The 47,385-nt window shown below is 72.2% G+C and carries 41 protein-coding genes and 1 pseudogene (1 of these 42 only partly in view); 26 read left to right on the forward strand and 16 right to left on the reverse strand.

Translation table 11 applies throughout. The annotated features are described in order from the left end of the window. Both LADH09A_RS09075 and arfA read right to left on the reverse strand, forming a co-directional pair. Positions 1 to 29 carry the 5' end (the start) of an ABC transporter substrate-binding protein gene (locus LADH09A_RS09075; RefSeq protein ID WP_238644423.1) on the reverse strand. Its footprint begins 1,300 nt before the window's first position, so the window shows 29 of its 1,329 coding nt (coding positions 1-29); it begins with the start codon at positions 27 to 29; its stop codon lies beyond the left edge, outside the window. Positions 30 to 90: 61 nt separating this feature from the next. Then, positions 91 to 1,605 (reverse strand): arabinosylfuranosidase ArfA, encoded by a 1,515-nt coding sequence (gene arfA, locus LADH09A_RS09080; protein WP_238644424.1) that lies wholly within the window; start codon positions 1,603 to 1,605, stop codon positions 91 to 93. Positions 1,606 to 1,752: 147 nt separating this feature from the next. Here arfA and LADH09A_RS09085 point away from each other — a divergent pair, with 147 nt between their 5' ends. Continuing rightward, positions 1,753 to 2,760, forward strand: a complete 1,008-nt coding sequence (locus tag LADH09A_RS09085) for a LacI family DNA-binding transcriptional regulator (RefSeq protein WP_238644425.1) — start codon at positions 1,753 to 1,755, stop codon at positions 2,758 to 2,760. Between the two features lie 16 nt (positions 2,761 to 2,776). On the opposite strand, the gene LADH09A_RS09090 is transcribed toward LADH09A_RS09085, so the two are convergent. The 3 genes from LADH09A_RS09090 to LADH09A_RS09100 form a co-directional block, all read right to left on the reverse strand. After that, positions 2,777 to 3,502, reverse strand: a complete 726-nt coding sequence (locus LADH09A_RS09090) for a methyltransferase domain-containing protein (protein ID WP_238644426.1) — start codon at positions 3,500 to 3,502, stop codon at positions 2,777 to 2,779. A gap of 204 nt (positions 3,503 to 3,706) precedes the next feature. After that, positions 3,707 to 4,015, reverse strand: a complete 309-nt coding sequence (locus LADH09A_RS09095) for a hypothetical protein (protein ID WP_238644427.1) — start codon at positions 4,013 to 4,015, stop codon at positions 3,707 to 3,709. 38 nt (positions 4,016 to 4,053) lie between these two features. Beyond that, entirely contained in the window at positions 4,054 to 5,691 is a 1,638-nt protein-coding gene (locus tag LADH09A_RS09100; RefSeq protein ID WP_238644428.1) for an ABC-F family ATP-binding cassette domain-containing protein, read from the reverse strand. Positions 5,692 to 5,753: 62 nt separating this feature from the next. On the opposite strand from LADH09A_RS09100, the gene LADH09A_RS09105 reads away from it, so the two are divergent. The 3 genes from LADH09A_RS09105 to LADH09A_RS09115 all read left to right on the forward strand — a co-directional run bounded on the left by LADH09A_RS09105 (position 5,754) and on the right by LADH09A_RS09115 (position 7,397). Further along, positions 5,754 to 6,524, forward strand: a complete 771-nt coding sequence (locus tag LADH09A_RS09105) for an ROK family protein (protein WP_238644429.1) — start codon at positions 5,754 to 5,756, stop codon at positions 6,522 to 6,524. A gap of 111 nt (positions 6,525 to 6,635) precedes the next feature. After that, the gene (locus tag LADH09A_RS09110; protein WP_238644430.1) at positions 6,636 to 7,004 is read left to right on the forward strand and encodes a tetratricopeptide repeat protein; all 369 of its coding nucleotides are present in this window, start codon (positions 6,636 to 6,638) and stop codon (positions 7,002 to 7,004) included. A 138-nt stretch (positions 7,005 to 7,142) separates the two neighbouring features. After that, positions 7,143 to 7,397 (forward strand): Smr/MutS family protein, encoded by a 255-nt coding sequence (locus LADH09A_RS09115; RefSeq protein ID WP_007465523.1) that lies wholly within the window; start codon positions 7,143 to 7,145, stop codon positions 7,395 to 7,397. A gap of 63 nt (positions 7,398 to 7,460) precedes the next feature. On the opposite strand, the gene LADH09A_RS09120 is transcribed toward LADH09A_RS09115, so the two are convergent. After that, a complete protein-coding gene (locus tag LADH09A_RS09120; RefSeq protein WP_238644431.1) occupies positions 7,461 to 7,868 on the reverse strand; it encodes a hypothetical protein in 408 nt (135 codons plus the stop codon). Positions 7,869 to 8,571: 703 nt separating this feature from the next. On the opposite strand from LADH09A_RS09120, the gene LADH09A_RS09125 reads away from it, so the two are divergent. Both LADH09A_RS09125 and LADH09A_RS09130 read left to right on the forward strand, forming a co-directional pair. Beyond that, the gene (locus LADH09A_RS09125) at positions 8,572 to 9,372 is read left to right on the forward strand and encodes a 2OG-Fe(II)-dependent halogenase WelO5 family protein (protein WP_238644432.1); all 801 of its coding nucleotides are present in this window, start codon (positions 8,572 to 8,574) and stop codon (positions 9,370 to 9,372) included. A gap of 17 nt (positions 9,373 to 9,389) precedes the next feature. Then, positions 9,390 to 10,331 carry a threonine/serine dehydratase gene (locus tag LADH09A_RS09130; protein WP_238644433.1) on the forward strand — a complete coding sequence of 314 codons (942 nt, stop codon included), beginning with the start codon at positions 9,390 to 9,392 and terminating at the stop codon, positions 10,329 to 10,331. A gap of 4 nt (positions 10,332 to 10,335) precedes the next feature. Here the strand turns inward: LADH09A_RS09130 and LADH09A_RS09135 are convergent, their stop codons facing one another. Further along, positions 10,336 to 12,486, reverse strand: a complete 2,151-nt coding sequence (locus tag LADH09A_RS09135) for a tetratricopeptide repeat protein (RefSeq protein WP_238644434.1) — start codon at positions 12,484 to 12,486, stop codon at positions 10,336 to 10,338. Between the two features lie 282 nt (positions 12,487 to 12,768). On the opposite strand from LADH09A_RS09135, the gene LADH09A_RS09140 reads away from it, so the two are divergent. Beyond that, positions 12,769 to 13,257, forward strand: coding sequence for a hypothetical protein (locus tag LADH09A_RS09140; RefSeq protein ID WP_238644435.1), 489 nt, complete (start codon positions 12,769 to 12,771; stop codon positions 13,255 to 13,257). Positions 13,258 to 13,362: 105 nt separating this feature from the next. On the opposite strand, the gene LADH09A_RS09145 is transcribed toward LADH09A_RS09140, so the two are convergent. After that, positions 13,363 to 15,783 carry a M28 family peptidase gene (locus LADH09A_RS09145; protein ID WP_443677151.1) on the reverse strand — a complete coding sequence of 807 codons (2,421 nt, stop codon included), beginning with the start codon at positions 15,781 to 15,783 and terminating at the stop codon, positions 13,363 to 13,365. 290 nt (positions 15,784 to 16,073) lie between these two features. On the opposite strand from LADH09A_RS09145, the gene LADH09A_RS09150 reads away from it, so the two are divergent. The 7 genes from LADH09A_RS09150 (at position 16,074) to LADH09A_RS09180 (ending at position 24,850) form a co-directional block, all read left to right on the forward strand. Next, complete coding sequence (locus LADH09A_RS09150) at positions 16,074 to 17,273, forward strand: PP2C family protein-serine/threonine phosphatase (RefSeq protein ID WP_238644436.1); 1,200 nt, start codon at positions 16,074 to 16,076, stop codon at positions 17,271 to 17,273. Then, positions 17,270 to 19,003: a sensor histidine kinase gene (locus LADH09A_RS09155; protein ID WP_238644437.1), complete on the forward strand. Its 1,734-nt coding sequence runs from the start codon at positions 17,270 to 17,272 to the stop codon at positions 19,001 to 19,003. The genes LADH09A_RS09150 and LADH09A_RS09155 overlap by 4 nt, the downstream gene beginning before the upstream one ends. After that, complete coding sequence (locus LADH09A_RS09160; protein ID WP_196919890.1) at positions 19,000 to 19,452, forward strand: response regulator; 453 nt, start codon at positions 19,000 to 19,002, stop codon at positions 19,450 to 19,452. Before LADH09A_RS09155 ends, LADH09A_RS09160 begins: the two co-directional genes overlap by 4 nt. Next, a complete protein-coding gene (locus tag LADH09A_RS09165; RefSeq protein WP_238644438.1) occupies positions 19,445 to 20,254 on the forward strand; it encodes an inositol monophosphatase family protein in 810 nt (269 codons plus the stop codon). Before LADH09A_RS09160 ends, LADH09A_RS09165 begins: the two co-directional genes overlap by 8 nt. Positions 20,255 to 20,504: 250 nt before the next feature. Continuing rightward, entirely contained in the window at positions 20,505 to 21,509 is a 1,005-nt protein-coding gene (locus tag LADH09A_RS09170; protein ID WP_238644466.1) for a coiled-coil domain-containing protein, read from the forward strand. Positions 21,510 to 21,545: 36 nt separating this feature from the next. Then, positions 21,546 to 23,108, forward strand: a complete 1,563-nt coding sequence (locus LADH09A_RS09175) for a fused MFS/spermidine synthase (protein ID WP_238644439.1) — start codon at positions 21,546 to 21,548, stop codon at positions 23,106 to 23,108. Between the two features lie 71 nt (positions 23,109 to 23,179). Then, on the forward strand, positions 23,180 to 24,850 hold the full coding sequence (locus tag LADH09A_RS09180) for a serine/threonine-protein kinase (RefSeq protein WP_238644440.1): 1,671 nt from the start codon (positions 23,180 to 23,182) through the stop codon (positions 24,848 to 24,850). A gap of 41 nt (positions 24,851 to 24,891) precedes the next feature. On the opposite strand, the gene LADH09A_RS09185 is transcribed toward LADH09A_RS09180, so the two are convergent. Together LADH09A_RS09185 and LADH09A_RS09190 are read right to left on the reverse strand one after the other, a co-directional pair. Next, a complete protein-coding gene (locus LADH09A_RS09185; protein WP_238644441.1) occupies positions 24,892 to 25,560 on the reverse strand; it encodes a potassium channel family protein in 669 nt (222 codons plus the stop codon). 17 nt (positions 25,561 to 25,577) lie between these two features. Then, a complete protein-coding gene (locus LADH09A_RS09190; RefSeq protein ID WP_238644442.1) occupies positions 25,578 to 26,912 on the reverse strand; it encodes a TrkH family potassium uptake protein in 1,335 nt (444 codons plus the stop codon). Positions 26,913 to 27,053: 141 nt separating this feature from the next. Here LADH09A_RS09190 and LADH09A_RS09195 point away from each other — a divergent pair, with 141 nt between their 5' ends. The 6 genes from LADH09A_RS09195 to LADH09A_RS09220 all read left to right on the forward strand — a co-directional run bounded on the left by LADH09A_RS09195 (position 27,054) and on the right by LADH09A_RS09220 (position 33,479). Beyond that, positions 27,054 to 28,175 (forward strand): glycerophosphodiester phosphodiesterase, encoded by a 1,122-nt coding sequence (locus LADH09A_RS09195; protein ID WP_238644443.1) that lies wholly within the window; start codon positions 27,054 to 27,056, stop codon positions 28,173 to 28,175. Between the two features lie 525 nt (positions 28,176 to 28,700). Further along, a complete protein-coding gene (locus LADH09A_RS09200; RefSeq protein WP_238644444.1) occupies positions 28,701 to 29,900 on the forward strand; it encodes a substrate-binding domain-containing protein in 1,200 nt (399 codons plus the stop codon). Between the two features lie 3 nt (positions 29,901 to 29,903). Next, complete coding sequence (locus LADH09A_RS09205) at positions 29,904 to 30,647, forward strand: ABC transporter ATP-binding protein (protein WP_238644445.1); 744 nt, start codon at positions 29,904 to 29,906, stop codon at positions 30,645 to 30,647. A 56-nt stretch (positions 30,648 to 30,703) separates the two neighbouring features. Continuing rightward, entirely contained in the window at positions 30,704 to 31,483 is a 780-nt protein-coding gene (locus tag LADH09A_RS09210; protein ID WP_238644446.1) for an ABC transporter ATP-binding protein, read from the forward strand. Then, entirely contained in the window at positions 31,483 to 32,373 is an 891-nt protein-coding gene (locus LADH09A_RS09215; protein WP_238644447.1) for a branched-chain amino acid ABC transporter permease, read from the forward strand. Before LADH09A_RS09210 ends, LADH09A_RS09215 begins: the two co-directional genes overlap by 1 nt. Then, positions 32,370 to 33,479, forward strand: coding sequence for a branched-chain amino acid ABC transporter permease (locus LADH09A_RS09220; RefSeq protein WP_238644448.1), 1,110 nt, complete (start codon positions 32,370 to 32,372; stop codon positions 33,477 to 33,479). Before LADH09A_RS09215 ends, LADH09A_RS09220 begins: the two co-directional genes overlap by 4 nt. A gap of 161 nt (positions 33,480 to 33,640) precedes the next feature. On the opposite strand, the gene LADH09A_RS09225 is transcribed toward LADH09A_RS09220, so the two are convergent. After that, positions 33,641 to 34,459 (reverse strand): hypothetical protein, encoded by an 819-nt coding sequence (locus tag LADH09A_RS09225; RefSeq protein WP_238644449.1) that lies wholly within the window; start codon positions 34,457 to 34,459, stop codon positions 33,641 to 33,643. Positions 34,460 to 34,602: 143 nt separating this feature from the next. On the opposite strand from LADH09A_RS09225, the gene LADH09A_RS09230 reads away from it, so the two are divergent. The 3 genes from LADH09A_RS09230 (at position 34,603) to LADH09A_RS09240 (ending at position 39,791) form a co-directional block, all read left to right on the forward strand. Next, positions 34,603 to 36,429, forward strand: a complete 1,827-nt coding sequence (locus tag LADH09A_RS09230) for an AfsR/SARP family transcriptional regulator (protein ID WP_238644450.1) — start codon at positions 34,603 to 34,605, stop codon at positions 36,427 to 36,429. 39 nt (positions 36,430 to 36,468) lie between these two features. After that, on the forward strand, positions 36,469 to 38,592 hold the full coding sequence (locus tag LADH09A_RS09235) for a RecQ family ATP-dependent DNA helicase (protein ID WP_238644451.1): 2,124 nt from the start codon (positions 36,469 to 36,471) through the stop codon (positions 38,590 to 38,592). Between the two features lie 272 nt (positions 38,593 to 38,864). Beyond that, positions 38,865 to 39,791: a DUF8832 domain-containing protein gene (locus LADH09A_RS09240; RefSeq protein WP_238644452.1), complete on the forward strand. Its 927-nt coding sequence runs from the start codon at positions 38,865 to 38,867 to the stop codon at positions 39,789 to 39,791. Between the two features lie 164 nt (positions 39,792 to 39,955). Here LADH09A_RS09240 and LADH09A_RS09245 read toward each other — a convergent pair whose 3' ends face one another. Then, positions 39,956 to 40,372 (reverse strand): helix-turn-helix domain-containing protein, encoded by a 417-nt coding sequence (locus LADH09A_RS09245; protein WP_238644453.1) that lies wholly within the window; start codon positions 40,370 to 40,372, stop codon positions 39,956 to 39,958. Between the two features lie 242 nt (positions 40,373 to 40,614). Here LADH09A_RS09245 and LADH09A_RS09250 point away from each other — a divergent pair, with 242 nt between their 5' ends. Continuing rightward, positions 40,615 to 41,073: a hypothetical protein gene (locus LADH09A_RS09250; RefSeq protein WP_238644454.1), complete on the forward strand. Its 459-nt coding sequence runs from the start codon at positions 40,615 to 40,617 to the stop codon at positions 41,071 to 41,073. Here LADH09A_RS09250 and LADH09A_RS09255 read toward each other — a convergent pair. Then, positions 41,070 to 42,230 (reverse strand): class I SAM-dependent methyltransferase, encoded by a 1,161-nt coding sequence (locus LADH09A_RS09255; protein WP_238644455.1) that lies wholly within the window; start codon positions 42,228 to 42,230, stop codon positions 41,070 to 41,072. The two genes, LADH09A_RS09250 and LADH09A_RS09255, sit on opposite strands and share 4 nt — an antisense overlap. 86 nt (positions 42,231 to 42,316) lie before the next feature. Next, entirely contained in the window at positions 42,317 to 44,032 is a 1,716-nt protein-coding gene (locus LADH09A_RS09260; protein WP_238644456.1) for a DEAD/DEAH box helicase, read from the reverse strand. A 283-nt stretch (positions 44,033 to 44,315) separates the two neighbouring features. On the opposite strand from LADH09A_RS09260, the gene LADH09A_RS09265 reads away from it, so the two are divergent. Next, positions 44,316 to 44,771, forward strand: a complete 456-nt coding sequence (locus tag LADH09A_RS09265; protein WP_238644457.1) for a ferritin-like fold-containing protein — start codon at positions 44,316 to 44,318, stop codon at positions 44,769 to 44,771. A 69-nt stretch (positions 44,772 to 44,840) separates the two neighbouring features. Here the strand turns inward: LADH09A_RS09265 and LADH09A_RS09270 are convergent, their stop codons facing one another. After that, positions 44,841 to 45,068, reverse strand: a complete 228-nt coding sequence (locus tag LADH09A_RS09270; protein WP_088950288.1) for a DUF3107 domain-containing protein — start codon at positions 45,066 to 45,068, stop codon at positions 44,841 to 44,843. A gap of 64 nt (positions 45,069 to 45,132) precedes the next feature. After that, positions 45,133 to 45,771: a TetR/AcrR family transcriptional regulator gene (locus tag LADH09A_RS09275; protein WP_238644458.1), complete on the reverse strand. Its 639-nt coding sequence runs from the start codon at positions 45,769 to 45,771 to the stop codon at positions 45,133 to 45,135. Positions 45,772 to 45,920: 149 nt separating this feature from the next. Here LADH09A_RS09275 and LADH09A_RS09280 point away from each other — a divergent pair. Then, positions 45,921 to 47,385 (forward strand): annotated as a pseudogene (locus LADH09A_RS09280) (hypothetical protein); the annotation flags it as partial.

The following is a 47,385-nucleotide window of genomic DNA, read 5'->3' on the forward strand; positions in this document are numbered from 1 at the left end:
CGACGCCGGCTCATGTCGTTCTGGATCATGCTTTATCTCTCCTTGAGGGGGAACGGAATGAATTGTGCCTGCTCAGAACCGGTGTGACACCTACGCGTTGGCCGGGCCGAAGCGGAGCACGCTCCAGGACACGGCGGGCAGGCGCACGGTGCACCGGCCGCCGTCGGGGGTGGGGGTGGGCAGATCCCGAGGCGTCACCCGGTCGGGGTCGGCCTCGGTGTTCGTCGCCGACGGGTCGGACCCGGCAGCGATGCTCTGGAAGGAATAACCGGATAGTCCTGGCAGACCGCGCAAATCGATGTCCAATGCGAGGTCCGTCTGGTCCCGGTTGACCGCGAACACGGTCAGCTCGCCGGTCTCCTCGTCGTGCACGGCGACGGTGTCGAGCACCGGCACGTCCCCGTACTTCTTCGTGTCGTAGCGCGGCGACACCGGGTCGGTGCGCAGCACGGTGCCCCGGGCGTACCGGGCGGTCAGCGCGAAGGGGTGGAAGATGCTCTGCCGCCAGGCCGGGCCGCCGTTGCGGGTGCGGATCGGCGCGATCACGTTGGCCAGCTGGGCCTGCGCGGCCACCCCGACCCGGTCCGCGTGGCGCAGCAGGGTGATCAGCAGGTCGCCGACGACCACCGCGTCGACGGCGGTGAAGTCGTCCTCGATCAGCGCCGGGGCCTCGACCCAGCCGCGCCGGTCCAGGTCGGCCTGGAGGCGGGACTCGTACCAGACGTTCCACTCGTCGAAGGAGATCTTCAGCTTGCGCTTGTGCCGCTGCTTGGCGGCCACGTGGTCGGCGGTCGCGACCACCTCGGTGATGAAGTTGTCCATGTCGACGGCCGAGGCCAGGATGCTGGCCTGGTCGCCGTCGGACGGGTCGTAGTAGGTGTGCGCCGAGATGTAGTCGACGTGCTCGTAGGTGTGCTCCAGCACCGTCGCCTCCCAGGAGGCGAAGGTGGGCATCCGCCGGTTGGAGCTGCCGCAGGCGATCAGGCTGATCGACGGGTCGATCATCTTCATCGCGCGGGCGGCCTCGGCGGCGACGCGGCCGTACTCGTCGGCGGTCTTGTGGCCGACCTGCCACGGGCCGTCCATCTCGTTGCCCAGGCACCACAGCCGCACCCCGTACGGGTCCTCGGCGCCGTGCTTGCGTCGCAGGTCGGACAGCTCCGTGCCGCCCGGGTGGTTGGCGTACTCCAGCAGGTCCAGTGCCTCCTGGACCCCGCGCGTGCCGAGGTTGACCGCCATCATCGGCTCGACGCCGGCCTCGGCGGCCCAGGTCATGAACTCGTCCAGCCCGAACGCGTTGGTCTCGATCGTCTTCCAGGCCAGGTCGAGCCGGCGGGGCCGGTTGCCGACCGGGCCGACCCCGTCCTCCCAGCGGTAGCCGGAGACGAAGTTGCCGCCCGGGTAGCGGACCACCGAGACGCCCAGCTCACGGGTCAGGTCCAGCACGTCGCGGCGCAGGCCGCGGGAGTCGGCGTTGGGGTGGCCGGGCTCGTAGATGCCGCCGTAGACGCACCGCCCCATGTGCTCGACGAATGAGCCGAAGAGGCGTCGGTCGGCCGGGCCGATGGAGAAGGCCGGGTCGATCGTCAGCTGCGCGGTCCGCAAGGGGGTGCCACCTTTCCTCGTGCCGATGCCCGGGTGAGCGCGGTCACCGTTCACCCGGTGTCCATCGTTTCTACAACGTTGTAGGCAACGTTGTAAAGGGCTGATGACGAGGTATGGTGCGCTGGGTTACATCGGGGAGGTTGCGGAGTGCGACACAGGCTCAAGGACGTGGCCGAACGGGCCGGGGTGTCGGTGAAGACCGTCTCCAACGTCGTCAACGGCTACGTGCACGTTCGGCCGGACACCCGTGCCCGGGTCGAAGAGGCGATCGCCGAGCTCAACTACCGGCCCAACCTCTCGGCCCGCCACCTGCGCAAGGGTCGCACCGGCGTGATCGCGCTCGCCGTACCGGAACTGGACATCCCGTACTTCGCCGAGCTGGCCCGCTACGTGGTCAACGCCGCCGCCGCCTACGGCTGGACGGTGCTGATCGACCAGACCGGCGGTCGGCGGGAGCAGGAACGGGTCGTCGCCTCCGGCATCACGGACCACCTGATCGACGGGCTCATCTTCAGCCCGTTGGCGCTCACCGCCGAGGACCTGGCCGGTCTGGACGGTACGCCCATGGTGCTGCTCGGCGAGCGGGTCGAGCATGGCCCCGCCGATCGCGTGGTGATCGACAACGTGACCGCGGCCCGGGAGATCACCGCCCACCTGATCCGGCTCGGCCACCGCCGGATCGCGGCCATCGGCTCCCAGCGCACCGACGAGGGCGCCAGCGCCCGACTGCGGCTGGCCGGCTACACCGACGCGCTGCGCGCCGCCGGGCTCGACTACGACGAAACCCTGGTGGCGCCCGCGGCAGCCTGGCACCGCGCCGACGGCGCGGCCGCCATGCAGGGCCTGCTCACCTCCGGCGTACGCCCCGACGCCGTCTTCTGCTTCAACGACACGCTCGCCCTGGGTGCCCTCCGCGCCCTGCACGAGGCCGGTCTGCGGGTGCCCGAGGACGTGGCCGTGGTCGGCTTCGACGACATCGAGGACGGCCGGTTCTCCATCCCCACCCTGAGCACCGTCGCCCCGGACAAGGAGAAGATCGCCCAACTGGCCGTCGAACTCCTCGCCAACCGCCTGGACGGCGACCGCACCGCCCCGGCGAGAGAGGTCTCCGCCCCCTACCGCCTGGAGATCCGCGAATCCACCGGGGCCCGCTGACCCGGCACCGGGCCCGTCAGTCGAAGAAGCGGGCCAGGTGGGATTTCGGGGCGGTCTCGGCGTCCGGCGGGAGTGGGGTCAGGTCGGCGAAGATCGAGGCGCCGTCGCAGCCCGCGTGCAGGGGATACCACCGTGGGGTGCCCGGTGGACGGCCCTGACAGATCCCCTTGAACGTCTGCACGTCCATCAGCCGGACGTGGGTCGGGTCGGCGACGGCGTTCACATGCCCCCACCAGGGGCTCATCACGTGCAGCACGCCACCCGGCCGCAGCACCCGGTGGCACTCGTCCACCAGCGGCAGGAAGTCGATCAGGTGCTCCAGGATGTGCACCGCGAACAGGACGTCCACCGAGTTGTCCGCCAGTGGCAGCGAGCCGGACAGGTCCGCCACCGCGTTCACCCCCGGCGCCGGGTAGATGTCCAGCCCCAGGTTGCTCGACCACTGCTTGGTCGGCCCGCAACCGAGGTCCACGACCACTGGCGCCCGCCCTCCGATGCCGACCCGGCACCAGACGCCGTAGACGCCGGCCAGCCGCCCCACCAGGTCCCGTACCAGCCGCAACTGTGTCGGCTCGGCGACGTCCCCGCTGAGATGGGCCACCCCCCGGTCGAACCGCACCTCCACCGCAAGACCCCGCAGCCGGTCGTCGTGCCGAGCCTGGTCCGCCCATGCCTGGGCGAGGGAATCGTCAATCGCCCGCAGCCGGTCGGCCGAGGGCGGAGTCAGTGCCAAAGCGACCATTCGGGCCACCTCCCGCCGCGCGATACCCGCAATCGCGCCCGGTATGCCCCGCTCGTCCACGTCCGTCGTCTGCTCGGGCGCGGCGAGCGACGGGCGTGTCGCGGCCCCGCGGGCAGAAGGCGATGAGCGCTATACCTCTGAGGCATAAATATGACTCACAGGTATACCGCTCAACAGGGACACCGGCCCCGCGCCCGGGCCGGGTCAGCCCGAGAGGGTACGTCGGCCGCCGCGCATCCGTTGGCGGGGCGGCGGCTCGGCGGGCTTCGGCCGCTTGAGGTGATAGCGGTGCAACTCGTGGTTGCCGGGCAGGGACGGGTCCTCGCTCATCGCGACCAGTTCCCAGCCCTGGTCGCCGGCCCGGTTCAGGTGGGCCAGCGAGGTGTCGCCGTACGGCGTCACGTCGACCATCGAGCCGTCCGGGCCGTACCAGACGAAGACGACCTCCCAGCCGAGGTCGTTGGTCGCCGCCTGGCGGCGGCGGACCAGCAGGGCGTACTCCCACTTGAGCATGGCGTCATTCTCACCCCGGGCCGGCCCGCTGGCACGGATCAATCCTCGGCGATCCGCCCGCCGTCGACGCGCAGCCGCCGGTTCGTCTCGATGGCGGCCAGCATCCGCCGGTCGTGGGTGACCAGCAGCAGCGTCCCGGGGTAGCTGGCCAGCGCCGACTCAAGCTGCTCGATGGCGGGCAGGTCCAGGTGGTTGGTGGGCTCGTCGAGCACCAGCAGGTTGACCCCGCGGCCCTGGAGCAGAGCCAGCGCCGCCCGGGTCCGCTCACCGGGGGAGAGGGTGGCCGCCGGTCGCGGCACGTGCGCCGCGCGCAGCCCGAACTTGGCCAGCAGGGTCCGCGCGTCCGCCGGCGACATGTGGGGTACGGCCGCGTGGAACGCGTCGATCAGCGGCGCGTCGCCGAGGAACAGCCCTCGGGCCTGGTCCACCTCGCCGATCACGACACCGGGCCCGAGTGCGGCGGTGCCGGCGTCCAGCGGCAGTCGGCCCAGCAGCGCGGCCAGCAGGGTGGACTTGCCCGAGCCGTTCGCCCCGGTCACCGCCACCCGGTCCGCCCAGTCGATCTGGAGGTCGACCGGGCCGAGGGTGAACCCGCCCCGACGTACCACCGCACCTCGCAGCGTGGCCACGACGGCGCCGGCGCGGGGGGCGGCGGCGATCTCCATCCGCAGCTCCCACTCCTTGCGCGGCTCCTCGACCACGTCGAGCCGTTCGATCAGCCGCTCGGTCTGCTTGGCCTTCGCGGCCTGCTTCTCGCTCGACTCGCTCCGGAACTTGCGGCCGATCTTGTCGTTGTCGGTGGCCTTGCGGCGGGCGTTCTTCACGCCCTTCTCCATCCACCCACGCTGGGTGCGGGCCCGCGCCTCCAGCCCGGCCTTGGTGTCGGCGTACTCCTCGAAGTCGGCGCGGGCGTGCCGGCGCGCGACCTCGCGCTCCTCCAGGTAGGCCGCGTAGCCGCCGCCGTAGTGGTGCACCTGCTGCTGCGGCAGGTCCAGCTCCAGAATGCGGGTCACCGTGCGGGTGAGGAACTCGCGGTCGTGGCTGACCAGCACCGTGCCGGCGCGCAACCCGGTGACGAACTCCTCCAGGCGCTCCAGCCCGGCCAGGTCCAGGTCGTTGGTCGGCTCGTCCAGCAGGAACACGTCATAGCGGCTGAGCAGCAGCGACGCCAGCCCGGCCCGGGCCGCCTGGCCGCCGGACAACCCGGTCGTCGGGTGATCCAGGTCCACCGCGAGCCCCAGGTCGGCGCTCACCTGCTCGGCGCGTTCGTCCAGGTCCGCGCCGCCGAGGGCGAGCCAGCGCTCCAGCGCGTCGCCGTACGCGTCGTCGGCGCCGGCCGCCCCGGCGGTCAACGCCTCGGTCGCCGCGTCCAACGCCGCCTGCGCGGCGGTCACCCCGGTCCGTCGGGCCAGGAAGTCCCGTACCGTCTCGCCCGGTCGCCGCTCCGGCTCCTGCGGCAGGTGCCCGACGCTCGCGGTGGGTGGGCTGAGCCGCACGCTGCCGGCCTCGACCGGCAACAACCCGGCGAGGGTACGCAGCAGCGTCGACTTGCCGGCCCCGTTCGGCCCGACCAGGCCGATCACGTCACCGGGGGCGACCACCAGGTCCAATCCGGCGAACAGCGGGCGGTCGCCGTGCCCGGCTGCCAGGTCCTTGACGATCATCGTGGCGCTCATCAGGACGGCAGCCTATCCGGCCCCCCGCATACGAGCGGCCGGCAGCGGGCAGACTCAACGACGTGGTGACCACACTGGCGATCGACTGTGGCGGCGGAGGCATCAAGGCCTCCGTGCTCGACGAGGCGGGAACGATGCGGGCCCGGCCCTTGCGGGTGCCCACGCCGTACCCGCTGCCGCCTGCGCTCTTCGTCCAGACCCTGCGGGATCTGGGCGGGCGCCTGCCGACGGCGGACCGGCTGACCGTCGGCGTACCCGGGATGATCCGGCACGGGGTGGTGGTCGCCACGCCGCACTACGTGACTCGCAGCGGCCCCCGCAGTCGCGTCGACCCGGACCTGCTGGCCGAGTGGTCCGGCTGGGACGCGCGGGGCGCGCTGGCGGACGCCTTCGGGGTGCCGGCGCTGGTGCTCAACGACGCCGAGGTGCACGGCGCCGGGGTGGTCGCCGGCACCGGCTGCGAGCTGGTGCTGACGCTGGGCACCGGGCTGGGCAGCGCGCTCTTCGACGGCGGGGTGCTCGCACCGCACCTGGAGCTGTCGCACGCGCCGGTGCGCTGGGGCACCACCTACGACACGTACGTGGGTGAGCCGGAACGCCGACGGCTCGGTGACGCCTTCTGGTCCCGCCGCATCCGGCAGGTGGTCGACGGGCTCCGCCCGGTGTTCCGCTGGGACCGGCTCTACCTGGGCGGGGGCAACTCCCGGCTGATCCGGCCCGAGCAGCTGGCCCGGATGGGCGACGACGTGGTGGTGGTGCCGAACACGGCCGGAATCGTGGGCGGTGTCCGTGCGTGGGAGCTTTCCGTCGGCCGCCGGGACGCCCGCACCTGACCCCAGGATGGCCGCACCTGACCCGATCGCGACTGCCGGGAACAGTCGCCAAACGCGCGGTGTTGTGCCAGCGTCGGAACAGGTGACGGTGCGACCCGAGGGGGTGGGCAGATGGATCTTCTGGCGGACTACCGGCGGGCGACCATGTTCTTCGAAACCGGTGACCCGAGCGGAGCGGCCCGACTGCTGGAGCCGATCGTCGACGCCGAACCCGGCAACACGGCCGTTCGGCAGTTGCTGGCTCGGGCGTACTTCCAGTCGGCGCAGCTCAACCGCGCCGAGGAGCACCTGCGGGAGCTGGTCGACCGGGACCCGAGCGACCACTACTCGCACCACGTGCTCGGTCGGACGCTGGAGCGGCTGAACCGGCACAACGACGCGCTGCGGCACCTGCGGATCGCCGCGGCGATGTACGCGACCAACGACGACTACCGGATCGCGCTGGAGCGGGTGGAGACCCGGGTGGGCGGCACACGCTGAGCGTGCACCGGTGACGTGGCAGGGGCGGTCCTCCGGGGCCGCCCCTGCTGTCGTCCGGGCCCGCCGCAGGCCGGCCAGTCCTCGTGAAACGGGCCCTAGGATGGCGGACATGGGACCTGACCGGCCGGGGACTGCGGCATGAAGCTCAAGCTGGACCTGCACGAGATCTTCAACAAGGGCCAGGACATCGACCGGGCGTTGCGCGGGATCATGGACGAGGCGGTGGCGAAGAAGGCCACCCTCGTCGAGATCATCCCCGGCAAGGGGTCCGGTCAGCTCAAGAAGCGGGTGCTGCGGTTCCTCGACCAGAAGGACGTCAAGCAGCTCTACCACCGCGTGGAGAAGGACTCGAAGAACTTCGGCCGGCTCTTCGTGCACTTTCGCTGGAAGTAGCGCGGGCGCGACCTGCGGCTCCGGGTCACTGTCGATGTCCTCGTGGGTAGGTCCCCGCCATGCTCACTGGCGAGCCCAGCTGATGAGTTCTCTGGCGCCGGTGGCGGTGATGGTGTCGGGGTCCTGGGCCAGGGCGTCGCAGAGACTGAGGAAGTCGTCCACGGTGCCGCTGACCTGGCCGAGCCAGTCGGGCATGAGGTAGTTCACGACGCTGTCGTGGAGGTGGTAGAGATGATCGAGGCCGATGTTCATGAGGTCCTGAGCGGCGGTGGTTGCTCGTGCGACCAGTCGAGTGCCGTGGATGTCATTGCGGCGTAGCAGGGCCAGGCAGGTCGCTTCGACGACGGCGGTGTCGCCGCGGTCGAGGAGGAGCCGCTGGAGGATGTCGGCGATGGCGTCCTGGTGGGCCCAGGCGGCGAGCTGTCCTCCTGCGGTGGCCCGGGTTGACCAGTCCGGGCTGTTGGCGGCCATGATCGTTTCCTGGAGTGGGGCAGAGGACTGCACGTGCCCAGATTTCCATACGCGCCGTGCGATCGACTCGCACGGAGGCGTGGCGCACGCCGCGGGTGCTGGCAATCTTGGACACTTTCCGTTCGCCGCGCACGGAAACTGTCCAAGATCTCGTGTGCGCAGCCCTGCAAGCGGGCAACGGCAGCCGAGATGGGAGAGCGCCCAGCGGTGCGTGGCGTTGACAGCGTCATCGCCGGACTGTCCGCTGTCGCGACAGCGACGTCAGCCCGCGAGAGCTTCCGGGCGGGAGCCGTGGCCGGCGGGGCGGCGGGACCAGCACTGCGGGCGCTGTCGCACAGCCAGCTCCAAGGCCTGATGATCGGACTCGATCATTTCCCGGGCTATTCGACGCGCCATTTCCAGACGGTCGGCGTGCATGTCAAGATCCGTCGGGCCCGCGCCAGCCATATCGAACTCCTCGTCAGCGTTCGAACTAGTCGCATCATCCGTCAGGGCGGAAACCGTCACCATTCCCCGATCGGTGGAAAGGCCCCGCCGGACGGCTCGGTGTCGCGTACCCCGGTTGCGCCGATGGTATCGGCGGCCCCACCATCCCGCGTGAAACTGCGGAACCCCGCCTTGCCGTTGGTGGGTACATTGCACGGTGCGCGGAGCGGGGGGCGCGACATGTCCGGTGAGGGATCTTCGTTACGGGAGGACCGCCGTGCGGCATTCGAGCAGGACCGATCCGTTGTTCGTCGCCGTCGAGTCAGACTCGCTCACCCGTGCGGACGTCGCCGGGCTGATCGCGGGACGGCTGGCCGCCATCCGGGTGCCGGGGCTGCTGTCCGCGGCCCGCTGTCACGCGATCACGGCCGCGCTCGCCGACGCGCCGATGGACTCCTACGACGAGAGCCGGGTCTTTCCCGTCGTCGCCAAGTTCGGCCCGGCCATCAACGACCACCGCGTTGCCGGTGAGCTGCGCGAGGACTACTGGGACGCGGCCCGCGCGGCCGACAAGAGCTGGTCCACGCTGGGCCTGCCGGACTCGCCACGGGAGCTGTGCCTGGCCGCGTTCCGGGCCGCCTGGCCGGACGTCGCACCCGGGCGGCGGCAGGGCCGGGAGATGCACGTGGGCATCGTCCGCGAGATCAACGCCGGCCTCCAGGTGCACTACGACGACGCGATCCGGGAGTACGCCGGGCGACTGCTCGACGGTGACGTGGTGGCGCAGTTGGCGTTCAACATCTACATCCGGGTGCCTCCCGCCGGTGGCGAGACGGTGCTGTGGCGGCGGCGCTGGCAGCCGGGCGACGAGACCCTGCGGATTCCCGGCGGGTACGGCTACGACGAGTCGGTGGCCGCCGACACGCAGTCCCTGACACTGCGGCCCACGCTCGGGGAGGGCTTTCTGTTCGACCCCCGCAACTTTCACACGGTGCGTCCGGCGACGGATGGCCGACGGATCTCCATAGGATGTTTTGTCGGGCTCACCGACGATGGCCGACTGGCCCTCTGGTCGTAGTGAAGGGGCGTTTCCCCATGGTGGACAGAAACGACGTCGAGGCGGCTGCGGCACTTGTCGAGGGGCGGGTCCGGGAAACGCCGGTCGTCGCCGTCGACGGCGCCGACCTGGGTGTGCCCGGGCTGCTCAGCCTCAAACTGGAGTTGCACCAGCACACCGGCTCGTTCAAGCCGCGCGGCGCGTTCAACCGGATGCTCCAGGGGGCCTTGCCGGCGGCCGGGGTGATCGCCGCGTCGGGCGGCAACCACGGCCTCGCGGTGGCCTACGCGGCCCGGTCGCTGGGCGTTGCGGCGGAGGTCTTCGTGCCGGTCACCGCCTCGCCGGTGAAGGTGCAGCGGCTGGCCGGGCTGGGCGCACAGGTCCGCCAGGTCGGTCAGCACTACGCCGAGGCGTTGGCGGCGAGCACACAGCGGGCCGGGGAGACCGGCGCGTTGGTCGTGCACGCGTACGACCAGCCGGAGGTGGTGGCCGGTCAGGGCACCGTCGGCCGGGAGCTGGAGCGGCAGGTGGACGGGATCGACACCGTGCTGGTGGCGGTCGGCGGCGGTGGGCTGGTGTCCGGCATCGCCAGTTGGTTCGACGGGTCGGTACGTGTCGTCGCCGTCGAGCCCGAGCAGATCCCCACCCTGCACTCGGCGCTCAAGGCGGGTCGGCCGGTCGACATCGAGGTGGGTGGCATCGCCACGGACTCGCTGGGCGCCCGCCGTATCGGTGAGATCGCCTACGACACCGCCCGCCGGACCGGGGTGGTCTCCGTGCTGGTCCGTGACGAGGACCTGGTGCGGGCGCGCCGGCTGCTCTGGTCGGAGCTGCGGGTCGCGGCCGAGTTGGGTGGCGCAGCCGCGCTGGCCGCGCTGGTCGGCGGGGCGTACGTGCCGCAGCCGGGGGAGCGGGTCGCGGTGATCATCTGTGGCGGCAACACCGACCCGAGCGACCTGGGCCCGGCCGCGCCGCACTGACCCGTCAGTCGCCGTCGCGCAGGCGGCGCAGGGCGTGCTCCACCTGGAGGGTGTCCAAGTGGGTGTCCCCGAGCAGTCGCCGGCGATCGGCCAGCAACTGCTCGTACGCCTCGATCGCCGGGTCGAGTCGCCCGTCGAGCAGGAGCACCGCGGCCAGGGTGGCCCGGATGGCGAGCACCTCGCTGCGGTCGGCGTGCCGGGGCTCCACGGTGGCCAGGGTGGCCCGCAGCTCGGCCTCCGCCTCGGTGAGCCGGCCCTGCTCCTGCAGACAGCGGGCCAGCGTGTGACGGGCCTGCCAGGTCTCCGGTTGGTTGAGCGGCCAGGTGCGGTATCGGACCTCCAGGATGGCGTGCAGCATCTCCTCGGCCTCGGCTGCCCGTTGCTGGGCGAGCACCGCCAGCGCCAGGCTGTGCCGCACGATCATGGTGTCCCAGTGCTCCGGGCCGCGGACCTGGTCCTCCGCGGCGACGATCTGCCGCAGCTCCGTCTCGGCCTCCGGCCACTGCCGCTGCGCCATGATCGCCTTGGTGAGCTTGTGTCGGCTGGCGAGGGTGTCCGCGTCGTCGCTGCCCAGCACCCGGGTGCGGTCGGCGATCACGTCGCGGAGCACCCGGTCGGCCATCTCCGGCTGGTTGCGTTCCAGCCAGGTACGGCCCAACTCGTGACGCAGCGCCAGCACCTGCGGCCGGTCCGGGTCGTGGTCGTACGCGGCGCAGCCCCGCACGATCGGGTCGAGGATGTCGAAGGCCGAGCCGGGTAGGCCGACCGCGATGAGGTAGCGGGCGGTGAGCCGGGTCAGCTCCAGTGCGCGGCGTACCGTCTCGGGGTCGTGCTTGTGGTTCTGCGGCACGAGGTATTCGCGCACCGCCTCGACCAGGTGCGGCACCAGCACGTCCCAGTTGGCCCAGGCCGCCGAGTCGTCCGGGCTCTGCCCCTCGGTGGCGGCGAGCAGCAGCTTCATGACCAGCGCGTGGTACTCGGCAATCTGCTCACGGACCTCGTCGCGGTCGCGGAACATCGCGTGCACCAGCGGGTGCAGCGACAGCACGTGCGCGAACGCCGGGTCGGTGACCTCTTCGCTGACGTCGAAGTCGACCAGGGCGAGGTCGGCGATGCCCTCCAGCACCCGCACCCGTTGCTGACCGGTGAGCCCCTTGAAGAGTGGTGACTCGGCCAGGATGGCCGGCTTGAGCACCACCTCGTAGGGCACCGGGGAGACGCTCAGGCAGGCCAGCACGTTGAGCAGCGGCCGGCTCTGCTGGAGGTGACGGCGGGTCAGCAGGTCCAGGGAGAGGTCGTCGACCTCGCGGACGATCTCCAGGCCGAGTGACTCGTCGAGGTCGACGTCGGCGGCGTTGCGTGGTGAGCGGAACCGGCGCTGCACGGCCGTGCGGTAGTCGGCGAAGGTGGTGATGGTGGACGAGCCGCGCCAGACCGGGCTGGCGTTGACCGACCGCAGGTAGTTGCCGGCGGCGCGCAGGGCGAGGGGTAACCCGCCCAGCTCCCGCGCGAGCTCCCGGGCGGCGGCCGAGCCGCCGGCCTGCGGGCCGGCCCGGTCGATCAGCACCTGCGCGCCGGCCTCGGCGTCGAGTGGGCGCACCTGGTGCAGCGTCGACCAGGTGCCCCAGGTGGCCCGGTTGCCGTCCCGGGTGGTCACCAGGACCACGCCGTCGTCGGCCTCCGGGCGGCGCAGCCACCCGGTGCCGTCGGCGAGGACCCCGTCGGTGGGGCCCAGGGTGGCGGGCTCGTCCGCGCTGTCGAAGATCAGCAACCAGGGCTGCGCGGCCTGGTTGAGATAGCGCCACACCAGGTCGGTCGCGCTGATCATCCCGGCCCAGGCCTGGTCGACCTGGCTCTCCGATGCGCCGAGCTGGCTGACCACCTCCCGCATCCCGGAGTTGAGCCGCCCGGCCTGCACCCACCAGACGGTCCGGCCGTCGGCCCGGGCGCGGCGGGCGATCTCCAGGGCGACGTGGCTCTTTCCCGAGCCGCCCATGCCGCAGAGGATGTGCACCGAGGGCTGCTCCCCGCCGTCTTCCCCCGGCAGCGTGATCTCGTCGATCAGGTCGTCACGGCCGTGCAGCGGGCTGTCCAGTCGCCCGAGCGGTGGGTCGACGGAGACGCGGCTCGGCCGGTCGTACGCGGGCCGGGGCACGCCGGCATCCTCGGGTGGAACGTCCGCAGTCAATGCGGTCCCCCTTCGGTGGCGAAAGTGCAGTGGCCCGGCGACGCGAAGATCCTGTCCACTTGGTGGACAGTCGGAGGGATTGTCGCCGGCACCACGTCAACCGCAAGGGTATCCACCGCCGTGCTGGGTTGCACACTCTCCGTTTAGGCCGCCGAGGTGACCGTAATCGGCGTCCGGATTCCCATTTCGCGGTCGAATCCAGCCGATCCGCCGTGCTCGGCGCTGGACAGGCGCATCCACGATGGACTCATGAACTGGTCGCCAATCCAGGACGTGATCGACTGGGGTTCCGTGCCGGACTGGTTCGGTGCGGTCGGCTCCATCGCCAGTGTGCTCTTCGTCTACCTGGGACTGCGCCGGGAAATCCGCGCCCGGCGCACCGATGACCTGCGGACCCGGGCCAGCCAGGCCCGGTTGGTGTCGGCGGTGGCCGAGATCCGGGGCACCTCGGTGCTGCGGGTGGCCGTGGCCAACGAGAGCGACGCACCGGTGCTGGACGTTGCGGTGCTGGCGCGGCTGGTCCCGTCCGACGACCCGGACGGCCCACCCGTCGAGCTGGCCGCGGCGAAACAGGTCCGCCGCATACCCGGCCGGGAAAGTGCGGACATCTTCGTCACCGTCACGCCCGCGCACCGGCTACGCCCGGCCGACACCGTTCTGGTGGAGCTCACGTTCACCGATCACGACGGAAATCGCTGGCACCGAATCGGCGCCGGTCAACCCGAACCGGTGGGCTGAGCGCATTCATCCGGCCGATATCGGAAAGGCCGGTGGCATTTCGCCGCGACGAATAGGCGGTGGTCCGGCGGGCGAATCTCCCCGCCGGACCACCGTGGCCGTCCGTCAGATGGGATAGGTGCGGGCGACCGCCAGCATCTCGGAGCTGTGCGAGCCGACGACGCCGACGGCCGGCGGCCGAGGGCGGAAGCCGGGCAGCGCGTCCAACCCGTCACTGGCGTCCATCGCCCGCAACGCCACCTGCCCGGCGATGGGCCGCAGGGTCACCGTGACCTCGATGCCCTCGGTGGGCGGGGCGTGGAACACCAGCCCGAAGCCCCACCTGCCCTCGCGGGGCTCGACCGGCACCGGCCGCCCGGCCACCTCGGCCCGCAGGACGGTGGCCGTCGACGTGTCGACGTGCAGGGTGGCGAGCCGGGCGGCCCGCTGTGGGGTGAGCCGCAACCGCAGCGTGCGTTCTCCACCAGACGTGGTGTCGGCCACCACGTCCAGCTTCGGCGCCGGCAGGTCCGCCGGCTGTGCCGGCCCGGCCCGCAGTTCGCCGTCGCCGAGCCCGGGGAAGTCGTCCTCGACGCTGGTCACCCCGTCCACGTAGCCGTCCGTCCACGACTGCGGGTCACTCTCGTGGCTGAGCCAGCGGGCCTGGCCGGTCCCGGCGTCCATGGCGTACATCAGGTGGGTGGGCACGGGATGGTCGGCGTCGAAGCGGTCGACGCCCAGCCCGACCCCGGCGAGCACCACCGCCGCCACGGCCGTGGCGGCGGCCGGGAGCACACCGAGCCGTCGGGCCCGCAACGCCCGCAGGCCGCGCTGGCCGCCGGCCTGCGGGTGCAGCAGATCGACCACCGGCAGGGCGGTCAGGCCGAGCAGCACCGCGACCAGCGCGGCAACCCCGCCCATGCCCATCCCCAGCGCGGGGAAGAGCAGCACCACGGTCGGCAGCAGGATGACCACACCGACGGCCGCGGCGGCGGTCACCGCCACCACCGGCCACGGCCCGGTCTGCCGGGTACGCAGCGCGACCAGCCCGCCGAGGGCGCCGGCCAGCGCCGGCAGGGTGGTGAGGTACGCCCCGCCGGGCACCGCCACGGCGAGCAGCACCCCGAGCAGCGCCAGCCAGGCCAGCCCGCCGACCGCGAGCGCGGCCGGGCCGATCCGGCGGCGGGTCAGCGCGTACCAGGCGAACAGGATGGCGGCGGCGAGCGCCACGACGGCCAGGCGGTACCAGATCGGCCGGTACGGGTCGAGCAGCTCCGCGTACCCCGGTCGGATGGCGGTGATCGCCAGCCAGAGCAGTTGGGCGGCGACCGGCGCGACCACGATCGGCACCAGGGCCAGCCCGAAGCCGGCGGCCAGCCGGCCGAAGCTGGCTCGGCCCTGCCGACGGGTCAGCCAGCCCAGCGCGGCCACCGCGGCCACCGCGAGCAGGGCCAGTGGCAGGGTGAGCGTGCCCGGGTAGCGGACCAGGCCGCCGGGGACCGGGAAGTACGTGGCGTCGTGCCCGGAGCGCAGCTCGGTCAGGTCGGTGCGGCCGAACTCCCGGGCCAGGCCCAGCGCGTTGTCCCCGTGTTGCTGGAGGCTGCCCCGGTCCATCGCCTCCGGCGTGTCCAACGGTGTGTGGTAGATCGCGCCACCGTCGATGTACGCCGAGTTCAGCCCGACGAACTTCTCGTCCAGGAACGCGGTGAAGTCGGTGTCGTTGGGCAGCGCCCGGTAGATCTCCACCGCGAACGAGGTGCCGACCGGGTGCGGAGCGGCCCGACCGAAGACGTCCACCAGTTTCGCGTTGTTCCGGGACGTCTCGAACATGATCACCGGCCCGGTGGAGCCCCGCGCCTCCAGGTTGAGCACCACCCCGCCGTCGGCGGCCAGTGGGTGACTGCTGGCGAACGCCGCCGCACCGCACAGGCACGCCTCCTCGGCGTCGGTCAGCACGAAGACGATGTCGTTGCGCGGCCGGGGGCCGGTGGTCAGCGCGCGGGCCACCTCCAGGATGGCCGAGGTGCCGGCGGCGTCGTCGTTGCCACCAGGCCCGGTCTGCACCGAGTCGTAGTGGGCGGCCAGGAAGACCCGACCGGTCGAGTCGGTGCCGGGCAGCCGGGCCACCACGTTGCGCACGCGGGCCATGGTCGCCCCACCCGCCGCCCCGCTGAGCTGGCCGGCCTCCGGCGCCACCGTGTCCTGCACCTCGGTCTCCAGGCCCAGGCCGCGCAACTGCTGCTCAAGGTGCGCGCGGACCTGGTCGTTGGCCGGGCTGCCGGCGACGTGCGTCCGGGCCGCGATCACCCGGACGTCCTCGTACGCCCGGGCGGCACTGAACTCACCCGCCGGCGCACTCGCCGGCTTCGGCGCCGGGGTGCGCAGGTCGAGCAGGCTGCCGGCACCGACGGCGGCCAGCGCGACCAGCGCCGCAGCGGCGGCCAGGAGCCGCCGGCGAGGTCGGGTCAGCGCACGGTCGGCAAGGGGTACGCCCGGAGTCGGACGGGCCGACGTGCCCGTCGCGGCCGGGGTGGTGGGTGCGCCCACGGGAACTCCTCGGGGGGTGGTGGGGCCTGGGGTGGCACCATCCTGCCCGTCGGCGGCTCCCGGCGGGTCGGCCGGTAGGCCCTTGATCGACCGCCCGCCCGGTTTGTCATCCGGCGGGCAGTGATGCGGCCCATCCCCGCCCGCGCCGGAGGCATCGTGTTGTGTGCGACCGTTGTCTAATACAGGATCAGCAGGGCACTCGGAAGGAGCCCGACATCACCAGCGAACTCCCGCGCCTCGCGGCGGTGACCCGGCCGAACCGGGGAGCCGGTCTGACCGGTTCCCCAGTCGTGCCGTACCCGCACGGTGGTCTGGCGCGGCACGCCAACCTGCCACCGGGCGAGCGGTTGCGCGTGCTGCTGGTGGAGGACGACGAGGGCGACGCCTTCCTGGTCGGTGAGCTGCTGGCCGAGACGAACTCGATGATCGAGCTGATGGTCGCCACCAGCCTCCGGGCGGCGCGGGAGCGGATCGCCGACGTCGACTGCGTCCTGCTCGACCTGGGCCTGCCCGACGCCCAGGGCCTGGACGGGCTGCGCCAGGTGCTGGAGATGTCCAGCGGCGCCGCGGTCTGCGTGCTGACCGGCCGCTCGGATGAGCACCTGGGCGTGGTGGCGGTCGCCGAGGGCGCACAGGACTACCTGGTCAAGGGCCAGGTAGACGGGGTGCTGCTGACCCGGGCGCTGCGCTACGCCGTGGAGCGCAAGCGCGCCGACGAGAACGCCCGGCGGCTGCGCGAGGTCGAGCTGCGCCAGGCCGAGTCGGCCCGACTCGAACGCGGCCTGCTGCCCCAGCCGCTGATGACGACCGACCAGGTGGCGGTGCACACGTTCTACCGGCCCGGCCGGCACGCCGCGCTGATCGGCGGGGACTTCTTCGACGTGGTGCAGACCCGACCGGACCGCATCGACCTGATCGTCGGCGACGTCTGCGGGCACGGGGTGGACGAGGCCGCGCTCGGAGTGGAGCTGCGGGTGGCCTGGCGGGCCCTGGTGCTCGCCGGAGTGCCGGACGACGAGGTGCTGCCCGCGCTGGAGCAGGTCCTGATGAGTGAGCGCCGCCTCCAGGAGATCTTCGCGACGGTGGCCACCGCCAGACTGGACCTGGACGCCAACCGGGCCACCGTCCGACTCGCCGGGCACCCGCCGCCGCTGCTGCTCTCCGGGGGCCGGGTCGCCCCGGTGCCCGCGCCCGGCGGCCGACTGCTGGGCGTACGACCCCGCCGGCCGATCGCCTACGACCTGGAGTTCGACACCGATGACTGGTCCCTGCTGATGTACACCGACGGCCTCATCGAGGGGCGGGTGGGAGCGGGCAACGAGCGCCTCGACGTGCCGGGGCTGACCGGCCTGCTCGACGATCCGGCCAACCGGTCGGTGTCGCTGACCGAGCTGCCGGCCTGGCTGGTCGGCCGGGCCGAGCGGCTCAACGGTGGCGCGCTCGCCGACGACGTGGCCATGCTGCTGGTCAGCCGGGGTGGTGGCCGGTGAAGCCGGTGGTCGGCGGCTGGAGTCTGCGCCGCCGGGTCATCACCCTGCTCACCGTCGTGGGCTTCCTGTTGATCGGCCTGGCCAGCGCGGAGGCGGCGATGGCCGCCCGCAATCGCACCCAGATCGACGCCGTCCTGAACGAGACGGGCCCGTTGCGGGTGCAGTCCCAGGAACTGCTCAACGCGCTGCTCGACCAGGAGACGGCGATCCGCGGGTACGCGGTCAGCGGTGACCCGGACGACCTGAACCCCTATCGGGAAGGGCTCGCCCAGGAGAAGAACGTCGTCGCGTCGATGCGGACGCTCCTGGGTGACTATCCGCAGATCAGCCAGGAGCTGCGGACCGTCGAGGACCGCATCACGCAGTGGCGGCAGTCGGTGGCCGAGCCGGTGATCACCACCACCGAGCGGAGCGGCACCAGCGCCGGCCAGGCACTGGTCACCGAGCAGGCCCGGCAGCAGTTCGACGACGTGCGCACCGCGGTCAACGACCTCCAGGAAGAGGTCCTGGCCGCCCGCGAGCAGACCGCCAGGGACGTGCGCACCAGCAGCAACGTGCTGGTCGTCCTGCTGATCGTCGCCGCCCTGGTGGTGGTCGTGGCCGGCGCGGTGCTGCTGCTCTCGCTGGACCGGATGGTGGTCCGGCCACTGACCGGCCTCGCCACCCAGGTCCGCGAGGTCGCCGAGGGCGACTACCAGCACCGCATCGCCACCGTCGGCCCGCCGGAGTTCATCCGGCTCGGCGAGGACGTGGACGCGATGCGTCAGAAGATCGCCGCCGACCTTGCCGAGGTGCGGGCCGCTCGCGAGCGCATCGAGTGGGTCAACAGCCAGCTCCAGAAGCAGGCCGAGGAGCTGACCCGGTCCAACCGTGACCTGGAGCAGTTCGCGTACGTGGCCTCGCACGACCTCCAGGAGCCGCTGCGCAAGGTGGCCAGCTTCTGCCAGTTGCTCCAGCGCCGTTATGCCGGGCAGCTCGACGAGCGGGCCGACCAGTACATCGCCTTCGCGGTGGACGGCGCGCAACGTATGCAGCGCCTGATCAACGACCTGCTTGCGTTCTCCCGGATCGGCCGGCTCACCACCGGTTTCGTCGAGGTCGACCTCAACAAGGTGATGGGCGACGTGGCCGGTCAGACCGAGGCCGCGCGGCAGTACGCCGACGCCGAGCTGACCTGGACCGACCTGCCGGTGATCTCGGGTGAGGAGCCCCTGCTCACCAACCTGCTGGCCAACCTGGTCAGCAACTCGATCAAGTTCCGGCGCGCGGACGTCACGCCCAAGGTGCACATCTCGGCCCGGTTGGTCGGCGCCGAGTGGGAGATCAGCTGTCAGGACAACGGCATCGGGATCGAGGCGGAGTTCGCCGACAAGATCTTCGTGATCTTCCAGCGGCTGCACTCGAAGGACGCGTACCCGGGCACCGGGATCGGGCTGGCCATCGTCAAGAAGATCGTCGAGTACCACGGTGGGCGGGTGTGGGTGGACACCGACGTGCCGGAGGGCACCGCCATCCGCTTCACCCTGCCGGCGCTTCCGGCGGACGTGGCGGCGGCTGCTGCTGTCGACTCGCCGGAGCAGCCGCCGGCTCTGGTCGCGGGCGACACGACGGCCTCGAACGAGGATCCGGCAGCGCCGGCGGAGCAGTCCGGAGGGCCGGACCGGCCGGACCGGGCCGACGGGACGCCGGAAAGCGGTAGAACGGGTGACATGAGGGAGACGGTGGGATGACCGCGCCGGCGGACGGCAAGAGCCCGATCGAGGTCCTGCTCGTTGAGGACGACCCGGGTGACGTGTTGATGACCCAGGAGGCGTTCGAGGAGCACAAGCTGCGCAACCGGCTGACCGTCGTCTCCGACGGCGCCGAGGCGCTCGCCTACCTGCGGCGGGAGGGCCAGTACGCCGACGCGGTGGCCCCCGACCTGATCCTGCTCGACCTCAACCTGCCCCGCCGCGACGGCCGGGAGGTGCTGGAGGAGATCAAGAAGGACGAGAACCTGCGCCGGATCCCGGTCGTGGTGCTCACCACCTCGCAAGCTGACGAGGACATCCTGCGCAGCTACCAGCTGCACGCCAACGCCTACGTGACCAAGCCGGTGGACTTCGAGCGCTTCATCTCGGTGGTCCGGCAGATCGACGAGTTCTTCGTCAGCGTGGTCAAGTTGCCGCCGCGTGGCTGACACCCTGCTCGACGACGTCGGCGACCTGCTGCGGGAGGCCGCCGACCAGGTCGTGCTGCCGCTGTTCCGCAAGCTCGACGACGCGGACGTTTCGGAAAAGGCGCCCGGTGAGGTGGTCACCGTCGCCGACCAGCGGGCCGAGGAGCTGCTCTCGGCGGGGTTGCGTCGGCTGCGCCCGGGCTCGATGGTGGTCGGCGAGGAGGGCGTGGCCGACGACCCGGCGCTGCTGCGCCACCTGGGCGACAGCGGGGACGTCTGGTTGGTCGACCCCGTCGACGGCACCGCCAACTTCGCCGCGGGCCGGCGGCCGTTCGCCCTGATGGTGTCGCTGCTGACCGACGGTCGGCCGAACGCCGGCTGGATCCTCGACCCGCTCGCCGACACTCTCGCCGTCGGCACGGCGGACGAGGGCACCCTGCTCAACGGCCGGCCGGTCGACACCACCGCCGCACTGCCGCCGCTCGGTGAGCTGCGGGGCGCGGCGATGACCAAGTTCCTGCCGCCGGAGATCCGGGACCGGGTCCGCGCCGGCGGTCGACGCCTCGGTGAGCTGCTGCCCGGCCTGCACTGCGCCGGCCGCGAATACCTGGACATCCTCACCGGCGAGCAGCAGTTCGTGCTCTTCTGGCGCACCCTGCCGTGGGACCACGCCCCGGGCACCCTGCTGGTCCGCGCGGCCGGTGGCGTCGCCCGCCGGTTCGACGGCGTCGACTACCACCCCGCCGACGACGGCCGCGGGCTGCTCGTCGCGGCCAACGAGCAGGTCTGGGACGAGGTACGCGACGCGCTGATCAGCACCTGACCGGCGCGCTGCACGAGGGTGCTGGACGCTCTGCGCGGTGACCCTCGAACGCTCTGCGCGATGACACTGGAACGCTCTGTCGACATCTGGGCAGCCCGGCGGTCAGGGGGCTGGTCAGCAGCCCACGGTCCGGTATCGTGACCGGCGGTCTCCGCCAGCAGGCCGCCGACCGGCGCCGGCGGGGACGCCGCCGCGCAGTGGTTCACCGGGGGCCGGCGGTCGACGGAAGGACGCTTTCGTGCCCAGGACCATGCTCCGCCCGCGGCTCGGTCGCCGCGCTCTGTTCGCCCTGCTCGCCGCCGTCGCGCTGGTGCTCGGCGGTGCCGCCGTGCCCGCGTACGCGGAGCCCGGCGAGGGGGGCAGCAAGAAGCTGCAGGACGCGTTGGAGCTGACCGCCAAGGGTCACATCGAGGCGAAGGCCAAACTGGACAACTCCAAGCGTCGCCAGACGGCGCTGACCGGTGAGCTGGCGACGGTCGAGGGTCGGCTGGTCGGGCTGAGCGCCCAGGTCGGCGAGGTGGCCGCCCAGTCGTACCGGGTGGGCCGGCTCACCCCGGCGACCATGCTGCTCAACACCAGCACGCCGCAGGCGTTCCTGGAACGCGTCAGCGACCTCGACATGATGGCCCAGCGGGACAGCAAGCGGCTGCGTGACCTCGTCGAGACCCGGGAGCAGGCGCAGCAGGCCAAGGTCGCCATCGATGCCGAGGTCCGCGAGCAGCAGAAGCAGCTCGCCGTGATGGCGAAGAAGAAGAAGGAGGCCGAGGCGGCGCTCGCCGAGGTCAGCTCGGGCAGCAGCAACGGTTTCAGCGGCGGCAGCTCCGCATCGGCGAAGCCGGCGCCGCGCAACTCCGACGGGTCGTGGCCGTCGGAGTCGTGCTCGGTGAAGGACCCGACCACCTCCGGCTGCATCACCCCGCGCACCCTGAACGCGCTCAAGCAGACCCAGGCGGCCGGCTACAAGAGGCACGTCTCCTGCAAGCGTGAGGGCGGCGGCGGCGAGCACCCGAAGGGGCGTGCCTGCGACTTCGCGGCCGCCACGAACGGCTTCGAGGATCGCAACGCGACCGGTGGCGACAAGGCGTACGGTGACAACCTGGCCGCCTGGCACGTGCGCAACGCCGACCGTCTCGGCGTGCTCTACGTGATCTGGTACCGGCAGATCTGGCACCCCGGCACCGGGTGGCGCTCGTACAGCGGCAGTGGCAGCCCCGCCGCTTCCCACACGAACCATGTTCATCTCTCGATGTACTGACCCGCAGCACCAGCTTCGCTGCGTACCATCGCGACGATGAGCACCCCACCGTCCGACGTGGCGGCCCCGCCGGCGTCCTCGGCCCCGCCCGTTGCGGTCACCGGCCGGGCGCTGCCCAACGGCCTGGCCGCCTTCCTGGTCTTCTTCTCCAGCGGCGCAGTGCTGGTGCTGGAGACCGTCGCGCTGCGCCTGGTCGGCCCCTACGTCGGGGTGACCCTTCAGGTGACCAGCTCGGTGATCGGCATCGCGCTGGCCGCGATCGCGTACGGGGCGTGGTCCGGTGGTTGGCTGGCCGACCGGCGCAACCCGCGTGGCCTGCTGGCACCGGCGCTGGTGCTGGCCGGCATCGCCACCGCGATCACCCTGCCCGTCGTGCGCTACGCCGGTGAGGTGCTGCGAGGCGGCGCGGCCAGCGGAATCCTGCTGTTGGTCGCGCTGGCCGTGTTCGTGCCCGCCGCGCTGCTGGCGGCGGTCACCCCGCTGGTCGTGAAGCTCCAGCTAGCCGACCTGCGCCGCACCGGCCAGGTGGTCGGTCGACTCTCCGGGATCGGCACGCTGGGCGGCATCACCGCCACCCTGCTCACCGGCTTCGTGCTGGTCGCCGCACTGCGCAGCACGGTCATCCTGCTGACCCTCGCGGTCGCGCTGGGGCTGGTCGGCATCGGCCTCGGCTGGTACCTGCGCCGGCAGGAGCCCACCGAGCTGCCCGGTCCGGCCCGGACCCGGACCGCGCTGGCCGTGCTCGGCCTGGTCGGGGCAGGGTTGACCACCGTGGCACCGAACCCGTGCGACATCGAGACGGCTTACCACTGCGCACGGGTCACCGCCGACCCGGACCGGCCCACCGGGCGGACGCTGCTGCTCAACTCGGCCCAGCACTCGTACGTGGACCTCGCCGACCCGAAGCACCTGGAGTACGCGTACACGAAGTGGATCGGCGCGGTCGCCGACGTCGCCGCGCCCGCCGGTCAGCGGCTGGACGCGCTGCACCTGGGCGGCGGCGGTTTCACCGTGCCGACCTACCTGACCGCGACCCGGCCGGGCACCGAGAACGTCGTGTTCGAGATCGACGGCGGGCTGATCGAGCTGGGCGAGCGCGAGTTGGGCGTACGCCCGGGGCCGGAGCTGCGGGCGGTGGTGGGCGACGCTCGCATGCTGGTCGCCGGCGAACCGACGGACAGCCGTGACCTGGTGGTCGGCGACGCGTTCGGTCACCTGGTGGTGCCCTGGCACCTGGCCACCCGCGAAATGGCCGCCGAGGTTCGGCGGGTCACCCGCCCCGGCGGCGTGTACGTGCAGAACGTCATCGACTACCCGCCGCTGCGGTTCATCCGCGCCGAGCTGGCCACCGTGGCGGCCGAGTTCCGGCACGTCGCGTTGATCGCGCCGCCGGAGGCGCTCGCCGAGCAGCAGGGCTCCAACTTCCTCATCGTCGGCTCCGACGCTCCGCTGCCGCTGGACGCCGTCCGCACCCGGTTGAGTGCGGTGGACCCCAAGGTCAGCCTGCTGTCCGGCGCGGCACTGACGGATTTCGTCGGCGGGGCGATGGTGTTGACCGACGACTACGCCCCGGTGGACCAACTGCTGGCCACCGCCTGAACGAGTGACGATCCTGACCGATTCCGATCCTCCGGGTGTAGGACGCTTGCCTGGGGGCAACAACCCACACCATGGGTGGTGGGGAACGGAACGGCGCGCAGCTGCTCGATGAGCGGTACCGGCTGATCGAGCAGCTCGGCGCGGGCGGCATGTCCGTGGTCTGGCGTGGGTACGACGAGGTGCTCGGCCGTCAGGTCGCGGTGAAGGTGCTGGCCTCCCGGTTGGCCAGCGACCGGGCGTTCCGCCACCGGATCCGAATCGAGGCGCAGGCCGCCGCGCGGCTCTGTCACCCCAACATCACCAACGTGTACGACTACGGCGAGTCCGTGCAGGTCGGGCTGACCGTGCCGTACGTGGTGATGGAGCTGGTCGACGGCACCTCGCTGGCCAGCCGGCTGGGGCGGGAGAGTCAGCTCCCGTGGCGGGAGGCGGCGACCATCGGCGCGGAGGTCAGCTCGGCGCTGGCCACCGCGCACGCTCGCGGTGTGGTGCACCGCGACGTGACCCCGGGCAACGTGATGCTCACGTCGACCGGGGTCAAGGTTGTCGACTTCGGCATCTCCGCACTGGTGGGGGAGAGCGAGAAGGGGCCGGACGGCACGCTGCTGGGCACCCCCGCGTACCTCGCCCCGGAACGGCTGGACAACGGTCAGGTCTCCCCGGCCACCGACGTGTACGCCGTCGGGCTGCTGCTCTACCGGATGCTCACCGGCCGGCTGCCGTGGCAGGCCAACACCACCACGCAGATGTTGCGGGCGCACATGTACACCGACCCGGAGCCGATGCCGGAGGTGCCCGGGCTGCCCGACGGGGTGACCGACCTGGTGCGGCGCTGCCTGGCCAAGCAACCCGGGGACCGGCCGGCCACCGCCGAGCTGGCCCGGACGCTCGCCGACGCGGCCGGGATGCTGGCGGCGGTGCCGGTGTCCCCGGCCGGAGGGCCACTGGACGAGGCCGAGCTCGCCAACGCGGGCACCACGATCCTGCCCTGGTCGGCGGAGACCGACGCGTTGCCGATATCCCGTACCCGCCAGCGGGACCAGCGGGTGCGCCAGCGGGTGAGCCGTCGTCGGCGGGTGGAGGCCGGGGTGGCTGCCGTCGGGCTGATCGCGGTCACCGGCGTCATGTGGGGGTTCACCTCGCGTACCCCGGCCAGTGGTGAGGGTCGGCCGACCACCGAGGCCCGGATGGGTCTGCCGGGGAAGGTGCCGTGTGAGGTCTCGTACGCGCTGCGGGCGGACTCCGGCACCGACTTCGCCGCCGAGCTGACACTGACCAACACCGGTGACCGTGAGCTGCGGGACTGGGCGATGAGTTTCACCTTCCCCGGTCAGCAGACCGTCACGAGGGCGGAGCCCGCGCCGGTGCAGCAGGAGGGGAGCACGGTGCTGGTCCGGCCGGTGGCCGAGCGCACCACGCTGGCGCCCGGCGCGGCCGAGAAGCTCACCCTCACCGGGAAGTACAGCGGGGCGAACCCGCTGCCGGTGGAGTTCCGGCTCGGCGACGTGACCTGCGGCGTACGCGTCTCCGGGGTCGCCGGCACCACGCCGTCCACCGCCGCTCCGAGTACGGCGGCCACCACGGTGAAGTCTCCGCCCAAGGCCCCGCCGAAGGCAGGGCCAGCCGGCGGCGGCCCGGGCTCGGGCGGCTCCCACTCGGGCAGCGGCGCGACGAAGGCCAAGCCTGAGAAGCCCGGCAAGGGCAAGGGGCCGGGTGGTGGTTCGGGAAAAGCGGGAAGGTGACCAAGGGCAAGGGAAAGGGGCACGGCGGTAAGAAGTGACGGTCAGCGTCGCCCCGCGAACCGTTGCACCTGGTCGATCCCACCCTCCACGACCAGCAGCCCACCCTGCGCCAGCGCCGTGTCGTCCGAGGCGTACCGGAAGCGCTCACCGGGCACCTTCGCGCCGATCACCCGGACCCCGGAGCGCTCCTCCGGACGCAGGTCGAGCAGGGTGCGCCCGACGAGCGACTCCGGCACCCGGACGGTGGCGATCGCGAAGTCGTCGTCGAACTCGATGAAGTCGAGCAGCCGGCTGACGATCAGGTGCGCCACCCGCTCGCCGGTCTCCGCCTCCGGGAAGATCACGTGGTGCGCGCCGACCGACGACAGGATCTTGGCGTGTTTCTGCGAGGTGGCGCGCGCCCAGATCTGCGGCACACCCAGCTCCACCAACGCCAGCACGGTGAGGACGCTCGCCTCCACCGACGCCCCGATGGCCACCACCGCCCGGCCGAAGCCGGTGACGCCGAGCTGCCGCAGCGCGCCCTCCTCGGTCGCGTCGGCCTGGACCACCCGGTCGAGCTGCGCCGAGAAACGCTGCACCTGATCCGGGTTGCGGTCGACGGCCAGCACCTCGCGGTCCATCCGGGTGAGCGCCGCGGCCAGATGGCAGCCGAAGCGACCCAACCCGATCACCACGATGCCGCCGCCGTCCGATCGTCTCGCCGACACCTCGACCCTCCTCGCTGCTAACCGACAATGGGTTGTTCCTGGGGATAGCGGTAGAGCCTGCGCCGGGTGTTCAGGGCGATCGCCGACCCGAGGGTGAGCGGCCCGACCCGGCCGATGAACATCAGCACGGTCAGCACCAGCTGGCCGCTGGCCGGCAGCTCGCTGGCCAGACCGACGGTGAGCCCGGTGGTGCTGAACGCGGAGGTGACCTCGAACAGGGCCGCGACGAACCGCACGCCCTCGGTGAGCAGCAGCAGGAGCATGGTCCCGGCCGTGACCAGCGCGACGCTGAGCAGGGCGACTGTCACGGCCTGCCGCTGGCTCGCGGTGGCCACCCGGCGGTGCCCGACCGTCACGTCGGGCTCGCCGCGCAACTCCGCCCAGATGGTGAACGCGAGCAGGAAGAACGTGGACACCTTGATGCCGCCGGCCGTGCTGGCGCTGCCACCGCCGATGAACATCAGCACGATCAGCAGCGGGTAGCTCTCCTCCTGCAGCTCGGCGATGTTGAGCACGTTGAAACCACCGGTGCGGCTCAACGCGATCTGGGTGAACGACGCGAGCATCTTGCCTCCGGCGTCGTACGAGCCGATGGTGCTGGCGTTGGTCCACTCGGCGGCGAGCAGGCCGACGAAGCCGAGCAGTAGCAGGGCGACGCTGCCCCAGATGGTCAGCTTGGTGGCCACTCCCCACCCGGCCGGCTTGCGCCACTCCCGGACGGCCTCGAACAGGGCGGGAAACCCCAGCCCGCCGACGATGGCCCCGAACGCCAACGGCAATGACACCCACGGGTCGCGGGCGAAGGCCAGCAGGCCCTCGGTGTAGAGCGCGAAACCGCCGTTGTTGAACGCCTGGACGGCGTGGAACACGCCCGACCACAGGGCTCTCCCGGGCGAATAGTCGTACGCCCACCAGAGCCGGGCGGCGACCACAGCGGTCATCACCGCCTCGCAGGCGAAGACGGTGATCGCGATCCGGCGCAGCAGCCGGCCCACGTCACCGATGCCGAACTCCGCCGTCTCGGCCTGCACGAGCAGCCGGTTACGCAGGCCGAGTTGGCGCGAGACCACCAGGATGACCAGCGCCGCGGCGGTGAGGATGCCGAGACCGCCGAGCTGGGTGAGCAGGGTGATCACCACGAGGCCGGCGCCGGACCAGTAGTTGGGGGTGTCGTTGATCGCCATCCCGGTCACCGACACCGCCGACGTGGCGGTGAACAACGCGGTGACCAGGGGTGGGCGCTCATGCTCGATGGTCGACCAGCGGGTCATCAGCAGCCCGGTACCCAGCAGGATCGGCACCAGGAACCCCAGCGGCACCAGCCGCACGGGGTTGCGGAAAAACCGGCGCACCAGACAATCTTCCTTTCCCGCCCGTCGCCCGGAGCGGGAACGCTCATTCCGGAGATTCACCTCCCGGCCAACCCTCGACCAACTGCCGGCCAATCCGGGGCGGTCTGCTGAAGCGGCTCACCCCCACGACAGGAGACGGCGTTGCGACGTACCCTTTCGACCCTCGGCCTGGCCGGCGTGCTGCTCGCCGCCGCCGTGGCCGTGCCCACCATCGCGGCCGCCGAGCCCTCCACCGGCGCGGACCGCACCCGGGCGAACGACCGGCCGATCGTGATCGGTCACCGAGGCGCCAGCGGCTACCGGCCGGAACACACCCTGGAGGCGTACCGGCTGGCGATCAGGATGGGCGCCGACTACATCGAGCCCGACCTGGTGTCGACCTCCGACGGCGTCCTGGTGGCCCGACACGAGAACGAGATTTCCGGCACCACCGACGTGTCGACGCGCCCGGAGTTCGCGGCCCGCAAGGCGACGAAGACCATCGACGGCGTGGCCGTGACCGGGTGGTTCACCGAGGACTTCACCCTGGCCGAGCTGAAGACGCTGCGGGCCAAGGAGCGACTGCCGCAGGTCCGCGTGGCCAACACCGCCTTCGACGGCCGCTTCGAGGTGCCCACCCTCCAGGAGGTCATCGACCTGGCCCGGACCGAGGGGCGGACACGGGGCCGCACCATCGGCATCTACCCGGAGACCAAGCACCCGACCTACTTCACGTCGATCGGCCTGCCGCTGGAGGAGCCGCTGCTGCGGGTGCTGCGGCAGAACAAGCTGGACCGCAGGAACTCGCCGGTCTTCATCCAGTCGTTCGAGACGGCCAACCTGCGCAAGCTGAGCCGGATCACCGACGTGAAGCTGGTCCAACTGCTCGACGCCGCCGGCCGCCCGTACGACTTCACCGTGGCCGGTGACACCCGCAGCTACCAGGACCTGGTCACGCCGGCCGGGCTGAGGTGGATCGCCGGGTACGCCGACGGCATCGGCGCGAACAAGAACCTGCTCGTGCCCCGGAACGCCGCCGGCGCTCTGCTTGCCCCCACCAACGTGGTGCGCGACGCGCACCGGGAGCGGCTGCTCGTGCACTCCTGGACGTTCCGCGCGGAGAACCAGTTCCTCCCGGTGGACTTCCGGATCGGCACCGACCCGAACGCGCGTGGTGACATCACCGCCGAGTACGAGCTGTTCCTCGGCCTGGGCCTGGACGGCGTCTTCAGCGACCACCCGGACACCGCCGTCGCCGCCCTCGCCGGTCTCGCCGGGAACTGACCCCTCCGCCCGTCGGCGGGGAACCTGCCCGCCGAGCCGACCTCGGCCCGGAGCTGATCCGCTCCGAGCCGACCGCCGGGCCGATCACGCCCGGCCCACCCGCTGGCCCGCCGTCCGTCACCCGGACGGCGGGCCAACGGCACATCCGGGGGTACGCGGCGTCCGCGCCCGGCCACCCGAAGATCACGCTGGATCCAGGATGTAGTGGTATCGCGGCGATTCCGGGCCACTACAACCTGGATCGAGCACGATCTTGGGCGTGCAGCCCCGGAACCCTGCCGCGACGGTCCCTGCGGTTGACGATCGGGGCAGATGGGGCGAGGCGACACAGACCTCGGGTGGTCCGTGGGGGTTCAGGCCATCGGGAGCGCCGGCTTTCCGGTGACCGCGCGGCCAGTTGTAACCCCCGGCCACCTCATTCCTGTTACTTGTGTGTTTCTGCCACATAGCTCGTGGGTGACGTCACTTCTAGCGTGAGCCGTCACGAAGAAGTTCTCTCCCTCCGAGTCCTCATGTGGAGTCGCAATGACGGTCCGGACGACGCGGCGGGTGTTCCTCTCCGCCGCCACGATGATGGCCGCGGCGCTGGCCGCCACGGCCTGTGGTAGCCCGCAGGACACCGCCTCCGGCGGCGGCGACAACGCCGCGCCGGTCAAGGTCGGCCTGGTGTACTCCCAGTCGGGTGCGCTGGCCAGCTACGGAAAGCAGTACATCGAGGGTTTCAAGGCGGGGCTGGACTTCGCCACCAAGGGCACCGGCAAGGTCGGTGACCGGAAGATCGAGGTGACCGAGGTCGACGACGCGGGCGACCCCGCGAAGGCGGTCTCCGCCGCGAAGGACCTGATCGGCAAGGGCACGAAGATCATCGCCGGGTCCACCGCCTCCGGCGTGGCGCTCCAGGTCGCGCCGATCGCCGCGCAGAACAAGGTCCTGTTCATCTCCGGTCCGGCCGCCACCGACGCGGTGACCGGCGCGAACAAGTACACGTTCCGCTCCGGCCGGCAGTCCTACCAGGACGTGGTGACCGCCAAGTCGTTCATCGGCGACCCGGCCGGCAAGAAGGTCGTGGTCTTCGCCCAGGACGGCGCGTTCGGCGACGCCAACGAGGCAGCCGTCAAGGCCGTCATCGGCACCGCGGGCGCCAACGTGAGCAGTGTCCGGGCCCCGGCCAGCGCCACCGAGTTCACCCCGTTCGCCAGCCAGATCAAGGCGGCGAAGCCGGACCTGCTCTTCGTGGCCTGGGCGGGCACCACCGCCCCGGCGATGTGGCAGACCCTCGACCAGCAGGGCGTGCTCTCGTCCACCACTGTCGTCACCGGCCTGGACATCCGCGCCTCGTGGCAGACCTTCGGCACCGCCGGTGCCAAGATCTCCTTCCTGTCGCACTACTTCGACGGTGCCAGCGACACCGAGGCCAGCAAGGCGCTGAAGGCCAAGGTCTCCACCATCGACCTGTTCCACCCGGACGGCTTCGCCGCCGCCCAGATGGTGGTCCGCGCGGCGCAGGAGGGCGGGGACGACGTCGACAAGATGGTCACCGGCCTCGAGGGCTGGAGCTTCGACGGGGTCAAGGGCAAGATGACCATCCGGGCCGCCGACCACGCGCTGCTCCAGCCGATGTTCCAGGCCAAGCTGACCGGCAGCGGCACCGAGTTCACGGCCACCGCGCAGAAGAGCCTCACCGGTGACGAGACCGCGCCACCGGCCGTGGCCATGAAGGGCTGACCCATGCTCGCCACCCGCGGTCTGACCTGGCGGATCGGTGAGGTCGCCATCGTCGACAGCGTCTACCTCGACCTCGCGCCCGGGGAGTTCCTGGGCGTGATCGGGCCGAACGGCGCCGGCAAGACCTCACTGTTCAACCTGATCACTGGCCTGCGCCGGGCCACGGAAGGCCGGGTCGTTCTGGACGGTCAGGACATCGGGGCGCTCCCGCCGCACCGGCGGGCACGCCTCGGCCTGGGCCGTACCTTCCAGGCGTCCTCGGTCTTCGGCTCGCTCAGCGTCCGGGAGAACGTCCGGCTCGCCGTGCAGGCGCACCGCGGGGGCTCGATGGCACTGTGGCGGCGGGCGGCGGCCGACCGGGAGGTCGCCGCCGCCGCCGACGCGGCGCTCGACCGGGTCGGCCTCGCCCACCGGGGTACGGCACTCGCCGGCACCCTGGCCCACGGCGAGAAGCGCAAGCTGGAGATCGCCCTGCTGCTCGCCGGTGAACCACGGGTGATGCTGTTGGACGAACCGATGGCCGGCGTCAGCGCCGAGGACATCCCCGAACTGGTGGCCGTCATCAAGTCACTGACCGGGGACAGCGGCCGGGCGGTGCTGATGGTCGAGCACCACATGGACGTCATCCTGGAGCTGGCCGACCGGATCGCCGTCATGCACCACGGCGCGCTGCTGGCCTGCGACACCCCGGAGACGGTGATGGCCAACCCCACGGTGCAAGAGGCCTACCTGGGGGAGTCGCTGTGAGCGCGAGGAGTGAGCCGGGTTTGCGAGCCCCGCAGTCGCGAACGGAAGCGGCCCTGATGGAACCAGTTCTCACCGTGGAGGACCTGTCGGTCCGGATCTCCGGGCTGCACATCCTCCAGGGGGTGTCCTTCGCGGTCGCCCCGACCGGCGTGACCGTCCTGCTCGGCCGCAACGGCGTCGGCAAGACCACCACGCTGCGCGCGATCGTCGGCCTCACCCCACCCGCGGGGGAGGTCCGCGGCACCATCCGGATGGGTGCGCAGAGCCTGCTGGCCCAGCCCACGCACCGGCTGGTCCGCGGTGGGCTCGGCTACGTCCCCGAGGACCGCTGTGTGTTCGCCGGCCTCACCGTCGCCGAGAACCTGCGGCTCGCCGAGCGGCGCGGCACCACCCCGGCGTACGACAAGGTTTTCGCGCTCTTCCCGGAGCTGGACCGGCGCGGACGGCAACGGGCGGGTTCGCTCTCCGGTGGGCAGCAGCAGATGCTCGCGATCGGGCGGGTGCTGCTCAACGACAACCGGCTGCTGCTGGTCGACGAGCCGACCAAGGGGTTGGCGCCGAAGGTGGTGACCGAGGTGGCCGAGGTGTTGGAACGGGTCGCGGAGTCGGTGCCGGTGCTGCTCGTCGAGCAGAACCTGGCCGTCGTACGCCGACTGGCCCGCGACGCGGTGGTGCTGGCCGCCGGCAAGGTGGCCTGGACCGGCGACGCCCGTGAGTTGTTGTTGGAGACGGCGCTGACCAAGTCGTTGCTGGGTGTGGGCTCCGCGGAGGCGGCCACGCCGAGCGCGAGGAGTGAGCTTGCGAGCCCCGCAGTCGCGAGGGAGGACCAGCTCTGATGGGGACCGTGATTCTGTTGGCGTTGACCGGACTGGGCCTGGCGGCGCTGTACTTCCTGGTCGCATCCGGCCTGTCCCTGGTCTTCGGTCTGGCCGACGTGCTCAACTTCGCGCACGGGCTGTTCCTCGGCGTGGGCGCGTACGGCACCTGGTGGGCGGCGGGCAACCTGCCGGGCGCGGGCTCCGACGGGTTCGGTTTCGTGTTCGCGGTCGCCTTCGGGGTGGCCGCCGGCACGCTGGTCGCGATCCTGGTCGAGCTGGTGCTGATCCGCCCGCTGTACTCCCGCACCATCGAGCAGGTGCTGGTGACCGTCGGGCTGTCCCTGGCCGGGGTGGCGTTGTTGCAGGCCACCTGGGGTGCCGACGCCCGCCCGTTCCCGCGCCCCGACTGGACTCGGCAGGTGACCGGGATCCTCGGCGCCCAGGTGCCCAACGGCGGCCTGCTGCTGATCATCGCGGCGGTGCTGGTGCTCGGCGCGATCCTGGCGTTCCTGCGCTGGACCCGGTACGGCCTGGTGATCCGGGCCGGGGTGGAGAACCGGGAGATGGTGACCGCCCTCGGCATCGACGTGCGCAAGGCGTTCACGCTGGTCTTCGCGATCGGCGGGGCGGCCGCCGCGCTCGCCGGTGCGCTCGGCGGGGTCTACTTCGGCACCGTATCGCCCGGTCAGGGCGGCTCGCTGCTGATCTTCGCGTTCATCGTGGTGGTGATCGGCGGGATGGGCTCGGTGGTCGGCTCCGCGTACGCGGCGGTCGTGGTCGGCCTGGTGCAGCAGTTCGTCAACTACTACGGCACGTCCGGGCTGGGCGACATCTGCGTGGTCGGGCTGCTGGCCGTGGTGCTGCTGCTGCGCCCGCAGGGCATCGCCGGAAAGGTGGCAACGGCATGACAGTGATCGACGCGCCCCCCGCGCAGGTGCCCGACGAGTTGACCCCGCAGCGGGGGCGGTGGCACCGGGTCCGCCCGTTCCTGCCACTGGTCGCGCTGGTCGTCTTGGCGATCCTGCCGTACTCGACGATGTCCCTGCCGGGGATCTTCGAGGGGCCGGTCAACTCGCCCGGCACCCTGCAACTGCTCGCCATCTGCCTGATCTTCGGTGGTCTGGCGGCCGGGTACGACCTGCTCTTCGGCCGGACCGGAATGCTCTCCTTCGGGCACGCGCTGTACTTCGCCGCCGGTGTGTACGGCACCGACATCCTCATCACCCGGGCCGGTCTGCCGCTGTGGCAGGCGGCGTTGCTGACCATCACCGGCGGGACGATCCTCGCCGCGTTGCTCGGCGCGGTGGCGCTGCGAACCGTGGGTATCGCGTTCGCCATGGTCACGCTCGCCTTTGCTCAGGTCGGCGCGATCCTGGTGGCCCGCGACTTCGGCGGGCTCACCGGTGGCGAGGAGGGTCTGCCGCTGGACGTGTCCGGCCTGCCCGCCGGGCTGGTGGGGGTGACCAACACGGTCAACCTGTACTGGCTGGCGCTCGCGTACCTGACGCTGGTGGTCTTCGTGGTGCACCGGGTGAGCGGTTCCCCGACCGGTCGGGTGCTCGCCGGGCTCCGTGACGACGAGCGGCGGATCGGTGTGCTCGGGCTGGACCCGTACCGCTACAAGCTGGTGGCGTTCACCCTGGCCGGTGGGCTGGCGTCGGCGGGCGGGGTGGTCTACGTCCTGATCGTCGGCGGAGCGTCGCCGCACATCACGTCCTCCGAACTGACCCTGTCGCTGCTGGTGATGGTGGTGCTCGGCGGGCCGGGCACCCGGTGGGGGCCGGTGCTCGGCGGCGTGCTCTACATGTACCTGGACCACCGGCTCACCGCGTTCGGTACGAGCGACGCGGTGGACAGCCTGCCGGCCGTCCTCAGCCACCCGCTGAGCCAGCCGCTGTTCGTCCTGGGCACGGTCTTCATCCTGGCCGTCTACTTCTTCCCCGGAGGCCTGACGAGCCTGGCCCCCCGAATAGCCCACCTGACCCGCTCCCTCCGCCCCCGCCCCCCACGCTGACCCCCCTGACCCCCCCTTGACCCCCTGACCCCCCCTTGACCCCTTCACTCCGTCGATCATGAAGTTATGGCCACGACACGCCGTGGCGGATGTCGATAACTTCATGATCGACGGAGTTGGGCGGCGGCCCCCCGTGTGGCCGCCGCCCTTTCGCGTCCTGGTCAGCTGTTGAGCATCTCGTAGGCCATCGCTGGGGCCTTGGTTGCTGTGGCGCCGGTTGGCGCGCTGATCTTCGGCGTGGTGCCGTAGCCGGCGTAGGTGACCACGTAGTCGTACGCCTTCGCCTTGCCGGCGGCCGGGATCTTCAGCGTCAGCGAGGTCAGGTGCTTGTCCGCGTCGACGACTGCGGTGAACGGCACCGTCCTGGCAGCTTCGCCGAGCGCTGCCGCCTCCCCGTCCTCCAGCACCTGGGCCGCGTTGCCGGCGCTCACGTCGACGACCCCGACGTACTGCCCCGGGCTCTGCTCCTTGACCGAGGTGGCCGCCTCGATGAGCGGGCCGGCGTTGCCCTGGTCCGCACCGTCGTAGGCCGGGATGTCGCTGCCGGTCAGCTTCGTGCGGTCCAGCTTCATCCACTTGTCCGGGAACTTCGGCAGGCCCGGCTGGCCGCTGAACTTCGCCTTCAGCCAGACCTCCTCGCCGATGAGCAGGAACGACATCTTCGTGGTGATGCCGTCGGAGTCCGGCGCGCCACTGGTGGTGAGCTCGACCGCCTTCGAAGACGGGTCGACCCGTCCGCTGTGCGTGTTGGAGGAGTCCTTGCCGCTGAACGTGAACGTTCCCTCGGTGCCGTCCGGAACGGCGTCGAGGAGCGCCTGCTTCGGGTCGACGGTCGGGCTGGCGCTCGGGCCGCTCTGCGGTGCCGAGGCCGGCTCGCTCTTGGGCCCGCACCCACCGAGGAGGGTGGTCGTCGCCAGCATGGCGGCGACCGCGCCGACCGTCCGTCGGATGGTGCCCGCGCTGCCCATTGCCTGTGTCATCACATTTCTCTTTCTCGCTGCGTGGCTTGTGCCGATGACCATGGTTCCGGTGCCCACGGCGGTACGGCTGCCGATATGCTGCCGTCCGGCTGCCGGGCACTGCCGTCCGGCGATCGTCGGGGGTGTCAGGAGCGGAAACTCGCATGTCAGGAACGCTGCGTTTCGAGATCCTCGGGCCTCAGCGGGCCTGGTATGCCGACCGTGAGATCGACCTCGGTCCCGGCAAACAGCGCGCGGTGTTGGCCGTGCTGCTGCTCTCCACGGGTCGTCCGGTGGCAACCGGGCAGATCGTCGAGGCGGTCTGGCCGGACGATCCGCCCGCGAACGGCCCCAACGTGGTGCAGAAGTACGTCGCCGGGCTGCGCCGGGTGCTGGAGCCGGACCGGTCACCGCGTACGCCGGGGCAGGTGCTCAGCCTGACCGACGCCGGCTACCTGCTGCGGGTGGATCCCGAGGCGGTGGACGCGGTCCGTTTCGAGCGGGGCGTCCAGGCTGCCCGACGCCGGCACGAGCCCGGCCGTACGGAGCAGACACTGGCCGAGCTGACCGCCGCACTGGACCTGTGGCGCGGAGAGCCGTTCACCGGCTTTTCCGGGGGAGTGTTCGAGGCCGCCCGGCACCGCCTGGTGGAGTTGCGGGCCGTCGCCCTGGAGACCCGCGCGGAACTGAAACTGGACAGCGGGCGGCACCGCGAGCTGGTCGGCGAGTTGGTCGAGTTGGTGGCCGAGTTCCCGGTCCGGGAGCGGCTGCGCCACCAGTACATGCTGGCGCTGTACCGCAGCGGACGGCAGGCCGAGGCGTTGGCCGCGTACCGGGACATCGACAGCCTGCTCCGGGAGGAGTACGGCATCGGGCCCGGCGAGGCGCTCCGCGAGTTGCACGGGCGGATCCTGCGTGCCGACCCGACCCTCACCGCCGGCGTCTCGGAAACAGGGTGGCCCGCCTCGGCTCACACGGACGGCACGGTGCCGGCGCAACCGTCCGCCGATCCTCACCCGGCGCCCACCAACCCGACCGCGCCGCCCGCCGCATCACCACCCGCCCAGGCCCTTCCGGCCCAGGCGTCGACCCCACCGCCCCAGGGGACCCCACCGGCCCAGGCCCCGGGCCCGTCGCCCCAAGCGTCGCCTCCGCCGTTTCAGGCGGCCGTTCCGCCGTACGCGGATCTCCCCTCGCCGCTGTACCCCGCACGGCCCGGCCTGCCCGCCGGGCCGCCGTCCCCGTTCGCGGTCGACCAGCCGCGCCGGGAGCGGCACCCGCTGCCGACGTGGGTGAGCACCACGGCCACCGTCGCCGGCACCCTCCTGCCACTGCTCTCGTTCGGCACCGGCACCTGGCTGGTGATGCTGGCGTACGCGGTGCGGCGCCGCAGTCGACGGCTCGGCCTCGCGGCCGTCGGCTATCTCCTCACCGCGGTGTTGCTGGTCTTCATGATCGCCACCGACGACCTGGAGAAGGAGGACTCGGCGGCCGAGGCGTTCTTCGGGCTCGGCGTGATCGGCCTCTGCTGGCTGGTGGGCGCCCTGCACGTGGTCCTGCTCAACCGGTGGGTCTGGGAGCGGGTCACCGGCCGGCCGCAGGCGGTCCAGGCACGTGACGAGGAGCGCCGGGTGCGCCGCCAGCAGGCGCGCAACCTGCTGCACCGCTATCCCTCGGCGCGTCTGGAGTTCGCGATCGGCCGGCCCGACCTGCCCCGCGCCTTCGACGACGGCGGGCTCGTCGACGTCAACGCCGTACCCGACCACGTGCTCGCCACACTGCCCTGGCTCACCGACGCGCAACGCCGGCAGGTGGCGATGGACCGGTGGGTGCGCGGCCCGTACGCGTCGATGGAGGAGCTGGCCGGGCGCTGCCCACTGCCCCCCGAGGTTGTCGACGCGCTCCGCGGCGTCCTGCTCTTCCTGCCGCCGCCCGTTGCTCCGGCGGACACGCCGGCGGCGGTGGAGACGGGGCCCACCGGGCCCCGCTGATCGTGGGGGTTCGCCAGCGTGGGCTGGTAGAAATGCCGGGTGGAGACAGCAGAGCGGGCAGCGGTACGGGAGCGGGCCGAGGCGGTGCTGCGCCGGCTGGCCGGTGATCACGCCCGGCTGCGTGAGGACCAGTGGCGGGCCATCGAGGCACTGGTCGTCGACCGGCGACGCGTGCTCTGTGTGCAGCGGACGGGTTGGGGCAAGTCGGCGGTCTACTTCGTGGCCACCGCACTGCTGCGCGAACGCGGGGAGCACGGCCCGACCGTCATCGTCTCGCCGCTGCTGGCGCTGATGCGTAACCAGGTGGAGGCGGCGGCCCGGGCCGGCATCCGGGCCCGCACGATCAACTCGGCGAACCTCGACGAGTGGGACCAGATCACCGCGGAGATCCAGACCGGTGCCGTGGACGTGCTGTTGATCAGCCCGGAACGGCTCAACAACCCGGACTTCCGCGACGGGGTGCTGCCGAAGCTGGCCGCCACCACCGGGCTGCTGGTGGTCGACGAGGCCCACTGTGTCTCCGACTGGGGGCACGACTTCCGGCCGGACTACCGGCGGCTGCGCACCTTCCTCGCCGAGCTGCCCGAGCGCACCCCGGTGCTGGCGACCACCGCCACCGCCAACTCGCGGGTCACCCAGGACGTGGCGGAGCAGTTGGGCGACGCCCTGATCCTGCGCGGCACCCTGGACCGCGAGTCACTGCGCCTCGGGGTGCTCGACCTGCCCAGCCCGGCACACCGGCTGGCCTGGCTCGCCGACCACCTGGACCAGCTCCCCGGCTCGGGCATCGTCTACACGCTGACCGTCGCGGCAGCGGGGGAGACCGCCGAGTTCCTGCGCTCCCGGGGTTACCCGGTGGCGTCGTACACCGGGCAGGCCGACGACGCCGACCGGCGCGCCGCCGAACAGGACCTGCTCGACAACAAGATCAAGGCGTTGGTCGCGACGAGCGCCCTCGGCATGGGCTTCGACAAGCCTGACCTGGGCTTCGTCGTCCACCTCGGCGCGCCGCCCTCACCGATCGCGTACTACCAGCAGGTCGGCCGTGCCGGCCGCGCCGTCGAACATGCCGAGGTGCTGCTGCTGCCCGGCGTCGAGGACGCCGCCATCTGGCGGTACTTCGCCTCGCTGGCGTTCCCACCCGAGCAGCAGGTGCGTGCCGTACTGGCCGCCCTGCACCCCGACCGCCCGCTCTCCACCCAGGCCCTCGAACCGCTCGTCGACCTGCGCCGGACCCGCCTGGAGCTGATGCTCAAGGTGCTCGACGTGGACGGCGCGGTCCGCCGGGTGCGCGGTGGCTGGCTCGCCACCGGCGAGCCCTGGGTCTACGACGAGGCCCGGTTGCGCCGCGTCGCCGAGGCACGCACCGTCGAGCAACAGGCCATGCGGGAGTACGCGACCACGAGCGACTGCCGGATGCGGTATCTACGGGAACGCCTGGACGACACCGGGGCGACCGACTGCGGCCGGTGCGACCGGTGCGCCGACCCGCTCTTCTCCGCCGACGTGTCGACGGCCGCGCTCGCCGCCGCGCAGACCTTCCTGGGTCGCCCCGGCGTGGAGATCGCCCCGAAGAAGCTCTGGCCGACCGGGTTGGACGCGGTGGGCGTACCCCTCAAGGGCCGGATCGCCCCCGCGGAGCAGGCGTTGCCCGGCCGTGCCGTCGGGCGCCTCTCCGACCTCGGCTGGGGTGGCCGGTTGCGTGATCTCGTCGGCCCGGAGGCGCCGGACGCGCCGCTGCCCGACGACGTCGCCAGCGCGGTGGTGGAGGTCCTGAAGGCGTGGTCGCACGGCGACGACCCGTGGCCCCGCCGGCCGGTGGGGGTGGTCGCGGTCGGTTCGCGGCGACGGCCCCGGTTGGTCGGCTCGCTCGCCGAGCGGATCGCCGCCGTGGGACGGCTGCCGCTGCTCGGCGAGGTGACCCCGACCGGTCCGGGCGGTCCGGCCGGGCCGCGCGGCAACAGCGCCCAGCGGGTACGCGCACTGCACGACGCCTTCACCGTGCCGGCCGACCTGGCCGAAGCCCTGGCCGGCCTCGACGGCCCGGTGCTGCTCGTCGACGACCTGATCGACTCGGGTTGGACGATGACGCTGGTGGCCCGGGCCCTGCGCCGGGCCGGCGCACCCGACGTGCTCCCGCTCGCCCTCGCCGTCGCCGGCTGAACCGACAGCACTACGGCATGGCGTTGCTCGGGTTCGTGGCGCGCCGTCCGTGCCTGGTTGCGGGTGTTGCTCGGCGCTGCGGCGGGGTCTGCGCCGGTCGGGTTGGGAAAGTTCCCGGGCGGCGTCGAATGCGACCGTCGCCACGCCGTGCGGGCGTCGGCCTGGGCCGCCCCGACGCGGCGGTACCGTGGGCGGTATGACCGACCAGCAGCCCAGCACCGTCCCCGGCGGGACTGTCGTGGACGAGGCGGGCCACGTGCTGGGCGTCGGCGGTGCCTGACCAGGTCTCCGCCGCGCCCGACCGGAGCACCCTCCGGCTGGCGCTGGTGGTCGGTGGGCTGGTGCTGGCGGTGCTGCTCGGTTTCGGCCTCGGCCGGATGAACACCACAGGCACCGCCACCGGCAGCCCGTCGTTGGCCGCCGATCACACCGACCCACCCGGCATCGGGCCGCACAACCACGGCAGCGCCACGGGCACCGATCAGAGCGCGGTCACCGAGCCGGGCGGTCTGGCGGTCAGCTCAGCCGGCTTCACCCTGGTGCCCCTGTCCACCGAGTTCGCGGCCGGTCGCCCCGGTCAGCTCCGCTTCCAGGTGCGCGACGTGCAGCGCCGGCCCGTCACCCGCTTCGCCGTCGTGCACGACAAGCCGATGCACCTCATCGTCGTCCGCCGGGACCTGACCGGCTACCAGCACCTGCACCCGACCATGGCGGCGGACGGCACCTGGTCGGTGCCGTTGACCCTCGCGCAGCCCGGGGTCTGGCGCGCGTACGCCGATTTCACCACCGTCGCCGACAACGGCGCGCAGACCGCGGTGACCCTCGGCGCGGACCTGGTCGTGCCCGGTGACTACCAGCCTCGTCCGCTGCCGGGGCCGGCCACCTCGACGACCGTGGACCGGTTCACCGTCGGCTACCAGGGCACCCCGCAGGCGGGGGCGACCGTACCGCTGACGTTCCGGGTCGACGGTGCTGGCGGCGCAGCCGCGCTGGAGCGGTACCTCGGGGCGTACGGGCATCTGGTGGCGTTGCGCGAGGGCGACCTCGGCTACCTGCACGTGCACCCGGAACCGGAACTGGTGGATGGCCAGATCAAGTTCTGGCTGACCACCCCCGGCCCCGGCCGCTACCGCCTGTACCTGGACTTCCAGGTGGGCGCGGAGGTCCACACCGCCGAGTTCACCCTCACAGTCCCCTAACCGCCCCCACCCCACCCCACCCCCCCGGGCCCCGGCCCGCCCCCCCAACTCCGTTGATCATGAAGTTATTGCCTCGCCGGGCGGCGTGTCGCAGCTATAACTTCATGATCAACGCGGGCTCGGGGGTGGGTGGGCGTGGGGTGGGGGGGTGGGTGGGGGTGGGGTTAGCCGGCGCGGCGGATGGGGCGGCGGGCCAGGTAGCGGAGCAGGTCGCGGATGTGGTGCTTCTCCTCGGCGGGGACCGTTGGGTCGGCCAGCCGGTCCAGGATGGCGCGGACGTCCGCCTCGACCGGGCCGTCGTCACTGCGGCGGCGGGGAGTGGGGCCGGAGTCGGGCAGCCCGAGCGCGCGGAACGCGGCAGCGACCGGTAGGTCCAGTGCGGAGCAGAAGCCGCGCACCTTGGCCAACTCGGGATAATCCTGCCAGTCACCCGCCAGCCACCGGAACACGGTGGAGCGTCCCACGCCCGTGTGCGAGGCAAGATCGGTCACTGTCCAGCCACGTTCGTCGCGAGCGTCGTCGATGGCGCGCCGGACGAAGCGGGCGAAGGCCATCTGCGGTGATACCTCGGCTGATCCCATCCCTGTGTGTCATTCCCCCCTGCGGCAGCACCGGGACGATGCGCCTTTTCGAGGGTAGTACGCGCATGGGCGGAAACAATTGACTGACCGCACAATCTGTCCCGTGGATGAGACTTTTTCTGCGGCAGCATCAAGCCAACTGAAAATTGCATCGAGCGATCATCATCGTTCTTCTACTAAGCTCGGTGCCCGTCCCGCCATGCCCCTGCCGCTTTCGACCGCACCACCGCCCGAGGAGCACCATGGCCGAACCGAGCCGCCCCCAGCCGTACCAGCCCGGTGCGGTGAGCCTCTTCTTCGTCGCCAAGGCTGGCGTCTTCGCCGCCGCGTTCTGGGTCTGGCTGCTGGTCCTGGTGCTCCGCACCAGTTCCGCGACCGGTCTCCAGGTGCTGGCAGCAACCGGCGCGATCACCACCACGCTGGTCGGGGTCGTGCTGGGTGCCCGGATGGCGTTGCAGTACAGCGCGGCCATCCGGCACGCCGAGACCAAGAAGCTGCTGGTCGACATCTCGTGGAACGCCTTCGCCGCCGCCGGCAACGCCGAGAGCACCGGCAAGGTCGTACCCTTCCCGACCGCCCCGGGTGACGGTGAACGGGTCAACCAGCGCAACGGCAGCGACCGGCTCTCGGTCCTCGAACGTGGCGCCGGCGAGCGCAACGGTGCCCGGGACCGCAGTGGCGGCAGCGATCGCCGTCGCTAGGCGGCGGGCTCCTCGGCGGCGAGGAGCAGGGTCTCCAGCCGGGGGGTGACCTGCCACTGGTCCACCAGCTCGCGGTACTCCGCGCTGTGCTGTCCGCTGGGCTCGCCACCGGTGCGGCGGGCACGGATCAGCAGGTTGCGCGGCGTGTGCTGGGAGTCGACGAACTCCACCACCTCGGCCCGGTACCCGTGCACCCTCAGCAACCCGGCGCGCAGCGCGTCGGTGAGCACGTCGGCGAAGCGCTCGCGCAGGATGCCCTGCCGGGTCAGCAGCTCGTACGGGGTCGGGGTGGGGTGGGCGCGGAGCTGCTTCGCCAGATCGTGGTGGCAGCACGGCGCGGCCAGCACCCAGCGGGCCTCCCAGCGCACCGCGCGGGCCAGCGCCTCGTCCGTGGCGGTGTCGCAGGCGTGCAGCGCCAGCACCAGGTCGGGTGCGGGGTCGACGACGGCGTCGGCGATCGTGCCGGCCACGAAGCTGATCTGGTCGGCCCAGCCCAGCCGCTGCGCCAGCTCGGTGTTGCGTCGCCGCTGGTCCTCCCGGACGTCCACGCCGATCAGTTTGACGTCGAGCCCTCGGCTCGACAGGTAGCGGTACGCGGCGAACGTCAGGTACGCGTTGCCGCAGCCCAGGTCGACCACCCGCAGCGGGCCGGTCAGATCGTCGGGCAGGGTCGCCGCCAGGGCACGCAGGAACGCGTCCACCTGGCGGCGTTTGGCCGCCGAGCCGCCGATCTCGGCGAAGATCGGGTCACCGGGGTCGAGCAGGTATTCCTTCGTCCGGTCGTTCCCACTCGGCGTGGCGGCCGGGCGGGACGTCGCCGCCCGGTGCACCTGCGCCTCGCCGGACTTGGTCACCCGCAGTTGCAGCGTCGCGTCGGCCGTCTCCACGTGCCAGTTGCCGAACGGCTCGGCCAGCAACTCGTCGACCGCCTGGACCGTCTCCGGGCCGAGGGCGACGTTGCGGGTGTACGGGCGCGTGCCGTCGGAGGTGGCGATCTGCATCCGCGGGCCGGCCTTGAGCGTCACCGGCCGTAGCTCGGCCCGAGCCACCACGGGATGGCGCCCACGGCGTCGTCCGGCGGCGACCGCCCGGGTCAGTGCGGGGTCGAGCAGCAGCGCCCGAACTTCGGTCAGGGCGGCGTCCAGTGGTTCCGGCATCGTTCCATCTTCGGCAGGTGGGGTGGGAAGGGAACATCCCCCGTACCGCGCGAGGCGGTGCGGGGGATGTCAGGTGTGGCTGTGGGTCAGTCCGCGGTCGCCTCGGCCGGCGTACCCGCGTCGGAACCGCCACCACGACGGCGCCGGCGGCGGCGCGGCTTCGACGGCTCGCCGTCGGACGCGGCAGCCGGCTCGGTGGGACCGGTGTCGGCGGAGATCACCGCGGTCGGCTCACCGGCAACCGCCTCGCCGGCCCGGCGGCGACGCCGGCGGCGCGGGGTACGGGCGCCTTCGTCGGTGCTGTCGGCGGCCTCGGCGATCGAGGGTGCCTCGGCCACGGCCGGCGTGCCGGCGTCGGAGCGGTCGCGGCGGCTGTCGCCCCGACCACGGCGCTCGCCCCGGCCTTCACCTCGCCCCTCGCCACGGCTCTCACCGCGTCGGGGGCTCCGGCCACCACCGCTGTCGCCCCGGCGGGAGCGCGTCGTCCCGCCCAGGTCCTCTTCGATCTCGGCGGACAGCCCGGCGCGGGTGCGCTCGGCGGTCGGCAGGGTGCCGCTGACGTCGGTCGGGATGTGCAGGTCGGTGTAGAGGTGCGGCGACGTGTGGTACGTCTCCGGCGGCTCCGGCATCTCCAGACCGAGGGTCTTGTCGATGATCCGCCAGCGCGGCATGTCGTCCCAGTCGACGAAGGTCACCGCGACACCCGTGGCGCCGGCCCGGCCGGTACGACCGATCCGGTGGGTGTAGGTGTCCTGGTCTTCGGGGCAGTCGTAGTTGATGACGTGGGTGACGCCGGTGACGTCCAGCCCTCGGGCGGCCACGTCGGTGGCGACCAGAATGTCGATCTTGCCGGCCCGGAAGGCCCGCAGCGCCCGCTCACGGGCACCCTGACCGAGGTCACCGTGCACCGCGGCGACCGCGAACCCGCGGAAGTCGAGGTCCTCGGCGACCCGGTCGGCGGCCCGCTTGGTGCGGGTGAAGATCATGGTCAGCCCACGCCCCTCCGCCTGCAGGATGCGCGCCACCACCTCGACCTTGTTCATCGAGTGGGTGCGGTAGACCAGCTGCTGGGTCTGCGGCGACGGACCGGTCTCCGCGGTGTGCCCGGCGTGGATCGTCATCGGCTGACGCAGGAACCGCCGGGACAGGGTGACGATCGGGTCCGGCATGGTGGCCGAGAAGAGCATCGTCTGCCGGTCTTCCGGGAGCATCGCCAGGATCTTCTCGACGTCGTCGAGGAAGCCCAGGTCGAGCATCCGGTCGGCCTCGTCGAGGACGAGCGCGTGCACCCGGTCCAGACGGAGGTGCTTCTGCTTCTGCAGGTCCATCAGCCGGCCCGGGGTGCCGACCAGGATCTCGACGCCCTTGCGCAGCGCGTCGATCTGCGGCTCGTACGCCACACCGCCGTAGATCGGCAGCACCCGGACGCCGCGCGTCCGGCCGGCGGCGGCCAGGTCCTTCGCGACCTGGATGCCCAGCTCACGGGTGGGGACGACGACCAGCGCCTGAGGGACGCCGTCGCTGCCCTCGCCCGGGGCGAAGACGCGGTCGAGCAGAGGTACGCCGAAACCGAGGGTCTTGCCGGTGCCGGTGGGCGCCTGACCGATCAGGTCGACGCCGCGAAGCGCGATCGGGATCGCGTACTCCTGGATGGCGAAGGCGCGGGTGATGCCGGCCGAGGCCAGGGCCTCGACGGTCTCGGCGCGGGCGCCGAGTGCGGCGAACGTGGGGGCCTCCGGTCGAACCGGGGCGGTGGGGGCCAGTTCCTGGCCGTCCAGCAAATCTTGAGTCAGGTCGCTCATGTGGATGTGGGGGTGCCCTCTCGTGGGTGCGCCCGTCATGTCCTCAGGGCGCGTTCGGTATGACGCGGGCCACACGGTCGGCGGCAGATTGCCGAGCCGGACCGGGCCGCACGCGCGCCGCGGGCTGAGCTTCGATCAGATCGGCGCCCACGGCAACTGCTCCATGCTACCTGAACAGGGATGCCCCCGTCCCGATTCCCATCCGGCCACTCGCCACGCGGGGCAAGCAATTGTGACCTACGTCACGCCAATCCAGCTCACGGGAGGCCAGTAGCCTGCGCTCGTGTCCACGCCGAGCACTCCCGGTCCCGCCGTCGCCGACCTGCTGGGCCTGGTCGCGTTCGGTGAACTGCTCGCCTTCGAGCGGATGGCCGGTGACGCCCGGCTCGCCCCCGACCTGCACCGCCGGGCCGCGCCGAACGAGATGGCCGCGGCCGAGATCGCCAAACCGGACCGGGCGCTGGTGCTGGACGTCCTGCACGACTCCCGCTACGCGGACTTCGCCGCGGCGGAGATCCGGCTGGCCGTCGCCGACGACCCCCGGGTGGCCGGCCGGCTCTCCATGTGGGCGCGGCGGCTGGTCGGCGAGGCGCCGTCCCAGGCGAACGGGGTCGCCGCCGAGCGGGCCGCCCTCACCGCGCTCGTCGCGCGGGGCGACCGGGTCGACGTGCCGGGGCTGTTCGGCAGGCTCACCGCCGCGCACACCGCACGGATGGCCGCCGCCGGGCTGAACAACTGACCGCCCGGGAGGCCGGCGCCGGCCTGCGGCAGGTGGGCCAACGCCGACCTGCCGCGATGGCCGGACCGGTCAGCGGACGGTGAAACCGACCGCCCGGGACGACGCCTCGGCGATCTCGACGTAGGCGACCTTCTCGACCGGCACGATGACCCGTCGACCCTTCTCGTCGGTCAGGGAGAGCGTGCCGCCGTTACCGGCGAAGGCGTCGGTCACGATCTGCTCGATCTCGGCCGGCGACTGCGCGCTGTCTACTACCAGCTCACGCGGCGCGTACTGCACGCCGATCTTGACCTCCACTGTGCCTCCTCAACTGGGGCGAAAGAACCGCCCTGCGAAGGCTATCCGATCACGGGGTCGGCGGTCAGGCTGACTCACCTTGCAGCGGGAAGCTCGCGATGCCCCGCCACGACAGCGCGGCCACCAGCGCCTCGGCCTCGGCCTTCGGCACCTGCCGGCCACCGGCCAGCCAGAACTGCGCGGCCGTCTCCGCCGCGCCGACCAGCCCGGAGGCCAGCAGCTCGGCGTGCGCCCGGCTCACACCGGTGTCCGAGATGATGGTGTCGGTGATCGCCGCGATGCAGCCCTGCTCGACCCGCTCCACCCGTTGCCGCACCGCCGGGTCGTTGCGCAGATCCGACTCGAAGACGAGCCGGAACGCCTCGCTCTCGTGGTCGACGAAGTCGAAGTACGCCCGCACCGACGCGCCGACGCGCTCCTTGTTGTCGCTGGTGCCGCGCATCGCCTCCTGCACCTGAGCGACGATGGCGTCACAGTGCGTGTCGAGCAGCGCCAGGTAGAGATCCATCTTTCCGGGAAAGTGTTGGTAGAGCACCGGCTTCGAAACCCCGGCCCGCTCGGCGATGTCGTCCATCGCGGCGGCGTGGTAGCCCTGCGCGACGAACACCTCCTGCGCCGCAGCGAGAAGCTGCTTACGGCGCGCGGAGCGGGGCAGGCGGGTGGGCCGTCCAGCGGTCTGTGCACCGTTCCCCGCAGCGGTCATGGGTTCCTCCGAGTTCTCCGTACGAGCCGGCATTTTCCCCCCAGACCGGGCGAGGCCCGTGACCACCGTCGTGGAAATGGCCCGCCGCTGTAACTTATCGCCACTCTCGGCACACGGTAGCCTCAGCGGGGGCGACCAAGGAGCGCGCGGTGAGTGAAACAGGTCAACCCGGAGCCGCTACCCCGGGAGAGCACGGTGACGGCGCGGGTCAGCACGACGACCCGAGCCGTTCCGTCAGCGGGTGGGCACCCCCGGCGGGTGGGTGGCCCCGAGCTGCCGACCCCGAGGATGCCCGGGAGCAGGCGCCGCGTTGGCAGCCCGACCCCGCGTCCGGCTGGCGCACCTCCTCCACCCGGCACGGCGACCTGCCGTCGCCCCTGGCCGGGCCGCCGGGTGACCTCGACCCGCCGACCCGGGTCAACGGCCACCACGCCAACGGTGTGCACCACCCCGACGAGGCCAACGGCGTCCGTCGTCCCGGTCTCGAACCGACCGTGGGACGTCCCACGCCGGTGAGCGCGCCCCCCGGGCTGCCCGCCGAGGGCCGACCCGAGCCGGCCAGCGACCGGCTGGTGGTGCCCGCCCAACGTCCCGTCCCGCGGGTGGAGCAGGGAGCCGACCAGCCTGACGGCTCCGCCCAACGCCCCGCCGCCGATCCGGCCACCTCGCACCGCGCCCGCTGGGCCGAGCCCGGGCTGCCCACCTCCGCACCGCCGGCCGTCCAGGTGCCGCCCGTCGGCACCGCCGCGTCCGGTTTCGAGGTGCCGCCCGGCTTCCACGCGCCCAACGCCGAGCGGCTGGCCGCCGACGACCCATCCGTCCCGTCCCGCGACTGGCGGGACCCACTCGCCCAGGAGCACCCGGCAGCGTCGGGACGCACCCCGGAGCCGGCCGGGCACGCCGACGCGACCGAGCCGGGTCGCGCCGCCGAAGGCCCCCGCCCGGGAGAGACGCACCGCGCCGGGGACGCGCACCGGGCCGGGGAATCGTCGGCCATCGAGCCGGACTGGTCGGGGCCGAGCTGGAACCGCCCCAGTTGGGGCGGCGGCTGGGCACCGCCCTGGTCCCGGCAGGAAGACGAGCCGGCCGGCCCGCCGACCAGGGACGAGTCCGCGCCGGGTTGGGTCGCCGAGCCCATCCAGCCGTACGAGCCGGTGCGGGCCGAGTCACCCCGCCCGTACGAGCCGGTCCGCGCCGAGCCGCCCCGCGGGTACGACCCCGTCCGGAGCGAGGCCGCCTCCGAGGTGGCGCAGGAGCGCCCGGCCGAACCGGGCAGCGTGCCTCCGGCCGACCGGCCGACCTGGGCCGCCCCGCCCACCGATCGCCCTCTCCAGGCTGTCGACCCGGGCCCACCCGCGACCGGCGAGCCGGGCGTGCCGTCGCCAGGCACACCACCGCTGACCCCGCCGGGCACACCGCCGCTGGCCGTGGAGCGCCCGGCCTGGGCCGGTGGCCCGACGCCGACCAGCGGCACACCGGCCGACCGGCCGTCCTGGGCCGGCTCCGGAGCCGGCCGTACGCCCCACATCGACCGGCCGTCGTGGGCCGGTGACGCGGCCGATCCCGAGCCCACCAGTGCCCCGCCGGCCCGGCCGTCCTGGGCCGGGGGTGCCG

Source organism: Micromonospora cabrerizensis (assembly GCF_022230955.1).
Taxonomy (GTDB): Bacteria; Actinomycetota; Actinomycetes; order Mycobacteriales; family Micromonosporaceae; genus Micromonospora; species Micromonospora cabrerizensis.

Coding starts and splice junctions, on each gene's coding strand:
- LADH09A_RS09090 (WP_238644426.1), bottom strand. CDS start 3,502: ATGGTCGCTTTGGCACTGACTCCGCCCTCGGCCGACCGGCTGCGGGCG.
- LADH09A_RS09095 (WP_238644427.1), bottom strand. CDS start 4,015: ATGCTCAAGTGGGAGTACGCCCTGCTGGTCCGCCGCCGCCAGGCGGCG.
- LADH09A_RS09100 (WP_238644428.1), bottom strand. CDS start 5,691: ATGAGCGCCACGATGATCGTCAAGGACCTGGCAGCCGGGCACGGCGAC.
- LADH09A_RS09110 (WP_238644430.1), top strand. CDS start 6,636: ATGGATCTTCTGGCGGACTACCGGCGGGCGACCATGTTCTTCGAAACC.
- LADH09A_RS09115 (WP_007465523.1), top strand. CDS start 7,143: ATGAAGCTCAAGCTGGACCTGCACGAGATCTTCAACAAGGGCCAGGAC.
- LADH09A_RS09120 (WP_238644431.1), bottom strand. CDS start 7,868: ATGGCCGCCAACAGCCCGGACTGGTCAACCCGGGCCACCGCAGGAGGA.
- LADH09A_RS09130 (WP_238644433.1), top strand. CDS start 9,390: ATGGTGGACAGAAACGACGTCGAGGCGGCTGCGGCACTTGTCGAGGGG.
- LADH09A_RS09140 (WP_238644435.1), top strand. CDS start 12,769: ATGAACTGGTCGCCAATCCAGGACGTGATCGACTGGGGTTCCGTGCCG.
- LADH09A_RS09160 (WP_196919890.1), top strand. CDS start 19,000: ATGACCGCGCCGGCGGACGGCAAGAGCCCGATCGAGGTCCTGCTCGTT.
- LADH09A_RS09170 (WP_238644466.1), top strand. CDS start 20,505: ATGCTCCGCCCGCGGCTCGGTCGCCGCGCTCTGTTCGCCCTGCTCGCC.
- LADH09A_RS09175 (WP_238644439.1), top strand. CDS start 21,546: ATGAGCACCCCACCGTCCGACGTGGCGGCCCCGCCGGCGTCCTCGGCC.
- LADH09A_RS09180 (WP_238644440.1), top strand. CDS start 23,180: ATGGGTGGTGGGGAACGGAACGGCGCGCAGCTGCTCGATGAGCGGTAC.
- LADH09A_RS09200 (WP_238644444.1), top strand. CDS start 28,701: ATGACGGTCCGGACGACGCGGCGGGTGTTCCTCTCCGCCGCCACGATG.
- LADH09A_RS09205 (WP_238644445.1), top strand. CDS start 29,904: ATGCTCGCCACCCGCGGTCTGACCTGGCGGATCGGTGAGGTCGCCATC.
- LADH09A_RS09210 (WP_238644446.1), top strand. CDS start 30,704: ATGGAACCAGTTCTCACCGTGGAGGACCTGTCGGTCCGGATCTCCGGG.
- LADH09A_RS09215 (WP_238644447.1), top strand. CDS start 31,483: ATGGGGACCGTGATTCTGTTGGCGTTGACCGGACTGGGCCTGGCGGCG.
- LADH09A_RS09220 (WP_238644448.1), top strand. CDS start 32,370: ATGACAGTGATCGACGCGCCCCCCGCGCAGGTGCCCGACGAGTTGACC.
- LADH09A_RS09225 (WP_238644449.1), bottom strand. CDS start 34,459: ATGACACAGGCAATGGGCAGCGCGGGCACCATCCGACGGACGGTCGGC.
- LADH09A_RS09230 (WP_238644450.1), top strand. CDS start 34,603: ATGTCAGGAACGCTGCGTTTCGAGATCCTCGGGCCTCAGCGGGCCTGG.
- LADH09A_RS09245 (WP_238644453.1), bottom strand. CDS start 40,372: ATGGGATCAGCCGAGGTATCACCGCAGATGGCCTTCGCCCGCTTCGTC.
- LADH09A_RS09250 (WP_238644454.1), top strand. CDS start 40,615: ATGGCCGAACCGAGCCGCCCCCAGCCGTACCAGCCCGGTGCGGTGAGC.
- LADH09A_RS09255 (WP_238644455.1), bottom strand. CDS start 42,230: ATGCCGGAACCACTGGACGCCGCCCTGACCGAAGTTCGGGCGCTGCTG.
- LADH09A_RS09260 (WP_238644456.1), bottom strand. CDS start 44,032: ATGAGCGACCTGACTCAAGATTTGCTGGACGGCCAGGAACTGGCCCCC.
- LADH09A_RS09275 (WP_238644458.1), bottom strand. CDS start 45,771: ATGACCGCTGCGGGGAACGGTGCACAGACCGCTGGACGGCCCACCCGC.